53 protein-coding genes and 1 riboswitch (1 of these 54 running past the window's edge) are annotated in these 57,671 nt (G+C 55.5%); of the genes, 39 read left to right on the top strand and 14 right to left on the bottom strand.

Annotated features, from left to right (window positions below; genetic code table 11):
• Both DW151_RS00955 and DW151_RS00950 read right to left on the bottom strand, forming a co-directional pair.
• On the bottom strand, positions 1–142 hold the 5' portion of the coding sequence (locus tag DW151_RS00955; protein ID WP_118334050.1) for a TatD family hydrolase. It extends 641 nt beyond the left edge of the window; only the first 142 of its 783 coding nucleotides appear in the window; the start codon lies at positions 140–142; the stop codon falls past the left edge of the window.
• Between the two features lie 14 nt (positions 143–156).
• On the bottom strand, positions 157–954 hold the full coding sequence (locus tag DW151_RS00950; RefSeq protein ID WP_118334048.1) for a ThiF family adenylyltransferase: 798 nt from the start codon (positions 952–954) through the stop codon (positions 157–159).
• A gap of 179 nt (positions 955–1,133) precedes the next feature.
• Between DW151_RS00950 and DW151_RS00945 the strand changes: the two genes are divergently transcribed.
• The 4 genes from DW151_RS00945 to DW151_RS00930 all read left to right on the top strand — a co-directional run bounded on the left by DW151_RS00945 (position 1,134) and on the right by DW151_RS00930 (position 4,189).
• A complete protein-coding gene (locus DW151_RS00945; RefSeq protein ID WP_022094448.1) occupies positions 1,134–1,412 on the top strand; it encodes an autorepressor SdpR family transcription factor in 279 nt (92 codons plus the stop codon).
• On the top strand, positions 1,405–2,109 hold the full coding sequence (locus DW151_RS00940) for an SdpI family protein (protein ID WP_117745883.1): 705 nt from the start codon (positions 1,405–1,407) through the stop codon (positions 2,107–2,109). Before DW151_RS00945 ends, DW151_RS00940 begins: the two co-directional genes overlap by 8 nt.
• Before the next feature lie 344 nt (positions 2,110–2,453).
• The gene (locus DW151_RS00935; RefSeq protein WP_118334046.1) at positions 2,454–3,611 is read left to right on the top strand and encodes a site-specific integrase; all 1,158 of its coding nucleotides are present in this window, start codon (positions 2,454–2,456) and stop codon (positions 3,609–3,611) included.
• Between the two features lie 56 nt (positions 3,612–3,667).
• The gene (locus DW151_RS00930; RefSeq protein ID WP_147345496.1) at positions 3,668–4,189 is read left to right on the top strand and encodes a hypothetical protein; all 522 of its coding nucleotides are present in this window, start codon (positions 3,668–3,670) and stop codon (positions 4,187–4,189) included.
• A gap of 10 nt (positions 4,190–4,199) precedes the next feature.
• On the opposite strand, the gene DW151_RS00925 is transcribed toward DW151_RS00930, so the two are convergent.
• On the bottom strand, positions 4,200–4,763 hold the full coding sequence (locus tag DW151_RS00925) for a recombinase family protein (RefSeq protein WP_118334045.1): 564 nt from the start codon (positions 4,761–4,763) through the stop codon (positions 4,200–4,202).
• Positions 4,764–5,031: 268 nt separating this feature from the next.
• Between DW151_RS00925 and DW151_RS00920 the strand changes: the two genes are divergently transcribed.
• From DW151_RS00920 to DW151_RS10470, 7 genes are all read left to right on the top strand, one after another.
• Complete coding sequence (locus tag DW151_RS00920) at positions 5,032–5,337, top strand: hypothetical protein (protein ID WP_118334043.1); 306 nt, start codon at positions 5,032–5,034, stop codon at positions 5,335–5,337.
• Entirely contained in the window at positions 5,337–7,889 is a 2,553-nt protein-coding gene (locus tag DW151_RS00915) for a hypothetical protein (protein ID WP_147351744.1), read from the top strand. Before DW151_RS00920 ends, DW151_RS00915 begins: the two co-directional genes overlap by 1 nt.
• Before the next feature lie 120 nt (positions 7,890–8,009).
• A complete protein-coding gene (locus DW151_RS00910; protein WP_117855817.1) occupies positions 8,010–8,420 on the top strand; it encodes a hypothetical protein in 411 nt (136 codons plus the stop codon).
• A 242-nt stretch (positions 8,421–8,662) separates the two neighbouring features.
• Positions 8,663–9,226, top strand: coding sequence for a hypothetical protein (locus tag DW151_RS00905; RefSeq protein ID WP_118334040.1), 564 nt, complete (start codon positions 8,663–8,665; stop codon positions 9,224–9,226).
• 172 nt (positions 9,227–9,398) lie between these two features.
• Positions 9,399–11,078 carry an energy-dependent translational throttle protein EttA gene (gene ettA, locus DW151_RS00900; RefSeq protein ID WP_055251458.1) on the top strand — a complete coding sequence of 560 codons (1,680 nt, stop codon included), beginning with the start codon at positions 9,399–9,401 and terminating at the stop codon, positions 11,076–11,078.
• Positions 11,079–11,358: 280 nt separating this feature from the next.
• Positions 11,359–12,486 (top strand): hypothetical protein, encoded by a 1,128-nt coding sequence (locus DW151_RS10475; RefSeq protein WP_147327747.1) that lies wholly within the window; start codon positions 11,359–11,361, stop codon positions 12,484–12,486.
• 31 nt (positions 12,487–12,517) lie between these two features.
• The gene (locus tag DW151_RS10470; RefSeq protein WP_147351743.1) at positions 12,518–12,856 is read left to right on the top strand and encodes a hypothetical protein; all 339 of its coding nucleotides are present in this window, start codon (positions 12,518–12,520) and stop codon (positions 12,854–12,856) included.
• A gap of 54 nt (positions 12,857–12,910) precedes the next feature.
• Here the strand turns inward: DW151_RS10470 and DW151_RS00890 are convergent, their stop codons facing one another.
• On the bottom strand, positions 12,911–14,218 hold the full coding sequence (locus DW151_RS00890) for a hypothetical protein (protein WP_118334039.1): 1,308 nt from the start codon (positions 14,216–14,218) through the stop codon (positions 12,911–12,913).
• 136 nt (positions 14,219–14,354) lie between these two features.
• On the bottom strand, positions 14,355–15,308 hold the full coding sequence (locus DW151_RS00885; protein ID WP_118334037.1) for a hypothetical protein: 954 nt from the start codon (positions 15,306–15,308) through the stop codon (positions 14,355–14,357).
• 171 nt (positions 15,309–15,479) lie between these two features.
• Here DW151_RS00885 and DW151_RS00880 point away from each other — a divergent pair, with 171 nt between their 5' ends.
• The 9 genes from DW151_RS00880 to DW151_RS00840 all read left to right on the top strand — a co-directional run bounded on the left by DW151_RS00880 (position 15,480) and on the right by DW151_RS00840 (position 26,711).
• A complete protein-coding gene (locus DW151_RS00880) occupies positions 15,480–15,701 on the top strand; it encodes a hypothetical protein (protein WP_055251482.1) in 222 nt (73 codons plus the stop codon).
• Positions 15,702–15,801: 100 nt separating this feature from the next.
• Positions 15,802–16,083 (top strand): DUF2087 domain-containing protein, encoded by a 282-nt coding sequence (locus tag DW151_RS00875; RefSeq protein ID WP_055251466.1) that lies wholly within the window; start codon positions 15,802–15,804, stop codon positions 16,081–16,083.
• Positions 16,061–17,245 (top strand): MFS transporter, encoded by a 1,185-nt coding sequence (locus DW151_RS00870; protein ID WP_118334035.1) that lies wholly within the window; start codon positions 16,061–16,063, stop codon positions 17,243–17,245. The genes DW151_RS00875 and DW151_RS00870 overlap by 23 nt, the downstream gene beginning before the upstream one ends.
• A 7-nt stretch (positions 17,246–17,252) precedes the next feature.
• Positions 17,253–19,574 (top strand): radical SAM protein, encoded by a 2,322-nt coding sequence (locus DW151_RS00865; protein ID WP_118334034.1) that lies wholly within the window; start codon positions 17,253–17,255, stop codon positions 19,572–19,574.
• Between the two features lie 312 nt (positions 19,575–19,886).
• Positions 19,887–21,887, top strand: a complete 2,001-nt coding sequence (locus DW151_RS00860; protein WP_118334032.1) for an NAD(+) synthase — start codon at positions 19,887–19,889, stop codon at positions 21,885–21,887.
• A 117-nt stretch (positions 21,888–22,004) separates the two neighbouring features.
• Entirely contained in the window at positions 22,005–23,168 is a 1,164-nt protein-coding gene (locus tag DW151_RS00855) for a pyridoxal phosphate-dependent aminotransferase (RefSeq protein ID WP_006234344.1), read from the top strand.
• Between the two features lie 201 nt (positions 23,169–23,369).
• Complete coding sequence (locus DW151_RS00850) at positions 23,370–24,320, top strand: L-lactate dehydrogenase (protein WP_006234343.1); 951 nt, start codon at positions 23,370–23,372, stop codon at positions 24,318–24,320.
• A 114-nt stretch (positions 24,321–24,434) separates the two neighbouring features.
• Positions 24,435–25,595 (top strand): DUF2974 domain-containing protein, encoded by a 1,161-nt coding sequence (locus tag DW151_RS00845; protein WP_118334030.1) that lies wholly within the window; start codon positions 24,435–24,437, stop codon positions 25,593–25,595.
• A gap of 111 nt (positions 25,596–25,706) precedes the next feature.
• Positions 25,707–26,711 (top strand): nucleoid-associated protein, encoded by a 1,005-nt coding sequence (locus DW151_RS00840; protein WP_022094136.1) that lies wholly within the window; start codon positions 25,707–25,709, stop codon positions 26,709–26,711.
• Between the two features lie 243 nt (positions 26,712–26,954).
• Here the strand turns inward: DW151_RS00840 and dapD are convergent, their stop codons facing one another.
• Genes dapD through dapA form a run of 3 tightly spaced genes read right to left on the bottom strand, consistent with a single transcriptional unit; the run spans position 26,955 to position 30,756 of the window.
• A complete protein-coding gene (dapD, locus tag DW151_RS00835) occupies positions 26,955–27,674 on the bottom strand; it encodes a 2,3,4,5-tetrahydropyridine-2,6-dicarboxylate N-acetyltransferase (protein ID WP_117757345.1) in 720 nt (239 codons plus the stop codon).
• A 39-nt stretch (positions 27,675–27,713) separates the two neighbouring features.
• Positions 27,714–28,454, bottom strand: a complete 741-nt coding sequence (dapB, locus tag DW151_RS00830; RefSeq protein ID WP_199579867.1) for a 4-hydroxy-tetrahydrodipicolinate reductase — start codon at positions 28,452–28,454, stop codon at positions 27,714–27,716.
• Complete coding sequence (dapA, locus tag DW151_RS10695; RefSeq protein WP_118334028.1) at positions 28,447–30,756, bottom strand: 4-hydroxy-tetrahydrodipicolinate synthase; 2,310 nt, start codon at positions 30,754–30,756, stop codon at positions 28,447–28,449. The genes dapB and dapA overlap by 8 nt, the downstream gene beginning before the upstream one ends.
• A gap of 65 nt (positions 30,757–30,821) precedes the next feature.
• Positions 30,822–30,990, bottom strand: a riboswitch (Lysine riboswitch).
• A 145-nt stretch (positions 30,991–31,135) separates the two neighbouring features.
• On the opposite strand from dapA, the gene DW151_RS00820 reads away from it, so the two are divergent.
• The 8 genes from DW151_RS00820 (at position 31,136) to DW151_RS00785 (ending at position 37,570) form a co-directional block, all read left to right on the top strand.
• Positions 31,136–32,323: an N-acetyldiaminopimelate deacetylase gene (locus DW151_RS00820; protein WP_118334026.1), complete on the top strand. Its 1,188-nt coding sequence runs from the start codon at positions 31,136–31,138 to the stop codon at positions 32,321–32,323.
• A gap of 102 nt (positions 32,324–32,425) precedes the next feature.
• On the top strand, positions 32,426–32,707 hold the full coding sequence (locus DW151_RS00815; protein ID WP_006234335.1) for a type II toxin-antitoxin system RelE/ParE family toxin: 282 nt from the start codon (positions 32,426–32,428) through the stop codon (positions 32,705–32,707).
• Positions 32,679–33,020: a HigA family addiction module antitoxin gene (locus DW151_RS00810; RefSeq protein WP_050766086.1), complete on the top strand. Its 342-nt coding sequence runs from the start codon at positions 32,679–32,681 to the stop codon at positions 33,018–33,020. Before DW151_RS00815 ends, DW151_RS00810 begins: the two co-directional genes overlap by 29 nt.
• 79 nt (positions 33,021–33,099) lie before the next feature.
• Positions 33,100–33,369 (top strand): hypothetical protein, encoded by a 270-nt coding sequence (locus tag DW151_RS00805; protein WP_117842879.1) that lies wholly within the window; start codon positions 33,100–33,102, stop codon positions 33,367–33,369.
• A 163-nt stretch (positions 33,370–33,532) separates the two neighbouring features.
• Complete coding sequence (locus DW151_RS00800; protein WP_233543274.1) at positions 33,533–34,075, top strand: DUF4352 domain-containing protein; 543 nt, start codon at positions 33,533–33,535, stop codon at positions 34,073–34,075.
• Positions 34,076–34,114: 39 nt separating this feature from the next.
• A complete protein-coding gene (locus tag DW151_RS00795; RefSeq protein ID WP_117842881.1) occupies positions 34,115–34,537 on the top strand; it encodes an XRE family transcriptional regulator in 423 nt (140 codons plus the stop codon).
• A gap of 99 nt (positions 34,538–34,636) precedes the next feature.
• A complete protein-coding gene (locus tag DW151_RS00790; RefSeq protein WP_118334023.1) occupies positions 34,637–36,004 on the top strand; it encodes a protein kinase in 1,368 nt (455 codons plus the stop codon).
• A gap of 300 nt (positions 36,005–36,304) precedes the next feature.
• Positions 36,305–37,570 (top strand): ATP-binding protein, encoded by a 1,266-nt coding sequence (locus tag DW151_RS00785; RefSeq protein ID WP_118334021.1) that lies wholly within the window; start codon positions 36,305–36,307, stop codon positions 37,568–37,570.
• A 151-nt stretch (positions 37,571–37,721) separates the two neighbouring features.
• On the opposite strand, the gene DW151_RS00780 is transcribed toward DW151_RS00785, so the two are convergent.
• Positions 37,722–38,855 (bottom strand): glucosaminidase domain-containing protein, encoded by a 1,134-nt coding sequence (locus tag DW151_RS00780; RefSeq protein ID WP_118334019.1) that lies wholly within the window; start codon positions 38,853–38,855, stop codon positions 37,722–37,724.
• 393 nt (positions 38,856–39,248) lie between these two features.
• Here DW151_RS00780 and DW151_RS00775 point away from each other — a divergent pair, with 393 nt between their 5' ends.
• Together DW151_RS00775 and DW151_RS00770 are read left to right on the top strand one after the other, a co-directional pair.
• The gene (locus DW151_RS00775) at positions 39,249–40,505 is read left to right on the top strand and encodes an ATP-grasp domain-containing protein (protein WP_118334018.1); all 1,257 of its coding nucleotides are present in this window, start codon (positions 39,249–39,251) and stop codon (positions 40,503–40,505) included.
• Positions 40,506–40,589: 84 nt separating this feature from the next.
• Positions 40,590–41,336: an aspartate/glutamate racemase family protein gene (locus DW151_RS00770; RefSeq protein WP_233543272.1), complete on the top strand. Its 747-nt coding sequence runs from the start codon at positions 40,590–40,592 to the stop codon at positions 41,334–41,336.
• 125 nt (positions 41,337–41,461) lie between these two features.
• Here DW151_RS00770 and DW151_RS00765 read toward each other — a convergent pair whose 3' ends face one another.
• The 5 genes from DW151_RS00765 to DW151_RS00745 form a co-directional block, all read right to left on the bottom strand.
• Positions 41,462–42,208 carry an energy-coupling factor transporter transmembrane protein EcfT gene (locus DW151_RS00765; RefSeq protein ID WP_118334015.1) on the bottom strand — a complete coding sequence of 249 codons (747 nt, stop codon included), beginning with the start codon at positions 42,206–42,208 and terminating at the stop codon, positions 41,462–41,464.
• Positions 42,201–43,952: an ABC transporter ATP-binding protein gene (locus tag DW151_RS00760; protein ID WP_118334013.1), complete on the bottom strand. Its 1,752-nt coding sequence runs from the start codon at positions 43,950–43,952 to the stop codon at positions 42,201–42,203. Before DW151_RS00760 ends, DW151_RS00765 begins: the two co-directional genes overlap by 8 nt.
• Before the next feature lie 106 nt (positions 43,953–44,058).
• Positions 44,059–44,631 (bottom strand): hypothetical protein, encoded by a 573-nt coding sequence (locus DW151_RS00755; RefSeq protein ID WP_118334012.1) that lies wholly within the window; start codon positions 44,629–44,631, stop codon positions 44,059–44,061.
• 400 nt (positions 44,632–45,031) lie between these two features.
• Entirely contained in the window at positions 45,032–46,969 is a 1,938-nt protein-coding gene (locus DW151_RS00750; protein ID WP_118334010.1) for a C69 family dipeptidase, read from the bottom strand.
• Between the two features lie 397 nt (positions 46,970–47,366).
• Positions 47,367–48,284: a diacylglycerol kinase family protein gene (locus DW151_RS00745; RefSeq protein WP_118334009.1), complete on the bottom strand. Its 918-nt coding sequence runs from the start codon at positions 48,282–48,284 to the stop codon at positions 47,367–47,369.
• Positions 48,285–48,382: 98 nt separating this feature from the next.
• On the opposite strand from DW151_RS00745, the gene rnd reads away from it, so the two are divergent.
• The 9 genes from rnd to DW151_RS00700 all read left to right on the top strand — a co-directional run bounded on the left by rnd (position 48,383) and on the right by DW151_RS00700 (position 57,401).
• On the top strand, positions 48,383–49,516 hold the full coding sequence (gene rnd / locus DW151_RS00740) for a ribonuclease D (RefSeq protein ID WP_118334007.1): 1,134 nt from the start codon (positions 48,383–48,385) through the stop codon (positions 49,514–49,516).
• A 64-nt stretch (positions 49,517–49,580) separates the two neighbouring features.
• Positions 49,581–50,285, top strand: a complete 705-nt coding sequence (locus tag DW151_RS00735) for a zinc metallopeptidase (protein ID WP_118334006.1) — start codon at positions 49,581–49,583, stop codon at positions 50,283–50,285.
• Positions 50,286–50,400: 115 nt separating this feature from the next.
• Positions 50,401–51,852, top strand: a complete 1,452-nt coding sequence (gene xseA / locus DW151_RS00730) for an exodeoxyribonuclease VII large subunit (protein ID WP_370448012.1) — start codon at positions 50,401–50,403, stop codon at positions 51,850–51,852.
• Between the two features lie 42 nt (positions 51,853–51,894).
• Positions 51,895–52,161, top strand: a complete 267-nt coding sequence (gene xseB / locus DW151_RS00725) for an exodeoxyribonuclease VII small subunit (protein WP_006234311.1) — start codon at positions 51,895–51,897, stop codon at positions 52,159–52,161.
• Between the two features lie 49 nt (positions 52,162–52,210).
• Positions 52,211–52,546: a histidine triad nucleotide-binding protein gene (locus DW151_RS00720; protein ID WP_118334004.1), complete on the top strand. Its 336-nt coding sequence runs from the start codon at positions 52,211–52,213 to the stop codon at positions 52,544–52,546.
• 41 nt (positions 52,547–52,587) lie between these two features.
• Positions 52,588–53,478: a LysR family transcriptional regulator gene (locus DW151_RS00715; RefSeq protein WP_118260350.1), complete on the top strand. Its 891-nt coding sequence runs from the start codon at positions 52,588–52,590 to the stop codon at positions 53,476–53,478.
• 119 nt (positions 53,479–53,597) lie between these two features.
• Positions 53,598–54,758 (top strand): MFS transporter, encoded by a 1,161-nt coding sequence (locus DW151_RS00710; protein ID WP_118334003.1) that lies wholly within the window; start codon positions 53,598–53,600, stop codon positions 54,756–54,758.
• 121 nt (positions 54,759–54,879) lie between these two features.
• A complete protein-coding gene (locus tag DW151_RS00705; RefSeq protein WP_118334001.1) occupies positions 54,880–56,058 on the top strand; it encodes an acetate/propionate family kinase in 1,179 nt (392 codons plus the stop codon).
• Positions 56,059–56,222: 164 nt separating this feature from the next.
• On the top strand, positions 56,223–57,401 hold the full coding sequence (locus tag DW151_RS00700; protein WP_118334000.1) for an acetate/propionate family kinase: 1,179 nt from the start codon (positions 56,223–56,225) through the stop codon (positions 57,399–57,401).
• The last annotated feature ends 270 nt before the right edge of the window (positions 57,402–57,671 follow it).

Raw genomic sequence — 57,671 nt, 5'->3', positions numbered from 1 at the left:
GCTTTTTTGCTGCCGCGAAGTCGCGTGGATCGACCCCGCAGTCAAAGAGCCCCAGACCCGATGCCGCTGACTCACTGGCTGCAGCATCGGGGTTGAGCATCAAATCAAGGTGACAATGCGTGTCAAAGAATCGCGGTTCCATCGCAGGGCATCCTGCTAGTCCAAGCGCTGGCCATCGGCGCGCACGCGCTCGGTGCCGCGCCCGCTGATCTGGCGGATAACCTCGCCGGCAATCATCTGACCCATGATGGGCGGCATAAAGCTGGCGGTGCCCAACTCGGTACGCTCGTGGATGTTGGAAGGGTCGCGGGGCTGTGTCTTAACCGATTCCTCGCAGCTAAACAACACGTACAGGCTCTTGATTCCGCGCTTCTTACATTCTTTGCGCATAATGCGGCTCATGGGGTCACGTACCGTATCGAAAATGTCGGCAAAGCGGAGGCACTCGGGATGGAGTTTGTTGGCCCCGCCCATGGAGCTAACCAAACGAATGCCGCGGTCCTGAGCATATTTGGCAATGGTGAGCTTGGCCGAGATGGTGTCGATGGCGTCGACGACGTAGTCGAGCTTGCCGTCCATCTGCTCCAAAACGCTCGCGAAGAAATCATCGATGTTGTCGCTCAGCAAGTATTCAGTTCGCTTGATGACGGTGGCGGCGGGATTGATGTCGTGGATCATGGTTTCCATCACGTCAACCTTGCGCTTGCCGACAGTGCTGTGAAAGGCGATGGCCTGGCGATTGATATTGCTGGGCGCGATGATGTCCTTATCCAGAATGATGAAATGACCGATGCCGCCGCGGGCGAGTGCCTCGCAGCAGTTGGAGCCCACGCCTCCGCAGCCGAGCACCAGCACCGTAGCATCGGCGAGCTTATCGAGTGCCTCGCGGCCCATGATGATCTCGAGCTTGGTGTCGCGTGTCTCGTTGGCGGCTGCGGCAGCGGTTTCGGTCATAGACATCCTCCGATGGGGAAGCGAATCGTGTTTTAGCTATTGCCATTATAGGTAATCGCCCATAGGTTGCGACGGCGCTTACTTTGATGTGGTTTGAAGCATTGAGATTAGATAGTTAGACAAACATCTAAATATCGAGTATAGTGTGCGCGTCATGAGAGATGATGAGAGGAGGTCTTATGCCGGGAGAGGGTTTTAAGGCGCTTGCCGATCCAACGCGACGGCGCATTTTGGAGTTGCTGCGCGAGGGCAATTGCACGGCGGGGGAGCTTGCCGAGCATTTCGATATCAGTAAGCCGTCGCTAAGCCATCACTTGGCGACGCTCAAAAATGCCGGGTTGGTGACCGACGAGCGCCATGGCCAAAACATCGTATACAGCTTAAACACCACCGTCATGCAGGATTTAATAGGCTGGTTTATGGGCTTTACAAACACTGAAGGTGATAAGGATGAATAACGAAAACAAGGGCATTCACCCCACGGGGGTATCGTCGCGCGTGTGGATTGCGCTGGTCGCTCTGTGCGTCGCCAATGTCGTAGCGCATCTCATGGTGATGCCGAGCTTGCCTGCGCAGATTCCCACGCACTGGGGCGCGAACGGCGCCGTCGACGGTTGGGGTCCTAGCTGGATGGCCTCCGCGCTCGGCGTGCTGCCTCTGGCGCTTCTCGCAATGTTCTGCGTGGTGCCGCGCATCGACCCCAAAGGTGAGGCATATCGAACCTCGGGTAAGTTCTACCAGGGCTTCGTAATCGCCTTCACCTTGTTCATGTGCGCCATAAGCTGGCTGGGAGAGCTTACGGTCTGGGGCGTGGTGCCGGCGGTCGGTTCGGTTAACGTGCTGATTTCCGGTGTTGTCGGTTTGCTGTTCATCGGCGTAGGCAACTACTTGCCGCGTGTGAAGCAGAACTATACGCTCGGTATCAAGACACCCTGGGCGCTTGCCGATCCCGAGAACTGGCGCCGTACGCAGCGTTTTGGCGGCGCCTGCTTTATGGTGCTGGGTATTGGCCTGATTGTGATGGGCGTGGCAGGCAGCGTGCTTTCGAGTGAAGTCGTCGCCGCGGTGATTGCGGCTCTGGCGTTTGGTTCGGTTGGAGCCGTCTACGTCTACTCGTATCTGTTGTGGCGCAAATCGCAGCGAGCCGCTCGTTAAGGTTGCGGAAAACTAGCGTACGCAGTTCATAGTATGTTCCGGGGGACTTTTCCCAGGTAGTATTAGGGGGTGTGGGCAACCATGCCCCTTTTTCGTTACGTTTCAGAGCTGGTTCCCTCATTTCGTTTCCACTAAGGCGAATCAAGAATAGGGAAACAGCAGGTAGAAAGGATAAAACAGGCAAATGGCGGAGTTTATCTACCAGATGATGCCTATATAAAAACGCAGGTAGATAGCTTAAAAATTTTGCCTTCAGACATTTCCGCAGGTAATTTTTTCTACTAAATTTTCTACTCTTGTTAAAATGGAAGAGAAAGAAATCAGAGGGAGAAGAGGCCTCGGAAATGTTCTACACGTCTTGCGGTATTGATAAAAAGACTTCAAAAGGATGGCGTGGCTACCTTCTTTACAAAGATGAAGAGGGTAAGGCCAAAAAGAAATACAAGACGTTCAATACCAAATACAATCGAGACGCTAAGAAACTAGTGAACGAATGGCGCGATTATGAGGAAGAGCTAAGTAAGCGAGACATTCAATACACCACGGTTGAGAAGGCCATTCGTGATTACGTTGAAGGTCAATATGCTCTTGGGCAAATTGACACGGTCACTTACCAAAGAAATATCAGACAAGGCGAATATGCGATATTCCCCTACATAGGAGAAGAGAGCTTCTATGAGATTACGTCTGAAACCTTACAAAATTGGATTAATGCTTTAGCAAAACGATATGCCATGAGTTCAGTTCAGGGCTTCTACGCAATTTTCAACAAAGCGTATAAATCCGCATTTCATCAAGGCAAGATAGTTAAAGATGCTAGAGCTGGTTTGATTATGCCAAGAAATACTAGTAAGCATAAAATCGCTTATCTCGATAGCGAAGGTCTTAATAAGCTCTATTCGCTAATTGACGGTGGCGAGATAATAGGCGCTAGGAATAATAACCTCTATATTCCTATCTGCCTTGCGCTATACGGTGGTTTGCGTGCTGGTGAGGTATGTGCTTTAAGGTGGAATGATATTAATCTAGCGACAAACAATATCTATATCACTAAAGCAGAGAAGCAGATTAAAGATAAAGAAGGCAAAAATGTAGTAGTTGAAGGCGATACAAAGACCTATTCAAAAAGAACAGTACCAATGATGCCGCAGCTTAGAGATGCTCTGATAGCTGAGCAAAGACAGAGTAGACCAAACGAAAAGGACTATGTTTGTCATTGGAGAAATCCTAGGTATTTGGGCAGTGCTTTTCAAAAATGGTCAAGCCGCAATAAGCTAGATAGCGTCTTGGGAAAACCAATTACGTTTCATGGCCTTCGGCACACTTTCGCTACCCTTGGCGTTAAAAGCAAGATGGATATTAAATCGTTAGCATCTATCCTTGGTCATAAAGATGCGGCAATGACGCTGAACATCTACGCAAGCGATGATGAACAGGCCAAGCAGATTAATATTCAGAACTTGGGTAATCTGTTTGCGGAAAAACAGGATAGTGATTTCTAATGCAGCTGAGTGAGCTTTGGGATTACCAATCTAAGGTAATTCAATACAAGGAGTACATGAAAAATAAGATTTCATTAGAAGAAAAGTTTAACCCTGAGATGCTATTTTCGGCTGAAGAGGGTGCTTACATAGAGTTAAACAGGCTTCAAAAGCAAATGAACAGGGATGGAGGACAGGAGCCAAGCACAGGTGATTTGCTGTGTGTCGTAGAAGCGGAGACGCTTATTGAAATTGATAAAGGTCTACTTCTAAACGATGTAGAAAACTACTTAGGGCCGCAATTCTTTTTTTGGAATCGGATTCTAGACAGAATTGAAGGAGAATCCTACGTAGAGTTCTTCCATTTAGTTATCGTTCCAGCCTTTACGTTCCTGCTCTTAGAGATTCCAGAGTATATGCCAAATTTCTTCGATGAATCCAATTGTCTAGGCGATAGGGAGTGGGCAACGGAGTGCCTTACTTACGCCTATCAACTGTTGAATACTCAAGATAAAGAGCGAATTGAGGTAAGAGACAGGTTTCGCGAACAACTGTGGACAGATGATTACGCTAGGAATCTATTCAAATATATTCAATAGCCATAGAGGTCTAGTTTTCCCTAGATGCCTCAATAGCCCTATAGACAGTGGCCCTACTCAAACCGACAGCCGCACAGATTTCTGCAATGGACATTTCGCCTTTGCGATAAAGCTCTACCGCACGCTCCTTTGCGGCATTGCTTGCCTTGGGCCTACCCATCTTCTTACCTGCTGCCTTAGCAGCCTCATAACCCTCGCGCTGGGTTTCCCTGATTATTTCACGCTGGAATTGCGCTACAGCGGCACTAACGGTAAAGAAAAAACGACCTTGCGGCGTAGAGGTATCAATCTGTTCCTTGATTGAGTAGAGGTTTACGCCCTCAACCTCAAATCTGTTAGACAAATCGAGAAGCTGCTTAGTGGAACGTGCCAACCTATCGAAAGATAGGATAACGACAGTATCACCTTTGCGGAGTCGCGAGAGCATATCGTCTAGAGCTGGACGCTCTGCTTTTGCTCCTGAGATTTTATCGCAAAAGATGTTCTTGTCCTCAACGCCTGCCTTGTGTAAGGCTTCAATCTGCCTATCAAGATTCTGCTCGATAGTGGAAACTCTAGCGTATCCAAATTTCATTTTGCTAATCTCCCGTCTGGATAACGTCTCAATAATTCAAATTATAGAATATTGAGATACTAAATAAAGAGACGAGTTTTGAGAATTTTATTAGCAGGTATTTTAACGTTCTCTTAGTGTCTCAATGCGCTGTATCAAAAAGTATGCTGCTGAGACGGTGCTAAAGCGTTAGAACATTTTTCTAAAACGTGGGCAAAAATCTGTAATTCGTACAGTCTTTTTTTCAAATAGAGATAGAGGAAATCATTTCTATTGAAAGGAGACTGTTATGGCAAAAGATACGAAAGTAACCATTCGTATTTCTGAGGAAAAGAAAAAGCTCTGGGAAGATTACTGCGATGCTTATGGAAAGGGTTTAACGCTCACAGGTCTAATTGAATTAGCTGTAGACGATAGAGTAACTAACGTAATTGAGTTCAAAGATAGGGCCGCAGGGACGGGTCTTTACTGGATTCTTAAACCTAATGGTGAATATCGCAAGCAATACGATTCAAGAGTTGAGCGTTTAGGCCGCATGGAAATTGAACGTCTGAATACTCATAAGCAGAAAATCTTAAACGGCATTTACGACTAGTGCTGTTCTGCTATTCGGTAGATGCACTTAGTAAAAAGCCAATCAATCCCAGTCCGTATCAAAGGAAAGAGAACTATCGACAAGACGATTTATCAATTGAAGATATAGCTAGACTTTGCGGCACTGGGCATTGTTGGCGTGCTGGTATCTACGATTTGAATAATGGCACGTTCAAGAAGAAAGACGCTCGGGGCGCACAGCTGATAGCGCTTGATTTTGATAAGGTCGAGACAAGTCCATACAACGTAATAGAATACGCGGCGAACGTTGGTCTACCTGTTTCATTCTGGTATCCGAGCTTTTCAATGAATCCCGAAACTCTGAAAAAAGAAGCAAAAAGTGCGGATTCCACCTGTGTACTTATAAGTAATCTATTAAGTAGACAGGTGCAAAACGGCGATTTTGGGTCTAAAAACGGAACGTATAAGGATAGATGGAATTACCGCATTGTCTGGTGTCTAAAGCGTCAAATCAGCCCACGTGAATACGAATGCGTCTACAAAGCGCTCCTAGGTCTGTTTGGAAAATTCAGCCCTGATAGAGCCACAAAAGACTGCTCAAGGCTCTGGTACGGGGGCAAGCTGGGCTATGAAGTAGTTAACCAAGAACCACTTGAAATGGCCTTAATTGGGCGCATTATGGCCTTAGATAAGGTTTCCTCTGGTACTGAGCCGAATAAGGCAATGAAGCAAAAGAAGAACTTCATACCTGAGTATGCGGATATGCCAACGCCTGATGCCGTGCTGGTCAATGAGGGATGGTACCGCAAACTTCAGGGCCGTTGTAAGTTATGGGATAGATGGACTAAGGGCGATTACCTCGATTACAACGAACGCCTTGCACTATTCAGCAACCTTCGATTCCTTAGATACAGCGACAAGAATAGGTTTGTCCTTCAGGATGTTTTAAAGTTCTTCGTTCCCGAGACGTATGAAGGTCATACCTGCGATGAAGGACAGATTAGGCAGAAATTCAGAGATAGCAGTCTAAAGCCTTGTCCGATTGTCAAAGGGCCTTTAGGCGTATCGCAAACAATCCCAGAGTTTCTTTCTCAAAACATAGATATTCCAATAGTTCCCAATCTAAGCAAGGTTCCCTTAGAGAACTTAGATAAGTGGATGGACGAACATGTACCGCAGTTTCTAGATGATAGAGAAGCTGGTATTAAGATTCTTAAGTCACAAACAGCTTCGGGAAAGACCGAACGAATAATCAACTCTCTTCTTACTAAGGTTGAACTTGAAAAGACCAAGGTGATTTATGCGGCACCCAAGCATTCAAATCTAGAAGAGGTCGAGACGCGCTTATTTAACAAGGCAACCTTTAATCAGATAGCACTGATTCATCGTTGTCCGCAAAAAGAGATAACTCAATCTGATTTACTCTATCTGCAATTAGGACTACCCGCAAAAACAAGAAGTGCCAAGAGAAAAGGCTTCATAGATAAGTTGTTCAGCCCCGATGAAAAGGGGCTGTTTCTATTAACTCACAGTCTGCTAACAAATCTAAGTAACTTGGATGCGGATTTGATTATCGTAGACGAAGAGATTGATTCGAGTTTAATCAAAGAGACGAAACTAGGTCTTACCAATCTAGCAACGACAATTCCCTTTCTAGACCTACAAACATCTCAAGAACTTACTAACTTCATCAATGATGTTAAAGATAGAAAGCGTGACGAAGGTTTAGCCATTGACCTAACCATCTTACGAGAGAAAGTAGCGCCGCAAGTAGAAGAGCGGTTAGATAGTTACATTCAGTCAACTCAAACAAGCTCAATAGCAGTCGGTCTATTTGAGTGTTACAAGACAGACGGTAGGCTGTCGAAAGACAATGCTGGAAATAACTGTGTGCGAATGGTTCGTAAAAGTACGTTAATTGGCGATGCCAAGTTAAACGGTATTCCCGTTAGGGTGTTCACGGCAACGCCTTTAAGCAAGCGAACTGAAATGTACTACGGAGTAGAGATTGAGGTCATTGAAGCGCCGCTTGCAGAAAATAAGGGCAAGATTGTGCAGTTCTGCGGCCTTAGCGGTGCTAGAGGGATGCACAATGACAACTTTCCCAAAATTGCTCAGTACATAAAGGAAAAGTTGCCGCAGGAAGTAATAGACAAATCAATTCTGATTACCTTCAAGGGCAGTAAAGAGGAAGTTGATTTTTGGCAGAGCCAAGGATTCAACGTGGCTGAGAACAAAGGGAATCAAATACACCTGCTAAACAATAGCGGTCTAGATTGTTTTAAGGGTAAATCGCTAATAATCGCGGGTAAGTCCGATTTGCCTCAACAAGCCTATCAGGATTACTACGATGATTGCCATGAATCGCCGCAGGAACTTACGAGACAGAATCAGGTTATAGAGCTTAACGGCGTGCGGCAATCTCTATATCTCTTTGAGGATGAAGAGATGCGTAAGCTACAACTTCAAAACATCCAATCTAATACAGAACAGTCCGCAGGACGCGCTAGGGCGTTACGCGAAGAAGGTGCAACGGTCTATCTCTTTAGCAATCTGGTAATTAGGGATGCGGATGAAGTTATAGATAGGTAGAGAATAGGGGCGGGGTGTGTTACGGGATTCTCCAAAAGGGTTTGATTAAATACCGTCCACCCGCTCAACTTACCGACCAAAAGCAATTATTGAATTTCCGAAAAACGAATAGAGGTATCTATGAATGTAACTAAGTGTTATGCCCTTTGGTATACGGGTGATGGTATGCACAGAGTGCTGAATGCCGCAAAGCAAGAAGCCGTGATTACAGACGCTTACAACCTGCTAGGGAATGGAACAGTAACAGGTAAGCAAATGGCTGAGCGGCTTCTAGATAATCTAGAGTTCGACACCAAACAGCAAGAGCGTTACGCAATACAAATGCGTGATAAAGGCACTCTAGAAGCAACAAAGGCAACCAGCAGAGAGATAGACAAAGTTCACAGGCTTCTAGGTGATGAAATTCGTAGTAAATGGGATAAGCCCATGATTAGCAATGAGAAGCTAGAAAACGCCTTGTTCCTAGATGCAATACAAGATGAACTTCCAGACATTAAAAGAATGATACCGATTGAATTGAAGTGCGGTTAAAAATGGTTACATGTCTGCAGTTAGCCTAGGCATTAGTTGCAGCGTAAATATATTTAAGTAAATATTCAATCGAATTCTGTTATTCGGACTATTGGTAAGTGCGTTTAGCATTTTCTTGCACTTCGACAAGAATCCTTCTTCGCTTCATGATTAGAGTTTTACGACCTTTACTGTTCTCTTAATTCGGAAACAAGTCTATTATTTGCTGTAAGGATTAGTCATTTTGCTTGAAAGGTCGAATTATGGCTGTCGCAAAGGAAAAGAAGCCTAAAAAGCCAGAGATTAAGTATCAAGCTACGATTCATAAGAAATATGCCGAGTTTATTGATAAAGAGGCCAAGGCAGAAGCTATTGAGGCTCTTGAAGGCCTTAAAAAGACTCACCCTAATGTCCCGCTTGTTTTTAAGCCCAGTCCTTTGGCTGAAGTACTAACCAAGACCAATCGCGAAATTTGCAAAGCACTGTTTGTTGACTCTGAAGAATCGAGCGCCTTTAGTTTCAACAAGCCGCGCTCTAAGACTGTTGAACAGACCGTTAGGGCAAATCTGATTGCTTATAACAATGCTAAGACCGCTCTTAAAGAAGAGGCTTTCGATGATTACAAGTATGTCTACAAAACTATCGTAGATGCCCTCGAAGTCTATTTCTCCATTGCCGCAGAAAGTGCGTTGAGGGAATACTTTACGGGCTACGCTGAGTTTGCCGATAACCTTACAAAAGAGGAAGAGCAGAAACAGGCCGAAAGAGTTGCGAAGAAGCGCAAGACTGAGGAAGAGAAGAAACAGGGCAAGGATGCGGAGAAGTAGCGTAAGGCTCTTCGGCTGAATTTATAGGGCAATGCGGCCCTGTATTATGGGGGTGCGGGAAACCGCATCCCCTTCTTTTTGTAGAAGTTCATTTGAACTTTTTTCTACAAAACGTTTCTACTGTTTATGTACACGATAGCGTTTTCGCAGGTGAGAAAGGTAAAATAGGACAATGGCAGAGTTTATCTACCAGATGTATCAGGCTCGTAAGGCCCATGGCGACAAGGTGATTCTTGACGACGTGACCCTGAGCTTCTACCCCGGTGCCAAGATCGGCGTCGTGGGCCCCAACGGCATGGGTAAGTCGACCCTGCTCAAGATCATGGCCGGTATCGAGGAGGTCTCCAACGGCGATGCCAGGCTTACCCCTGGCTACACCGTGGGCATCCTGCAGCAGGAGCCGCCGCTCGACGATGACAAGACCGTCATCGAGAACGTGCGCATGGCGTTTGGCGATATGATTGCCAAGGTCGATCGCTTCAACAAGATCGGCGAGGAGATGTGCGACCCGGATTGCGACATGGACGCCCTCATGGCCGAGATGGGAAAGCTCCAGGACGAGATCGACGCCGCCGACGGCTGGGATATCGATTCCAAGCTCGGCCAGGCCATGGACGCCCTGCAACTGCCCGATTCCGACATGCCGGTCAACGTGCTTTCCGGCGGCGAGCGCCGCCGCGTGGCCCTGTGCAAGCTGCTGCTCGAGGCTCCCGACCTGCTGCTGCTCGACGAGCCCACGAACCACCTGGACGCTGAGTCGATCCTGTGGCTCGAGCACTTCCTGCACAACTACCAGGGCGCGGTGCTTGCCGTCACGCACGATCGCTACTTCTTGGATAACGTTGCCGAGTGGATCTGCGAGGTCGACCGCGGTCACCTTTATCCCTACAAGGGCAACTACTCCACGTATCTGGAGACCAAGGCCGCCCGTATCGAGGCTCAGGGTAACCGCGATGCCAAGCTCGCCAAGCGCATGGAGGCCGAGCTCGAGTGGGTACGCAGCTCACCCAAGGCTCGCCAGGCAAAGAACAAGGCCCGTCTGGCTCGCTACGAGGAGATGGAGGCCGAGGCCCGCGCAAGCCAGAAGCTTGACTGGACCGACATCCGCATCCCTGTGGGCCCGCGTCTGGGCAACAAGGTGCTCGAGGCCCATCATCTGCACAAGGAGTTCGATGGTCGCGTGCTCATCGATGACCTATCGTTCACCCTGCCGCGCAACGGCATCGTGGGCGTGATCGGTCCCAACGGCGTGGGCAAGACTACGCTCTTCAAGACTATCGTTGGCCTGGAGCCGCTGACTTCGGGCGAGCTCGAGGTGGGCGAGACCGTCAAGATCTCCTATGTCGACCAGAACCGTTCCGGCATCGACCCCGATAAGAACCTGTGGGAGGTCGTCTCGGACGGCCTGGACCACATGATGGTCGGCGAGACCGAGGTTCCGAGCCGTGCTTATGTGGCGAGCTTTGGCTTTAAGGGCCAGGACCAGCAGAAGCGCGCTGGCGTACTCTCCGGTGGCGAGCGCAACCGTCTGAACCTGGCACTCACGCTCAAGCAGGGCGGCAACCTGCTGCTCCTCGACGAGCCCACGAACGACCTCGATGTCGAGACGCTGTCCTCGCTCGAGGCGGCGCTGCTCGAGTTCCCGGGCTGCTCGGTGGTCATTAGCCACGACCGTATGTTCCTGGACCGCGTCGCCACGCACATTCTGGCGTGGGAGGGCACCGACGAGAATCCGGGCAACTGGTATTGGTTCGAGGGCAACTTTGAGGCCTACCAGGCCAACCGCATCGAGCGCCTGGGCGAGGACGCAGCCCAGCCGCATCGTATTCACCGCAAGCTCACGCGCGACTAGTAGCAAGTAGAAAGGCCGCCAGCAAGGGCGGCCTTTCTTGTAGCAATTGCACTGCAGCTATGCCCTGGCTGCTGGTTTGATTCATAATCAAAGTCATCTCTTTGGGATTAAAGCCCGTTTTTGCTATGAGTGATTTTCTAATTCCGTTTAAAACGTAAAGACGTATTGGGCTACAAGGACATAAGCAAATCGAATTGAAATATAACCAGTGCTGTAACGTTACAAAAAAGGTTATAGAATAGGAGTATCTTATAAGTCGCTCCTCTAGAAAGAAGAACATATGCTTTCGCGTCGTCGTTTTCTGCAACTTGTCGCGTCTTCAATTGTCGCCTTAGCCGCACGTCCGAAAGAGGTTTTTGCTTCGACGGGCAATATTGATGGTGAGCAGATACAATTTACTTCAGAAATTGCGCAAGAGCTTGCCGATAAATATATAAAGGGACTCCTCGGCTCTTCGTATACGCCCTCTGACCCTATTCCTTTTGTAGACGTTGATGGGTCCCCGCTTGGCTACATTGTTCCGGTTGTGACATTCAATAGAGCCGCGGGCTATTTGGTTTTAGATGCTTCAGATGATGAAATACTTACGGGATATCGTTTTGGAGACGGCTTAGTCAGCCCTATGGATCGGGGAGGAGATCTTGGTGTTGAGTCTTATTCTTTCAATAACCCAGTCGTAATGATCAATCCATTCGAATTCGGTGTGCAATCTTTGGACGGTTCAATAACAACAAATTGCGGAAGAACAATTCCGGCTGTTTCCATAGAAGGACGGCCTGTCGTTTTATCGAATAAACCTTCAAGCTGGAACGATGTCGTAATTTACGCAACTCAAATGCAGGATTACACAGTATCTGGATTTCGTTCCATTTCTCAGTTTATGTCATATGATGAAAGCGAGATTAAGAGGCTTACTGCCCACTATGCTTGTATGGTGACAGCTTTTTCGAACGTTGCGGAACTGTATGGCATTGCCAATTTATATAGCGACCCTTCGCAATATATGCAGATATGGAATTACACCAATACCCATGCTCTTTCCGATGAAGAACAGACTGTTCCCGGCGTTGTTTTGGGCGGAACGCCGATATCAACCTGTGCAACGGGGTTTACAAATTACTGCGCAAGCAGAGGAAGTACTCTTATCGCCCGCACTGTCTCCTCTCCGGCTATCGCGAGCATTCAAAATGAGATTAACTCTAATAGACCGAATGTTTTACATGCGAGTTTGTACAACGGATCAGCCCATTCTGTAACAGCGGAGGCTTACGCCACACTTACTGGTAAGAAAACTGGAGAGACAAGGCAGATGATTGGCATAGCGGACGGCTGGAATTCATCTTTATCCTTCCTGAAGTATGATCAGAGCTATTATGCGTGGACTTATGGAACGACTTTTTCGAAGTAGGGCGATTCGTCTAGCTCTGTCTTTGGTGCTGATGGCTTCATTGGTGGGCTGTTCAACAAAGGAAGAGATACCGCGCGGAGGTTCCGGAGAAGTGACTGCGACAGACTCAGGTTCATTAGAAATAGCTGGCGGGCATGCCGATGTGATGTTACAAGGAGAAGGCGTGCTTAGGTCGATTGATGCTGAAGACGCTGTCTGCTCAATAGAGGATTTGAAGACAGGTGAAACTGCATCGTACCGAGTTTCAGATAATGCTGCGAATATGATTGAGTCGATACCGACTGGAGCGCAGGTTTCTTTTAGATACTTTGCTCCGCAACTTGAGGATGAGCTTGCTTCTCTGGTGTCTATATGCGCCGATGACAACTAAAAGGCCTGAATTCAAACGGCCTCGGATGGTCAATTGGCTATCCGAGGCCGTTTTTTACTCGACCGGGGCTTCGACCTTGTCGATGGCCCAGGTGGCTCCGAGGCCGCCGGTGGTGTTGCGGCGAATGCGTACGGTGACTTCGTGGCGTTTGCCGGCCTGTGTGTAGCGCAGGGGGAAGCTCGCGCGGTTACGGCCGGCCTCGATGGTACCGCGCTCGCGAGCGATCCAGTAGTACTCGCCGACGATGCCGAGGGTGTCGGCGCCGTAGGGGAGATAAGTCGACAGCTGGTGCAGCAGCGGGCTAGGGCAGAAGACCTCGGTCGCGAAATCGATGGGGAAGTCCCCGGGGATGGTCGGTGCTGCGGGAGCGGGGGCCGATGCTGAATTGGGGACCGGAGTCGGTGCAGGTGTGGGAGCCTGGTCACAGGCGGGTGCGGATGCGGACTCAATGACAGGTGCAGACTCAGATGCCGCTTCTGGCTTAGCTATGGAATCTGTCGGTTCCACGGAGATGGACGTGTCTTCGGTCCCGGTTTTGGCATCGGCCTGCGGAGTGTCCTCTGCCTCGACGTTCGGCTTGGCCTCGACCGGCGTGGATACCATGGTGGTGATGCCGGCGTTGGCGTTCTCGGGGTCGTAGACAACCGTGAGCGAGATGGCAGGCTGGGGCGCCTCGGGCTCCGGTGTTGCCTCGGCAGCATCTTGATCCGCGAGCTCGTCGGACTGATTGTCCTCGGTGTTGTCGCCAAAGACATCGTGGTTCTGGAACACGGGCGCCTCGGGCTGGCCAGCCGCCTCTTCGGTTGTCGACTTGGATGCCTCGTTGAGCTCAGCAGTGGCTTCCTGCTCGGATATGACTTCAGGATCGGTCGTGGCGGCGATTTCGGTTTCGGTTTCTACTGCTACCTCAATAGCGACTTCGATCTCTGTCTCGGGCTCGGGCTCCGGCACAGCTTCAACCGCGGCTTCTGGTTCGGGACGCTTAACGTGCTTGGGGCGCACAGCCTTGAGGTCCTTCTCACTGCGCTTTTTCTTTTTGTAGGACTGCTTAGCGCCCTTGGCGGTCTTGGGCTTGTCCTCGCCCTTGGCAAGTGCGGCATCCCAGGCCTCGTTGGCGATGACGGTGGCATACAGGCGACCGCCCTTAAAGACGGTCAGCTTAATGCAGTCGTCAAGCTCTTCGAGCAGCTCGCGCGTGGATTCGAAGCCCAGGTCATAAGCGGTCATGTCGCCAGCGGTGAGCGCCTCCTCGACCTGTGTCATAAACGTTTGCTTGCCACACCCAATCGCATCGCGCAGCAGGCGATACAGATAGATGTGGTTGCCCAGCGATAGCGTGGGCCTAACTATTGTCTTGCTCATGGCAAATCTCCTCTTTACACATGTAAAGCATCTTACCATCGCATGGCGCTCGCCATGACGGCGCCCAAGGCAAACGGGCGCGAACCGCTGTCGATTCGCGCCCGTTGTACAGGTTGCCTATCTGGGGATGCAGTGCCTAGTTGCCCGATGTCGTGCCTTGGCTCGAGCTGTCAGATGCCGTGCCGGACGCGGTTCCGCTCGAGCTGTTGGTGTTGCTGCTGTCCGCTGTGCCCGTTCCCGAAGTGCTGTCGCTCGTCTGGCCTCCCGTGTTCGGCTGTGAACCGTCAGTTGTTTGGCTTGAGTTGGTCGTGTCGGACGGCGTGCCACTGTTGGCCGTAGAGGAATCGGTGCCCTGCGATTGGTTTTGGGTGTTCGAGGACGAATCGGCAGAGGTAGAACTGTCTTGCGTGCCGTCCGCCTGTGTCTGCTGATCTTGAGACTGGGTGTTGCCATTTGCATCGCTCTCGGTCGTGCGCGACGAAAGGATTGGCTCGGGGCGCTCGCCCAGACCCTCACCGGCGGTGGTTATAAGGATGGCGCCGGCGCAGGCGATAACCGCGACGACGGCGATGGCGATCGAGAAGATGATGACCTTCTTTTGCGTCTGGCTGCGCTCTTCCGCCGCCTTGGCGCGCAGGCTGTTGGGGGCGACGCGCGCCGTGGTCGCGCGTCCCGTGACCTGACGCATCTCCTGCGTAGTCGCGGCGCCGCCCAGGTGCTCCTCGGCATTAAGCTCAACGGGCTCATAGGCGCCGGCGGGGTAGTCGACGGCGGCGTGCGTACCTTTGAGGGCTTCGGCGCTGGCAGAGATAAAGTGGCGGTAGACCTGCGAGGACACAACGGTGATGACCGAGCTCACGGCGGCACCAATTACTGAACCAGCGATACCAATCTTGGAGGCAAGCGCCACGCTCGTGGCGGCAGCTGCGGCGCCGGCGATGATCTGGGGAATGGAAATGTCATCGAACAGGCCCTTTTTGGGCGCGATGGCCATGGTCTGTCCGATGGAATGGTTCTCGTGCACGCCGTTGTTGAGCGATGCCGGCGTCATGACGCGCGTGCGCGGCGCGTCGGTGTACTTGGTTGTCATACGGGGTCCTCCCGGTGTAAATCTGCTTCGTTTCGTGTAGCCATCAGGGTACCCACCAGATGTGAATCGTACGTGACATTTAACAGATACCATCAACTCATCAAGGGGGCCTGCTGTCTTTGGTGCAATAGCTTGATGCTAAACTGGATTTATGTTTGCGAGGTGGTTTACGTGATGTACCCGTATATGACATTCGAAGATGGAACCGAGGTCATTCATTCTGACCTGATTACAGATGGCGATATCGAAAAGGTTATCGTGCATTTTGAGCGACCGACGGCAGAGGGCTTCGACTCCGCTCGTTGTGAGTTGCCTTCCTGTTCGTGGACTGACTGGGAAGGGCATTTTACTCAGAGTGAAAAACGAGCTTTCGAAGAGTGTCTGAGCAAATAATTTAGATTAGTTCGAGTTTAGTTCGAATAAAGAAGCTGAATGCGATGACCTAAAGCGTATGCATTTTTAGTATTAGATGCGTATGAAATGGAGGATGTGAATGGATGAGCTAATAGACTTTAAAAAACGATTTCTCAAGAATGGCGAGCTGGTTTCAATTCCAAAAAAGGAAAGCTATAAAAGAATCATGCTGCTATGGGCCGTCTCTTTCTTTGAATTAAATACAAGTTATACGGAGCTTCAGGTTAATCGTGTGCTTTCACAGCTCTATCCTGATTATGCCGTGTTGAGGCGGTACTTGGTTGATTATGGATTCCTATTAAGGGATGAACGAGGCCTGAAATACGAGGTTAATCGTGATGTTCACGGTATTGAGAGCTAGCCGTCCGGTTCGGGTCCTATATATTGCTAGAGGGATAAGCGAAATAGGCAATTGGTGTGCGAATATTGCTTTGCCAATGCTGATTTACGAGGTTACTCACGATGTTTCTGCAACTGCTTTGATGGTCTGCTGCAGATTTGCCCCCTCTCTGTTTTCAGTTGCGCTCGCGCAGCTGCCTCAGAAGATGGGTATCGAGACACTGCAGGCCATGAGATTGGCAGACTTAATTCGCGCGGGATTATTCGTTTGCTATATTTTTGTTGATAGTAAATGGAGTATGTTTGCTATTACGTGCGCGGTATCGCTTTGCCGAACGGTAGAAATGCCCTGCTTTTACTCGTTGTTAAGAGCCAATACGAATAGTATCAATCGCGACGTAATTAATAATTCGTTTGGGTTCCTGCAGAATTTGATGATGGTTCTGGGGCCAGTTGCCGGCGGTTTTGTTGTCGCTCAATTTGGGGCGGAGGCTGTTCTTGCATTAGACGCGCTTTCTTTTGCCGCGTCGTTCTGGTTGCTGCGAGATGTTCCGTCGGTTATCGAGGTTAATGATAAAGAGGGAATAAGCAAAAATGAAAAAAACAGGACTGCATTTAGTGATCTTAGCGCGAAGCACTTGGCAATTGGTTTCCTATTAATCGATATTTCTAGTGGCGTGGCATTCGGCTCTCTGAATTCTCTTTTGCCAGCTATAGCGCAATTGCAATTTGACTCGTCATCGATACAATACGGATTCCTTCAGAGTAGTCTTACAATCGGACTGTTGTTCGGAAATACAATATATGGTCGTTTAATCAGTGGTTCCGATTGCGTTAAATCATATTGTTTTGTGACGTATCTTGCGCTCGGTGCGTATCTGGCGTTTGGCTATCGCTATGCGTCTGGGATATCGTTTATTTTCCTTTTTATCGTCGGTGCCGGAAACGCCATTCAAGATGTGCTTCTCATAACATCGCTGCAGGATTTGGCGAGAGACGGATCTGAATCGATAAGCCTGTTTTCAATTAGGGAGTCTTTGCAATCGGTTGCCGTTGTTATTTCAACACTTCTTGTTTCGCTGTTCACGAGCATCGCGATGTTCTCAATTCTCGTTACAGGACTTGGTGTTTTTTCAATTATGATGGTAGTTATGTTTCAATTGAATTATTTGCGAAAGACGTGACGTTGATATGCCTAAAACGCTTTTAGTATTTCCCCCAGGATGGAGTCCAGTGGGGCCGTATCTTGCCTTGCCTATTTTGAAGTCATATCTTCAAGAGGTTGAACAATACAAAGTTGACATTGTTGACTTAAACGTGGAATTTTACGATGACCTCCTATCTTTTAGACATGTCGAAGAGTGCTGTAAAAGGTATCGGGAATCAAAGGATTCGTTTAGTTCGAATGTTCAATTAACAATCGAGTTGATACAAAAGTCGGCACTTAATGTTGACGAGGCAAAAGATATTTTCAGATCGAAGAGATACTTTAATCTAAAAGAAAGACAATATGCTGAAAACATTTTTAGAAATGCACTCTATATCATAAATCACGTCTCATATGGAGTTAAATACACGTTCAACTCCATAGATCTGCCCTATGATTATTATTCGACACCAGAAATAATGAAATCGCTTGCGGATACCTTGCATAATCCGTTTATTTCCTTCTATGAAACTGCCTTTCTTAAGCGTATTCAGAGGGAAAAAATCCAGTTTATTGGGATTTCGGTGAGCGGCTGTTTCCAATTGATTTCTGCAGTTACGTTAGCGAAACTGATTAAAGAAGAATGTCCATCTGTTAAACACGTCTCATTGGGCGGCAATTACATTACTCGTTTAGCAGATGACTGCATGAAAGAATGGCATCCCTTTTTTGAATACATTGATTCGATAATGATGTATGACGGCGAAGAGCCGCTTGCACGTCTTCTTGAGGCTCTTGACTCTGGTGATGACAATCTCGACTGTGTTCCAAACCTTTGCCATGCTAAAGGTGGAAAGATATATAAAAACCATCGGATTGAGCAAACATTTATCAACGATACAGTTCCCGATTTCGATGGCTTCGCCCTTTCTAAATACTTCATGCCTGAGTTAATATTGCCGGTTTATTCCTCTAGGCAGTGTTTTAATCATTGCGCCTTCTGCACCATTCCCGGTGCTACCGGTGGTTGTTACCGAAAGATGCCTATATCGAGAGTATTTGAAATAATGTGTCGGTTAAATGAAAAATACGGCACGAGAGTTTTCTCTTTTGTGGATGAAACATTCGAAGGCAAAAGAATGGAGCAACTCGCGGATGAAATAAACGCATCGGGAAAAACGTTTTTCTGGCATGGGGAAACGAGGTTCTCTCCAACCCTAAGTACAGAAGTTTTTAACAAGATATACCAAAGTGGATGTAGGCAGATTCAGTTTGGCCTCGAGTCATACAACCAAAGAGTTCTTGATCTAATGAAGAAGAACACGAGAGTTGATTGGATTGATCGCAATATCCATGATTGTCTCAATGCGGGTATTCCTGTTCATCTATTTTTTATGATTGGCTTTCCGACCGAAACTAAAGAAGAGGCTCTGAACACCTTAGCTTATACAGAGAATGTTTTGAATTATTCAAAACAGGTATGTGGTGTTCCATATTCCACGAGAGGATTTACGAATTTTGGTCTCGTTATGGGGTCGGATGTTTGGAATCATCCCGATAAGTATGGTGTCTCTGTAATGCCGAAGTCCCAATATGAGGATTTGCGCCTCGAAGTGGATTATGTTTCAGGCACTGGTTTAACTTTAAATGAAGCAAAATCCTTATCTGATGAGCATCATATTGATTTTTATATGCAAGAGGTCATAAACGGTAGCGACACAATTGACTTGCCCCAGCGGCTTCATATTTCAGAGGTGACCTGGATCCTAGATTCTATTCACGCTGTCAGGTATAAGGGACATTTGACCAAAGTAAAGCGACGGCTAACTAGTCTAAATCCAGCTAATCGAATCTGGCTGGATTCCAAGACCTCTGTCGTGCTCGTTGAGCCATTTGCCTACTTCTATAATTCTGAATACCATCATGTCTATGCTGTTTCCCAGTTGGTATACCTTAAGTTGGCCCGTTTATTGGAGGCCGATTGTAGCATTTCTCTTATTCTTGATCAGGGCGACCTCGAGCTGACAAGGGCGATAGAAGAACTGTTGCATTATGGATTGCTGAATACAAATATCGATGCCGATTATGTAATGCACGATAATGGTTTTCAATTGGTTAAAAGTTCGTTTGTTAAAGAAGTCGGACGCTCAAAAGAGGGGTTAAGAGTACTGCTGAGTTGTGCCACCCATAGAATGTGTGCGGTTAATGATTTTTCGTTCGCTTTGCTTTCGTTGTTTGAAAAGCCGATTACTAAGAACGAGGTGCGCGACATTTTGAAAAAAGAGGGACTATCGACAAACGAGGAGCAATTAAACAAGTTGGTTGATAATTGCATGAAAGCAGATATACTACAATTGATTAGATAGAGGAGGTTTCTGCATGGACGTTATTAACAAAGATCTCTTGGAGCAACTGAAAGAGTCTCAGGAAGAGGGCGTCGTGGTAGAAGTGTTCGACTTTGAGGACTACATGGATAAATTCTGCCATTAGTTTCGGAATTAACTTGCCTCGCTTAAAGGAGAAGTCGATTATCGATTTCTCCTTTTTTAATTAAAGATATTTTTGGAATACATGCTCTTAGCACAGGTTGGCGTCTCAGTAAACTGGGAGGTTGCTTTGGCTAGTTAGAGATATGTGAACGTCCGTTAGACTGAATCTCAGGGTAGAAGGGGCCTCCAGTGTCCAGATCAACAAGGCAATGCTGCGTTTCGGCTAATAAGAACGATGGCTTTTTGCGTGTGGCGGCGGCTTCGCCGCGGATTCGCGTGGCCGATGTCGAGGGCAATTCCGAAGTTGCACTGACGGCTGTTCGCGAGGCTGCCGAGCGCGGCGTTCGCGCGCTGGTGCTGCCCGAGCTTAACCTGACCGGCTATACCGCGGCCGACCTGTTCCATAACCTTACATTGCTGCATGCCTGCGAGACCGTACTGGCACATATTCTCGATGAAACTCGCGAGCTGCCGATCGTCTTTACCGTTGGCTTGCCCGTTGCGGTGGCAGAAAACATCTACAACTGCGCCGCCGTGTGCTGCGCGGGCGAGCTCTTGGGCCTCACGGCCAAGAAGTATCTGCCCAACTATGGCGAGTTCTATGAGCGCCGTTGGTTTGCTCCGGCGCCTGCGGATCCCGTGTGGGTTGAATTTGCCGGTCAGGGTCCGGTTCCGCTGGGTTCGGGGCTTGTCTACCGCTGCTGTGATGAAGGCGCTGAGGACCTGGTACTGGGCGTTGAGGTCTGTGAGGACCTGTGGGTGCCGGTGCCCCCTTCGACCGAGATGGCGCTTGACGGTGCGACGGTGATTCTCAACCCGTCGGCCTCGGATGAGATTATCGGTAAGGCAGACTACCGCCGCAGCCTTATCTCCAATCAGAGTGCGCGCCTGTACTGCGCCTATGCCTATGCGGATGCGAGCGAGGGCGAGTCCACGACCGATATGGTCTTTGCGGGGGAGAATCTCGTCTACGAAAACGGTTCGAAGCTCGCCGCGACGAAGCTCCTCACTTGCGATATGGCCGTCGCCGACGTTGACCTTGACCGCCTGGTTGCCGAGCGCCGTCGCTCGACGACGTGGACCCGCGCGGACGATGCGCCGGAGGCCACGACCGTTGAGTTTTCGTTTGAGGGCGTGCTGGCCGAAGAGCCTGTCCTGCGCGATGCCCTTGACATCGACCGCGTCTTCCCGCGTGCACCCTTTGTGCCGGCCGACCACGGCGACCTGGCTGAGCGCTGCGAGACCATCCTCGACCTGCAGACCGCCGGCCTCAAGACCCGCCTTGCCCATACGGGTACCAAGACTGCAGCCATCGGTCTTTCGGGCGGCCTGGACTCCACGCTGGCACTGCTTGTGACCGTGCGTGCCTTCGATGCACTGGGCCTGCCGCGCACGGGTATTACGGCGGTTTCCATGCCCGGCTTTGGCACGACGCATCGCACCAAGTCCAATGCCGAGTCGCTTGCCCGCGACCTGGGTGTGAGCTTCCGTGAGGTTTCGATTCACGCGGCCGTGGAACAGCACTTTAAGGATATCGAGCATGATCCGGCCGTGCAGGACGTGACCTACGAGAACAGCCAGGCCCGCGAGCGTACGCAGATTCTGATGGATCTGGCCAATCAGGCCGGCGGTTTTGTCATCGGCACGGGCGACCTGTCGGAGCTGGCGCTCGGCTGGGCTACCTACAACGGCGACCACATGAGCATGTACGCCGTCAACGCGAGCGTGCCCAAGACGCTTGTGCGCCATCTGGTGCGCTATGCCGCTGATGTTTTTGGCGGGCGTATTGCCGAGGTCTTGCTCGATATCCTCGATACGCCGGTGTCCCCCGAGCTTCTGCCGCCCACGGGCGACGGCGAGATTGCGCAGAAGACTGAGGATTTGGTGGGCCCGTACGAGCTGCACGACTACTTCCTCTACTACCTGCTGCGTTTTGGCTTTGAGCCGGGCAAGATCTACCGCATGGCGCTCAAGAGCTTCGAGGGCGCCTACGACGTCAAGACCGTTCACACGTGGCTGCGTACGTTCTACCGTCGCTTCTTTGCCCAGCAGTTTAAGCGCAGCTGCCTGCCCGATGGCCCCAAGGTGGGTTCGGTCACGCTCAGCCCGCGCGGCGATTGGCGCATGCCGAGTGACGCCAGCTCGCGCCTGTGGCTCGCCCAGATTGACGCGCTCAATCCGATGGACTAAGGTTGCCAAATTGAACCAAAACAGCGGGTGCAAGCGTTACACTTTTGCAATCTGATGGCCCGTATCGCGCGGCGCTCTTGTCGGAGCGCCGCGTTTTTCATATCGAAAGGTGGCACCATGCAGGCATCGCAGCGTCTCGACCGCTTTGGCGCGGAGGTCTTCGCCTCGCTCAACAACAAACTGCTTGCGCTGAAGGCTCAGGGCAAGACCATTTACAACATGAGCGTGGGCACGCCCGACTTTAAGCCGTACGACCACGTGGTCGAGGCGCTCACGCAAGCGGCCCAGGACCCCGAGATGTGGAAGTATGCCCTGCGCGACCTGCCCGAACTCAAGCAAGCCGTGTGCGATTACTACGAGCGTCGCTTTGGCGTTTCGGGCATTACGCCGTCTATGGTGCAGTCGTGCAACGGCACGCAGGAGGGCGTTGGCCATTTGGGCCTTGCCCTGCTCGATCCGGGTGACACCATTCTGGTTCCCGATCCGTGCTACCCGGTCTTTGAGGCAGGTGCCAAGATCGCCGATGCCAAGCTCGAGTACTATCCGCTGGTGGCGGAGCACAATTACCTGCCCTATGTGGCGGGTATCGATCCCGAGGTGGCCGATCGTGCCAAGTACATGATTGTGTCGCTGCCCGCCAACCCGGTGGGCTCGGTGGGCACGCCCGAGGTCTACGAGGAGATCATCGCTTTCGCCCGCGAGCACGACCTGCTCATCGTTCACGACAACGCATACTCCGACATCGTGTTCGACGGCGAGCCGGGCGGAAGCTTTTTGCAGTATCCCGGCGCGCTCGAGGTGGGCGTGGAGTTCTTCTCGCTCTCCAAGTCGTTTAACGTCACCGGTGCGCGTATCGGCTTTTTGGTCGGCCGCGAGGACGTGGTCTCTGCCTTTGCCAAGCTGCGCGGCCAGATCGACTTTGGTATGTTCTTCCCGATCCAGAAGGCTGCTATCGCCTGCCTGAACGGCCCGCGCGATGAGGTCGAGGCGCAGCGTCTGAAGTACCAGGAGCGTCGCGATGCCCTGTGCGACGGTCTTGAGGGACTGGGCTGGGAGCGTCCCAACGCGCATGGCTCTATGTTTGTGTGGGCCAAGCTTCCCGGCGGCCGTACCGATTCCATGGCGTTTTGCGAGGAGCTCATGGAGAAGGCCGGCGTTGTGGTGACGCCGGGTGCGAGCTTTGGGCCTTCGGGCGAGGGGCACGTGCGCATGGCGCTGGTCCTGCCGCCCGATCAGATCGCTCTGGCCGTCGAGGCTATTCGCGAGGCGGGTCTGTATTAAAAAGACATTTAGACGCGTCAATAGTTCGAAACCGATTTCGGGCAGTTATCTTACGAATTCTGCAAACAATTTCGGTAAACGGTCGATTTTTGGCTGCGAATAGGCGCATAATCAAAGTCCCGATTGGCTATATTGGGATTACGGCAAGCCGCTTGGGTCGTTCCCGGGCGGCTTGTTTGTGGAGAGAGATGGGAGAAAGTAATGGTTAACGAGAAGAAGGTCGCTATTGTCGGCTGTGGTTTCGTCGGTTCGTCTTCGGCGTTCGCGCTGATGCAGAGCGGTCTGTTCTCCGAGATGGTCCTCATCGACGTGGACAAGAACCGCGCCGAGGGTGAGGCCCTGGATATCGCGCACGGCATGACGTTTGCCGAGCCCATGAAGATCTATGCCGGCGATTATTCCGATGTCGCCGACGCCGCTATGATCGTCGTCACCGCTGGCGCTGCCCAGAAGCCCGGCGAGACCCGCCTGGACTTGGTCAACAAGAACGTCAACATCTTCAAGTCCATTATTCCCGAGATTAAGAAGTCTGGCTTCGACGGCATTCTGCTCATCGTCTCCAACCCGGTCGATGTTCTGACCTATGCCGCCATCAAGATGTCCGGCCTGCCCGAGGGCCATGTCATCGGCTCCGGCACCGTGCTCGACACCGGTCGTCTGCAGCAGATGCTCGGCGCCCACGTCGAGGTCGATCCGCGCGACGTTCAGGCCTACGTCATGGGTGAGCACGGCGACTCCGAGTTCGTCGCTTGGTCCAGCGCTCAGGTTGCCGGCGTTCCGCTGAACACCTTCTGCGAGCTTCACGGCCATCTGGAGCATGAGGCTGCCGAGAAGCGCATCGCCGAGGACGTCAAGAACTCCGCCTACACCATCATCGAGAAGAAGCACGCTACCTACTACGGCGTCGCCATGGCCGTTAAGCGCATCTGCACTGCCGTCATGCGCGATGAACAGACCGTTCTGCCCGTCTCCTCGCTCATGGTGGGCGAGTACGGCCTGTCCGATCTTGCCATCTCCATGCCGACCGTCGTTGGCCGCGACGGCGTTGTCTGCCGCGTCCCCGTGCCGCTGAACGACGACGAGCAGCATGAGCTCACCGCCTCCGCCAAGGCCCTCAAGGACATCATCGACAGCGTCGACTTCTCCTGCTAAATCAAGCTCGTTTGGGCAACAGGCTACAATGAAAGGCGTCCGGTCCACACGGTCCGGGCGCCTTTTTGGTGCAAAGTAACCCTACCCCAATGCGCCATTGTTGATGGGAGAGTCATGTCGGATTCACCTAACTTTTTGACCTATGTCCAGACGGCGTTTGATCCGTTTGAGGAACGGTCGTTCTGCGCGGTGGATAGCCTGGTCTTTGCGTGGCTGTCCTATTTGCGTTTGCCGGGTGATATGGCGGAGCTGATGAACTGGCAGGGCCTAGACGTACGCGAGCTGCTTCGTGCCGAGTGCTACCGGGACATGATTGGCGACCTGTGGGATCCAGAGGGGAGCAGGGCCTTGTTGGAGGCCGTGGCGGCAAGCCCTCGCTACCGTGGCGTGCACGTTTGCGGCTATCGTACCGTGAGTGATGCCGAGACGACGGAGCAGTTTGCGGCTATGACGTTCCGATTTCCGGCGGGGTTTAGCTATCTTTCCTTCCGGGGGACCGACAGCACGATTGTGGGCTGGAAAGAGGACTTTAACATGGCGTTCCGGTGTCCTGTGCCGGCCCAGGAATCCGCGGCGCGTTATGTGGACGAGGCAGCGGATACGATTGACGGGCCGCTTTTGTGCGGAGGTCATTCCAAGGGTGGAAACCTTGCGGTGTACGGTGCGGCGATGTGCTCCGATGTCGCCCGTGAGCGAATCGAACGGGCGTATTCCCATGATGGTCCGGGCTTCGTCGAGGAGTTTCTGAACGGCAACGCTTTCGCTGATCTATCCAGCCGAATCGACAAGACGCTACCTCGGTCGTCGATTTTTGGCATGATGTTCGAGACGCAGGAGGACTATGCCATCGTTGAGAGCACCGAGTTCAGCCTGCTGCAGCACAATCCCTTTAGCTGGGTGGTTGATGGTCGCGACTTCGTGTACTGTGAGCGCCTGTCCGCCGGCGCTCGATACGTTGATGGCTCCATTCGCGAGATGCTGCTTGCAGTGGGGCCTGCCGAGCGCGAGCGTTTTGTAGATGCGTTGTTCTCCGTGTTTGAGGCTACGGGTGCTGAGCGGTTTGCGGATATCGCCGGGAATCTGCGCGAGAGCCTGCCCGTGATGCTCCAGGCTGCGCAAGGTTTCGACAAGGATACGCGACGCTTTGTCTCGCAGACCATCGTGGCAATCCTTAAATGCGCGCTGCTGCCCAAACGACCCCAGATCGACATGTCCGCTGCCGGTAAGAGCCTGGCAGAACAGCTCGAGGCTTGGCAGTCCGAGCTCCTGCGCTAGCCATTGGTGTAAAGCAACCTGTCCTCGATGCACCAATCTTCGATGCGCTCGGGGAGGGCTCGACCGCTATACTGGTTCGTGCCGAAATCGATCTAGAACGGAATGCCGTATATGAAAATCAATCACGCGATTCTGCATATTCTGGACTTTGACTCTGCCGTCAACGTTATGAGCCAGCGCGAGCTCGATATCGAGAGCCGTACCGTGCGCAACTTCGTGACCACGCATCTGCGCCGCGCACGTACCTCGGCCGACAATAAACGCGCCACGTTTGCCGAGAACTCTGCGTTTGGCGGCGAGCTCAAGGGTTATTTCTTTGGCGAGCGCGAGTTTGTGGACCTGTCGCAGCAGATCGCGGAGTTCATCTCTTCCGAGCTCACCAAGGCCGAGAAGGCTGAGTCCACCGACGTGCTCGTGGCCGATTTTGACGACGATGAGGATGCCCGCTGGTTTGCCGTGATGCTGCTGGGCTCCAAGCAGGCTTTTATGCACGAAGTGGGCCGCGAGGAGGGGGAGGTGCGCAACGACATTGCGCGCCACTACGCCATTCTGCCGAACCCCTCGCAAAAGGTGCCGAGCTATGCCATCGTGCGCGCGAGCACCATGGAGATCGGCTACGTGGACAAGAAGCGCAAGATTGCCGGCGAGGACCGTATGCTTATCCCCGATGGCCTGCTGCAGTGCGACACGGGCGTATCGGGCAAGGAGGTCATCGACACCGTGACGCGTGTGGTTGAGGAAGTCGCCGAGGAGCACGGCGCCAACACGGCCGTGGCACTCGCCAAGGTTAAGGCCGCTGTGGCCGAGAAGGTCGAGGATGACGAGGAGCTTCCGCCCTGGGATATCGTCGATGAGGTCTTTGAGGACGAGCCGGTCATCAAGGAAAGTGTGCGCGCGGCACTGACCGAGGAGAAGGTTCCCGAGCGCGTTCCCGTGGAGCGCAAACAGGTCGAGCGCGCGGCGGTGCGCAATCATAAGATTCGTACCGATACGGGCATCGAGATCAGCTTCCCGGCCGAGATGGGTTCGAACTCCGAGTACATCGAGTTTGTCAACGAACCCAACGGCCTCATCTCCATCGAGCTCAAAAACATCGGCAGCATCGAGAATCGATAAGGGATCGAGCGGATTGACCGTAACGAAAAGGCCGAAGCCCTTTGGGACTTCGGCCTTTTTACTTGGGGCTTAATTACGCTACTGGTTGAGCATAGGTCAGCGAAAACGCCCCAGAGCGAGCAAGGTGACGTGAAAGAGGAGGGCATTGACCTTTTGGTCATGCCCGACGATTGAACGTCAGATTGCCGCTCTGGGGCGTTTGCAGCGTCGAGCCGTTACGCGGGTTGGTAAACCCGCGTAACCCTACAGTTGACGTAGTCCTTCCTCGAGACCGGTCTTGCTGTCGGTCTGGGCGTCGCGCATCTTGATGACGCGGGCGGGGACACCGGCCACGACGGCACCGGCGGGGACGTCCTCGACGCACACGGCGCCGGCGGCAACGACGGCGCCCTTGCCTACGTGCACGCCCTCCAGGACCACGGCGTTGGCGCCGATCATGACATCGTCCTCGATGATGACGGGCGTGGCGCTTGCGGGTTCAACGACGCCTGCCAACACGGTTCCAGCGCCGATGTGGCAGTTCTTGCCCACGGTGGCGCGGCCGCCCAGCACGGCGCCCATATCAATCATGGAGCCTTCGCCAATGACGGAGCCGATGTTGATGATGGCGCCCATCATGATGACGGCGCGATCGCCGATCTCGACGCGGTCACGGATGATCGCGCCCGGCTCGATGCGGGCGTTGATGCCCTTGAGGTCGAGCATGGGCACGGCGGAGTTGCGGCAGTCGTTCTCTACGTCGTAGTAGTCGATGGAGTCGGCATTGGCATCGAGGATGGCCTTGAGCTCATCCCAATCGCCAAAGACGGTCTTGCCACGACGGCCGCCGTAGACGTGCGCATCGCCCCAGGCAACCTTCATGCCGGGCTTCTCGCGCACATACAGCTTGACGGGCGTCTTTTTGGGCGCGGTGGCGATGTAGTTGATAATCTCCTGGGCATCCATCTCGGCTGCGTTACTCATATGCTGTTTCTCCTTTGCGTGGGTACGGTAGATAGCTGGTTAGGCGAACATGACCTGGTCGAAGGTGTAGAAGCCGGGGTCGCGGACGACGAGCTTTTGAGCGGCGGCCAGAGCGCCGTTGACAAAGATCTGGCGGCTCGTGGCGCGATGGCTAAGCGTGACTTCCTCGTCCTGGCCAAAGAAGCTCACCTCGTGCACGCCGGCGACGGTGCCGCCGCGCAGCGAGTGCATGCCGATTTCCTTGGGATCGCGAGCGCCGCACATGCCCTCGCGACCGTAGACAGGATGATAGCCAGCCTCAGGCTCGGCCTCGACTACAGCGTCGAGTAGCAGCTTGGCGGTGCCGCTGGGGGCGTCGACCTTTTGGTTGTGGTGCGTCTCGACAATCTCGCAGTCAAAGCCGGGCAGCTCGCGTGTGGCCTGTGCTACCAGATGACGCAGGGCTGCGATACCGATAGAGTAGTTGCCCGAATGCATGACACGGGCATTCTGGCCCAGCTCGCGCAGACGGTCCATCTGCTCAGGCGAATAGCCCGTGGTGCCCGAGACCAACGCCGCGCCCGTGCACTCGACATAGGCGACGACGGCATCGAAGGTCACGACGTTCGAGAAGTCGATGATGACGTCGGCTGCCGGGGCGCTCTCGAGCTCGGACAGATCAAAACCGATCTGGGCCACGATATCAAAAACGGGCTGCCCGGCGGCGTCGATAATGCCTTCGGCGGTAGTGCGGATGAGCGAGCCCATGCGGCCCGTTCCCATAATGACGGTCTTAATCAAGCAGACCAGCTCCCTTCAGAGCATCGGTAAGTGCGGCTCGCGTATCGTCGGCCATGGAGCACAGCGGCATACGGTAGTTTGCCTCGATCATACCCATCTGAGCGAGCGCTTCCTTAACGGGGATGGGGTTGACCTCGCTAAAGAGGGCATTGATGAGCGGCTGGCCGGCAATCTGGATATCGCGGGCGCGCGCTACGTCGCCGTCCAGATAGGCGCGGCACATGTCATGCACGAGCTGCGGCTGAACATCGGCCCACACGCTGATGGTGCCCGAGGCGCCCAGGCTCATGAGCGGCACGGTGAGGGCGTCCTCGCCCGAGTACATGCGGAAGTCATCGGACAGCAGGTGGGCGATCTTGGCTGCGTAAGCGACGTTGCCCGAGGCTTCCTTGATGCCCATGATGTTGGGGTGCGCGGCCAAGCGCTCCACGTTGCGCACGCTGATGCCGCAGCCGCAGCGGCCGGGGATGTTGTACAGGATGCAGGGGATATCTACGGCATCGGCAACGGTCTTAAAGTGCTGGTAGATGCCCTCCTCGTTGGACTTGTTGTAGTAGGGGGTAATGAGCAGCAGGCCGTCGGCGCCCAGGCCCTGATAGGTGAGCGACTTGGTGAGCATGGTCTGCGTGGAGTTGGAGCCCGAGCCGGCGATGACGGGGACACGGCCTGCAACCTGCTTGACCACCGCGGCGACAACGGAGTTGTCCTCATCGTCAGTCATCGTGGCGCTCTCGCCGGTGGTGCCCAGGGTGAGGATGGCGTCGGTACCGTTTTGCAGGTGGAAATCGATAAGGCGCTCGAGCGCGTCAAAGTCGACGCTTCCGTCCTTTTTAAACGGCGTGACGAGGGCGACGATCGAACCCTCGAGGTTGCGGATATCCATGTTCTTCTCCTTCGCTTCCGCGATCTGGATGCGTTTGTTCCACTGAGCGGCGACGGCCAGACGCTCGTCCTGGGCGCGACGGCGGGCACTTTCGGCGCGCGACTTGGCCAGCAGCTCTCGGCCGCTCGGCAGCACGTCGAGCGTGGCAAAGTAATCGCCCGGGCGCTCAGCACGGCGGATGAGGTCGGCCGAGCCATCGGGGCGCAGCAGCACCTCGGCGGAGCGCAGACGGCCGTTGTAGTTGTAGCCCATGGAGTAGCCATGCGCGCCGGTATCGTGGATCACGAGCAGGTCGCCCATGTCGATATGCGGCAGCTCGCGATCGATGGCGAACTTATCGTTGTTCTCGCATAAGTTGCCCGTGATGTCGTACGTGTCCGTGACGGGTGCCGCAGTCTTGTCGGCGCCACCCGGCTGGCCCATCACCGTAATGTGGTGGTAGGCACCATACATGGCAGGGCGGATCAGATCGACGGCGCTTGCGTCGACACCGATATAGTCCTTGTAGATTTGCTTCTCGTGGATGGCCTTGGTGACCAGGCAGCCGTAGGGGCCCATCATAAAGCGGCCCATCTCGGTGCGGATGGCCACATCGCCCATGCCGGCGGGAACCAGGATCTCGTCGTATGCCGCGTGCACTCCCTCGCCGATGGCGTGAATGTCGTTGGCCTGCTGCTCGGGCAGGTAGGGGATGCCGACGCCGCCGGATAGATTGATGAAGGCGACGTGTGCGCCGGTCTCGCGCTCCAGGCGCACTGCAAGCTCAAAGAGGATGCGCGCAAGCTTGGGGTAGTAGTCGTTGGTGACGGTGTTGCTGGCAAGGAATGCGTGGATGCCAAAGTCCTCAGCGCCCTTGGCCTTGAGTATGCGGAAGGCCTCGAAGAGCTGCTCGGTGGTCATGCCATATTTGGAGTCGCCCGGGTTGTCCATGATGCCGTTGGAGAGCTGGAACAGGCCGCCCGGATTAAAGCGGCAGCTGACCGTCTTGGGGATGGGCCCTGCGACGCGCTCAAAGAACTCGATGTGGCTGATGTCGTCAAAGTTGACGATGGCGCCCAGCTTGTCGGCGAGCTCAAAGTCGGCAGCTGGCGTGTCGTTAGACGAGAACATGATGTCGTGTCCCGTGATGCCCAGCGAGCGGGCAATCATGAGCTCGGTATAGCTCGAGCAATCGCAGCCGCAGCCGTATTCGTTGAGAATGGAGATGAGCGCCGGGTTGGGGTTGGCCTTGACGGCAAAGTATTCCTTAAAGCCCGGGTTCCATGCAAAGGCGTCGCGCACTTCTTGCATGTTGCGGCGGATGCCCGCCTCGTCGTATAGATGAAACGGCGTGGGGAACTGCTCGACGATATGCTCGAGCGTTACCTTGTCCACAAACGGCTGTTTGGCCGCATATGCCTCGTTGGGGGTCAATGCCATGTCCCGTAAACCTCGCTATCCAGACGGCGCCATCTGCGCATCGAATCCGCATAGCGTGGACCCAATGTCCGGATAGCGCTCCCGCATTGCTGCAGACAGTCCTGCGGGTGTTTCCCGCAGGCCCACCAGGTTGTTCGTGCCCGAAAAACCCAGTTCGGCGGGTTTCGCCTCCCCACGGGGTCAAAGCCTGCCGGCTCGCCCGCGGTTCTTCGTGCCCGCGCCTCTATCAAGTGGTAAAGACCCTACCACGTTGCACTTTACCAAACAAGAGTATTCGTATATAACGTTTAAAAAATGCAAGGATATGCTGGAAATAAGGGTGTAGCAATCTTGCGGCACAATAGATGGCAACCGACGCGCACCCATGAAAGGAACCTCTATGACCGAGCTCCAAGAACTCCGTCGTTATCGTCGCGACCTGCACCGCATTCCGGAGCTCGACTTCGATCTTCCGCAGACTATCGCCTATATTGAGGGCGTGTTGGCGCCGCTCGCCTGCGAGGTGACCCATCCGTGTCCCAGCTGCGTCTGCGCCTTCTTCGATGCCGGCACGGGCGCCGTGCATGCCACGGCGATTCGCGCCGACATGGACGCCCTGCCCATCGCGGAGGCAACGGGCGCGGCCTTTGCCTCGACGCATCCCGGTAAGATGCATGCGTGCGGTCACGATGGTCACATGGCCATGGCGCTTGCGGCGGCAACCTTCGTCGACCGTACGATCCGTGAGCAGCCGGGCGCCATTAAGCGCAATGTGCTCTTTGTGTTTCAGCCGGCCGAGGAGACGACTGGTGGCGCCAAGACGGTGTGCGAGAGCGGCGTATTCGAGCGCTACGGGGCGGATCGCATCTTTGGCTTCCACGTATGGCCCGATTTGCCCGCCGGCACGTTGGCGAGCTGTTCCGGTCCGCTGCTGGCGCGCTCAAGCGAGACGCACGTGCACATTCACGGGACAAGCATCCATATCGCCAAGACCTACGGCGTTCCCGTAAACGAATCGCACGATGCCGCGTTGGCGGCAGCGAAGTTTTTGGTTGCCGAGCGCGAGCTGATGGACGAGCTGGGCACCGACGAGCCCTGTATCGGCAAGTTTGGCCTGCTGCAGGCCGGTACCGTCTGCAATGCGGTGGCGGGGGAGGCCCATGTTGCCGGCAGTCTGCGCGTGTTTACGGACGACATGTTCGACCGTGCGCGTGAGGGCGTGCGCCGTGTACTCGACGAGGCATGCGCTGCAACGGGCTGCACGTACGATCTCGACTTTGCCGAGGGCTATCCGCCGGTCGATAACGACCCCGAGTTATTTGGCAGCGTCGCGCCTGCCTTGCCCGAGCTGCAGCTCGTGGACGAGCCGCTGCTGATTGCCGAGGATTTCGCGTTCTATCAGCGCCATCTGCCGGGCGTGTTCTTCCTGCTGGGCACGGGCGTGCCGGAGGGACAAGAAAACCCGAGCGATTCGGATGGCTGCCCTGCCTATGCCACAAGCGCCCTGCATACCGATACCATGCTCTTTGACGAGGAAATCCTACTCAAAGGCCTCGATGTCTACAAACGATTGCTTTTGCTTGACTAAGGCGTGAAGGACTATATGATCTAGAAAACACGAACAAACGTACGATATAATAGAGATGTAAGTCTGTAGAAACGTTTGACGTTACTAACGTAAGGCGATACTATGATTGCATCGTATAAAGATGAGGATACCGAACGCTTTGCCATGGGTGTGCGGGTCAGGAGGTTCGTGCCCTTTGAGCGTGTTGCGTTGAGGAAGATTCGCCAACTGCAGGTTTGTGCTTCGCTTGATGATCTTCGCGTTCCACCGGGCAACCGCCTGGAAGCTTTGAAGGGCGATCGTGCCGGTCAATATAGCATCCGTGTTAACGAGCGCTATCGGGTCTGTTTTGAGTGGAGACAGGAGATGGCTTGGAATGTCGAAATCGTCGATTATCACAAGTGATGAGACTTCGGCCGATTTGTTGTCGCCGGTGACTCCTGGTGAGCTTCTCAAAGAGGAGTTTCTTGTTCCCATGGGCATTTCTCAATATCGCCTTGCGAAAGAGACCGGGATTCCGGCTCAGCGTATCGGGCAGATTGTCTTGGGAAAACGTCGCGTGACGGCCGACACCGACCTCCGTCTTTGCCGTTATTTTGGCCTGACGGATGGTTATTGGCTGCGCGCTCAGGTGGCGTTTGATCTTGAGGCCGAGAAAAGGCGGATTGAACCGGAACTCGATAAGATCGTTCCTGTTCAGCAGGCCATCGCACTGTAGTGCTCAAAGATGATGGGGGGTGGCGATGAGGCGACGCCGACAATCTGCCGTTTATAGTCCCGGTGGGTGTGGATGCGGCTTGTTGTTGCTTCCGTTTATTGCTGTGAGCATTGGCGTGATGTTTGCGCTTGCCGGGGTGGCAGCAGCGGCACTCGTGTTGCTGATTGTGGCCATTGGCGTGACGGTCTGGCTGTGCCGTTCTCGCGAGCAACGTCGTGCCGATGGTAAGACCAATGTTGGATGGGTCGCCTTCTTGATCATTGCGTACCCGCTGAGTGTCAGCTACCTGGTGTTCTTTGCCCTGTTGATGATCAGTGCCTTTACCGGGGAATCCGTCACGGTGGGTTGATGCACTGCCAGCAGACGGTCGCGCAAAGTGCGTTTGCTCGGCATTCGGATAACTGCATTGGCCGTTTACCGCACTTTAGCTCACAGCTAATGAATTCAAGTTCAATCCTTCCTACGATGTGCTGTGTGCCGGCGCGGTAGCCGGATCGTAGGAAGGATGCATGATGAAAAAGCTCGAAAACGAAGTGCTGCTGAGCCGTCGCGCTGCGCTTGGAGCGTTCGCCACCGTTGCCTTGGGGACTGCCGGCCTGCTTGCGGGCTGTGGCAGCGATAAGGCGACCGTTATCGAGGACGCCGGCGACGCAGATAAGAAGGAGGAGTCGAAAAAGGAGGAACAGCCAACGACCGACCTGGCCGTCGGCACGACCGTGACCACGGCTGGCGGTCTTTCCGTTACTGTCGATTCCGTGCAGACCGGGCTTACCAATTTTGACGGTTCGACCATGACGGGCATTCACGTCACGTACGTCAACAATGGCGATGAGGGCGCGGACTACAATATCTACGACTGGAAGGGCGAGGACGCCAACGGTGCGCAGCAGAACCAGGGTTATTACAGCGAGGGTTCCGATGAGCTGCAGTCTGGTACCCTTGCCGCCGGTGGCTCCGTGGCGGGCAATATCTACTTTGATGGTGACATCAAGAAGGCTCTCTATTTTGCCAACGTGTTTGATAAGTCTGCCGCTGCAAGCTGGGTGCTGGCCTAACATGTCGCTACCGTTGCGCCGTATGGGAGGTGAGGCCGCGTGCCCGATAAAAAGCTGACGGACGAGTTGCTCAACGAGCTTCTTGATGCGCCGAGTATCGATGGCTATATCAAGGAACACGACTTTGCCGCCCCGTCGCTTTCGGATTACTTAAAGCAGTTGCTGCAAGAGAAGGGGCTCGAGCGTTCGCGCGTGGTGCGTATGGCCGACCTCAACGAGACCTTTGGCTATCAGATCTTTATCGGTTCGCGCAATCCGAGCCGCAATAAGGTGCTGCAGATTGCCTTTGCAATGGCGCTGTCGATGAAAGAGACCAACCGCGCCCTGACGGCTGCCGGAGTGAGCGTCCTCAACTGCAAGGACCGTCGCGATGCAATCATTATCTTTTGCATCGACCGTGGCTGTAGCCTCCAAAAGGTCAATGAAGAGCTGTATCGCTTTGGCGAGGAAACGGTGAGTTAGTGGCCGATGGCTGAGCCGGTTGTGTCACCAGAATAACCATGCAAACGAACGGGGTGCGGACAACATGGGGTGTCCGCGCCCTGCGTTATGATGGACGCTATGGATACTCAGAGCCCAACATATTCCGATGATGAGCTGACTGCTTCGCTTGTCGAGCATTTGGCGTCGCTCGACCGCGATGACAGCTATCGTGTGGAGCGCGTGCTCAAGCTCTCGGATGTCGAGACGACCGAACTCGTCTATTTTGAGGGCTCTGGTGGCGGGTCTCTCGGCCCCTTTGTCCGCAAGCGCATCGATGCTTCGGTGCAGATTGGCGGAGCATATGAGCGCCTGTTTGTGGCCCAGCGCGCCGGTCGTCGTTTTGAGCACTTGCCCCGAATCGTCGATTGCCGCCGTGTGGGCGACGAGCTCGACGTGGTGATGGAGTATGTCGAAGGCGAGACACTCGAGGCGTTGGTGGGACGCTTGGGGGCGACGCCCGATTATGCCCGCGGGCTGTATCCCGTTTTGTGTGAAGCGGTGGGCGAGCTGCATGCTGGTTTTGCAGCTGCGGGGGAGTCGGGGGTACCGGTAATCCACCGCGACCTTAAACCCTCGAACATCATCGTATCGGGCGTGAGGTATGCGGCCGATGCTGGCATGACCTTCTCGTCGCTGGTGATTATCGACCTGGGAATCGCGCGGGTGTGGCGTGACGGGGCCGATGCCGACACGGTTAAGTTTGGAACGCGACTCTATGCGCCACCCGAGCAATATGGTTTTGGGCAGACGAGCGTGCGCAGCGATGTCTATGCGCTCGGCGCGCTTCTGTTCTTTTGTCTGACGGGGGCTGACCCTAAGCCGGGTCAGAATATGCGCGAGCAATGCGAGGCGTGCGACGTCCCCGCGGCGCTGGCTGATGTCATTTGCATGGCCATGGCGCTCGATCCGGCCAAGCGCTTTGCAAGTGCCGAGGCGCTCGGACACGCTGCGCGCGCGGCATACGGGCTGTGTCTGCCTGAGCCTGGCTCGAATAGCACGACGGCGCCTTCAATGGCGCAGGCTGCTCCGCAAATGGCGCCGTCTTCCGGGCGGCGGCCCAAGGAAGTCTCTTCGGTGACTCCTCGCCGCAAGAGCCTGCTTTCACGGATCCCGGAACCCATTGGGCGTATATGGAACGGCATGATCTATGCGGCAACCTTGCTGCTACTGGTCGGAAGCCATTTTGCCGTATTCCAGCCCACGGGAGCCAACCGCAGCTATCCAACGTGGTTTTTGGCCCTTGAGTATTTTCTTATGGTCGATGGCATGGTGGTGCTCATCTCGTTTGGCATGCTCGACCGCCGCAGGCTTCGGCGCCGCTTTCCCGTGCTTGATCGTTATCGGGGCCGTGAGTTTGTCACGCTGTGGCTTAAGGCGCTGGGAATTATGTGCGTCATCATGATCGTGATTATTGCCGTCGGCAACGCAACCGGCATAGTCGCTTAATGCAATGTACCGCTATAAGAAAAGGGTCCCGATTGGGGCCCTTTGCAGTAGCGCTTAAATGCGGTTCATCTGGTTGCAACCTTGTTGTACCACTCCTGCCTCGTGGGCGGGGCGAGTGCCCATCGCCATAGGTGTTGTGACGGTTAAATTGCTCCGTGCTTCGAAGCGCCGTCAATTGTCACCACAGAATTCTGTCAATTGTCACCATAATTCGCCATCAATCCTCACCACAAATTTCCGTCAATCGTCACCACACAGCTGGTAAAATACCTAATATGGGTAAGTCAAGAAGGAGGCCGTGTGGATAGGTATGTAGATAGATGCATCGATAAGGCAATCAGCCGTAATCTCAATATCTTCGGTGCGGTCCTCATTCAGGGTCCAAAGTGGTGCGGAAAGACTACTTCGGCTAGTCGTTTTGCTAATTCATCCTTGTCTCTTTCCGATCCGGCTGGAAATTTTTCCGCTCTCCAGCTGGCACGGATCGATCCGGCGCAAGCATTAGCAGGGCTATCTCCCAGGCTCATCGATGAATGGCAGGAAGAGCCGAAGCTGTGGGATGCCGTGCGTTTCGAGTGCGATGCAAGGAGGGGAGAATCCGGTCAGTTTATTCTTACGGGTTCGGCAACGCCTCGGGATTCGATGCAGCCGATGCATAGCGGCGTTGGACGAATAGCTAGGTTGCGAATGGACACCATGACGATGTTCGAGCTTGGCGTTTCTTCTGGCGCGGTTTCGATTGGAACGCTTCTTTCCGGTTACCCTGCCAAGCAGGCTGTCGGGTCAATCTCCGGCATCGCCGGAATCGCCGATTTGCTGTGTCGTGGCGGTTGGCCTCAGGCGATGGGGAAAACGACTGACGATGCCATGCAGATAGCCGCTGCCTATGTTGATGGCGTATGCGAATCGGATGTTTCTAGAACTGATGGCGTTAAGCGCGATCCGGTCAAGGTCAGGTCTCTTTTGGCATCGCTAGCGCGGAATGAGTCGACGCTTGCTGGCTCAAAGTCTATTGACAAAGATATCGGTACCGGCGTTTCGAAGAACTCGGTCTCCAGATACATGGACGCCCTGAGACGAATCAATATCGTCGACGATATCCCCGCTTGGCATCCAGCGCTCAGGTCTCCGGTGAAGCTGCGGCAGGGGGCGAAGAGGCATCTCACCGATCCTTCGCTTGCCGTTGCGCTGCTCGGAGCAAATCCGGAGTCGTTGGCATCTGACCCGAAGACACTGGGGTTGCTTTTCGAATCCCTCGTCCTGCATGACCTCAAGGTTTACGCCGCCGCAAATGACTCGTTGGTGTCCCATTACCACGATGCCGACGATCTCGAGGTTGACGCAGTTATCCACAGGCGCGATGGAACTTGGATTGCCGTGGAGGTGAAGCTTGGAAGCCCTCAAATCCCCGAGGCATCTGCAAATCTGCTTCGGCTGGAGCGAAAGCTGGTCGAGCGTGGCGAGAAGCCGCCTGTGGCAAAACTCATCATCATTGGGTTCGGCATGCCGGTTCATACAACGCCCGATGGCATCATCGTTGCTCCCGTTGACACACTCGCGCCATAACGTTGTGGTGGGATCACCTTGCCTTCGGAAGGGGTTTCAGTCTCAAGCGACTTTTCCAACACTCACTTATGCCTGCATGCCAATTCTGGTCTAGCAAGGCCAAAGAAAAGGGGTCCCGTTTGGGGGCCCTTTGCAGTTGAGGCTTGCGAGCCTAAATGCGGTTCATCTGGGAAGCGACCTTGTTGTACCAGTCCTGCCACGTGGGCGGGCAGTACTTCTTGGCGGCTGCCGGGGTAAGCGTGGAGCCATAGTTGGCACCCAGGTAGGCAACGTGGGCGGAGACAGCCTCGCTCCAGCTGCCAAAGCTACGCCAACCACCGCCGCGGGCACTCCAGCCCCAGGCGTTATAGGAGCCGGCGCAATAGAGGCCTTTGCTGCTCTCGATGCAGGCGATGGCGGGGGACCAACGGGGATCGACGCCGGTATTCCAGGCGGCGACGGCAAAGTTATAGCCCTGGCCTGCCATGGGGGAGCCGGCGAGGTAGTTGTCGATGCGGCTCGTCCACTCGTTAATGAACGAGTCGTAATCGGAATTGCCACTGTTGGAGTTGTTCACCGTGGTGTCGATGGTGGTGTTGGAGTTGGTGGCCTGACTGTTGGAGTTATTGCCACTCACGCCGGTGCCCGCGAGCTTCTCGGCGGCAGCGGCTTTGTCGGCCTCGAGCTTAGCCAGTTCGGCGGCATTTTCCTGCTCGGCCTTTGCCTGCGCCTCGTTGCGAAGCTGCTGTGCCTGGGCCAGTGCGTCCTCGGCATTCTTTTGCTCGCCCTCGAGCTGAGACTTGGCCTGATCGAGCTCGGTTTTGTTCTGCTCGAGCTCGGTCTGCATCTTGTTAAGCTCTTCGATCTCGTCGACGCTCGAGCTCGTAATCTGGTTGGTGTATTTGCAGGTGGTGATAAAGTCACCCAAGCTCTGCGTGTTCACCAGGAAGCTCACGATGGGGCTGGTGCCCTTCTGGTACTTATACAGATCGCGCATGGCGGAGCTTGCCTTGGCCTGCTGCTCGGGTAGCTCGGCCTCAATCTTATCGATGTTCGCCTCATTGGAGTCGATCTGCTTTTGCAGATCCTCGAGCTTGGTACGGGCGTCGTTGTAGGCGCTCGTAGCGTCCTCGATTTTTTTCTGGGCGGCGGAAAGCTGATCCTGCGTTGCCTGCGAGGCGGCATAGGCCGCGACGGGGGAGAGCATCGGCGTGGCCGTCAGCGCGACGGCGAGCGCGGCGCTCGTGATGATACGAGCCGGCTTCGACGCGATGAGCGCTGCGGTGCGATGGTTCGAATGCTGCATCCAGTCCCTCTGCAATCAATCGTAGGTTATTGGTCGAGGTGTATTCTACTACTGCTTTCGACCTCAACTTGAACCTTAAAGGTTCTAAAGGGTCAAGTTGAACTTGAGGCTTTGGCCTTGACCTGCGGGAATGGTGAATTGTTGAGAAACCATAGAGTTCAACTTTAACGTTACGGCACCCTGTTTGTGAGGGTTTTGGCTGTAAAAGTTGCCCTCACGTGGGGTTTTGCAACTACAAGGTCCCATCGCGGTGAGCTTGGCCTTCATGCTGGATAATTACGCCGATTGCCATAGATACGGTGGAGCTTTGGGTGCCGGCGGCTCGGCACGCTAGAATAAATCAGTTGCACAAAGACCGCCCGTCGTGTGGGCAGTTCATGATAGGAAGTTTCCATGGCATTGCAGTTTACAGAGCGCGAGTTTATTCCCGTGCTGCTCGGCGGCGACATCAACGCGTATTCGGTGGCGCGCGCCTTCTACGAGGAGTATCAGGTCAAGAGCCTGGTCTTTGGCAAGTATCAGACGGGCCCTGCGTATCGCAGCCAGATTATCGACTACACGCCTAACGTGGATATCGACACCATGCCCGTGATGCTTAAGACCGTCAACGGTATCGCTCGGGCACATGCCGAAAAGACGATTGTCCTGATGGGCTGCGGCGATAACTATGTTGCCCTGGTGGCCCAGGCCAAGGATGCCAACGAGCTGGCGGATAACATCGTTGCGCCTTACGCGCCCTATAGCATGCTTGAGCAGTGCCAGAAGAAGGAGATCTTCTACGAGCTGTGCGAGAAGCACGGTGTGCCCTATCCGCATACGTTTACCTTTACCATGGCGATGCTCAACGCTCAGGGTGAGGCTCCCGCCGAGGTGCTCGACCAGATCGACTTTCCCTACCCGATGATCCTGAAGCCTTCCGACGGCATCATGTGGTGGCAGCATGAGTTCGAGGGTCAGAAGAAGGCTTATGAGATTGCCGACCGCGCCGAGCTGGAGCAGGTTATCCGCGATTCCTATGCCAGTGGCTACACCGATGACCTGATTTTGCAGGATCGCGTGCCCGGCAACGACGAGTACATGCGCGTGCTCACCAGCTATTCTGACCGCAACGGCAAGGTTCGCATGATGTGCCTTGGTCACGTGCTGCTCGAGGAGCATCAGCCCCATGGCGTCGGTAATCACGCCTGCATCATCACCGAGCCCAATGATGAGCTTATGAGTGGCGTGCGCAAGCTGCTCAAGGACCTTCACTTTGTGGGCTATTCCAACTTTGACGTCAAGTATGACGAGCGCGATGGCTCGTTTAAGTTCTTTGACTTCAACACCCGTCAGGGCCGCAGCAACTACTACGTAACCAACAGCGGCTTTAACGTTGCCAAGTACGTGGTGGATGAGTACGTCTATAACCGCCCGTTTGAGCCGGAGTTTGTGACGGCGAAGGACGAGGCGCTGTGGATGGTCGTTCCCATGGGCGTCGTCGACAAGTACGTCAAGGCTCCCGAGCTGCGCGCGAAGGTGCATCGTCTTGCCAAGGAGGGCAAGGGCGCCGATCCCTCGTTTATGAAGGGAGACTTTGTCTTTAACCGCTGGTTGCGCATGTGGCACACCAAGCTGCGTCACTATAAGCTGTTCAAGACGTATTACAAGTAGACGAGCGTGGCGCCCGTCCGGTATGTATCGGGCGGGCGCGGGTATGATACGCGCAATTGCGTGGGCGTCACCAAGGAGGCGGCGATGGAAAAGCTGGGAGTTATCGGCGGCATGGGCGCCGAGGCCACGTCGTATTACTACGACCAGGTAGTACGCCATACGGCGGCTACGTGCGACCAGGAGCATATCGACATGGTGGTGCTTTCCAAGTCGACCATGCCCGACCGCACGCTGGCCATCAAGACCGGTGAGCATACCGAGCTGCTGGCGACCATGAAGGAGTGTGCCCAAGCACTCGAGTCGCTGGGCTGCGCGCACATAGCGATTCCCTGTAACACATCGCACTACTTCTACGATCAGATTCAGTCGTTTACCAAGGTGCCGATTATCCATATGCCGCGCGAATCGGTGCGTTATGCCCTGGCGGGTGCGGTGATGGGGGAGTGCGAGTTCGATCCCAACCTGAGTATGCCCGCCGAGCCGGTGCACAAGATTGGCATCATGGGCACCGATGGCACCGTGGGCGCCGGCGTCTATGGCCGCGAGTGCGAGGCGGCGGGCGCTGAGGTCGTCTATCCCAGTGAGAAGCGTCAGGCCGACGTGATGTCGCTCATCTACGATGATGTGAAGGCCGGGCGCGAACCCGATATGGATAAGTTCGATCGCGTGATGTGGGAGTTCGCCCGCAGCGGCTGCGACCGCGTCATTCTGGCCTGCACGGAGCTTTCGGTGTTGCAGAAGTATCGCGAGATGCCCGAGATCACCCTCGATGCGATGGATGTCCTGGTACGCGAGTCCATCATCCGCAGCGGCGCCCCCTACCGCCTCTAGCATCCGACCTGCCAAAAAGGGACAGGTTTATTTTGGCAGGTTTTATCTGGGAAAACAGTAAAGGCCTCGGCTCGTTTGGTGCGAGCCGGGGCCTTTTGCGTTGGGTGGTTGCTGTCGGTGGTGAACTAGAACAGGAAGCCGATGGCGATGAGGGCGATGCTGACGATGAGCACGGCGATGTCCAGGCCCTTGATGGGGTAGCGCTTGTACGAGCTGGCGCGTGTACGCAGATAGAAGCCGCGCTGTTCTGCCGCCAAGGCTGTGGCATCGGTCTTGCCCACGCTCGAGATGAGCAGTGGCACGCACAGTGGCAGCATGAGCTTAAGCTTCTTGATGGGGTTCTTGGTGTCGTACTCGACGCCGCGTGCAGTCTGCGCCTCCATGATGGCGTTCATTTCCTGGCCAAATACCGGCACAAAGCGCAGTGCCGTGGTAAAGGTGAAGGCATAGCGATATGGCACGTGCAGCACCTCGACGCAGGCGTTGGCGAGGTCGTTGAGCTTGGTCACCATAAGCATGAGGATGAGTGGCAGCGCCACGCCCAACAGGCGTAGGCAGGCCTTCGATCCGGTAATGAGGCCCGTGTCGGTGATAAAGCCCCACACCACGTTGCCGTCGCGCATAAAGGCCAGCTGAAGCACCAGCATGATAAGCGCGAGCGGAATCAGCAGCTTGAGTAGTGAGAGCAGACGGTCGACGACGCCGGCGTAGGCGCCCAGTGCAAGGGTGAGCGCCAAAAAGCCCAACAGCGCCACGTAGGTATCGGACAGGAAGATGCCGATGATGATGGCGGCGGCAAGGCCCAGTTTGACGACCGGGTTCAAGCGGTGCAGCAGTGTATCGCCCGGCATATAGTCGATGACGTTAACCACGGTGGACCATCTCCTCGGTAATGCGAACGATATCGGTGACCTCGCTCACCTGTGCAAAGGCGGGAGAGACGGAGGATGCCAGACGACGAGAAAGCTCTATGACCTGAGGTGGCTCAACGTAGGCTTGCTGCATGAGCTCGCAGTTCGAGAACAGCTCGTGCGTGCGGCCGCGCTCGAGGATGCGGCCGTCGGCCATCACCACGATGTGCTCGGCAAAGTCGGATACGACTTCCATGTCGTGGCAGACCATGATGACGGCGCAGCCGCGCTCGGCCATGGTGCGCACGGTTTCCATGACGGTCATGCACTCACGGTAGTCAAGGCCGCTCGTGGGCTCGTCGAGCACCACGATTTTGGGCTCTACGACCACGACGGAGGCGAGTGCCACCATCTGGCGCTGACCGCGCGAGAGCGAGAAGGGCGCCTCGTCGGCCGGCAAGCCAAAGCGGTCGATGACGAGCTGGGCGCGACGCAGCGCCTCGGCACGGTCGATGCCGGCAAGCTCCAGGCCAAAGGCGACCTCGTCGAGCACAGTGTCCTTGCAGATCTGGCGGTCGGGGTTTTGGAAGAGGGTTGCGACTTCGCGGGCGATGCGGCTTGTGGGAACGGCTGCGGTATCCAGTCCCGTGACACGCACGCTGCCCGAGGCGGGCTTAAGCAGGCCTGTGAGCAGCTTGGTGAGCGTGGTCTTGCCGGCGCCGTTTTGGCCGACGATGCCCACGAGCTCGCCGGGATAGAGGGTCAGGTTGAGGTTGTGGACGGCGGCGCCGCCATTGGGATAGGCAAACTCAACATGGTCGAAGGTGAGCACGGGCTCGGCGTCCTTGGCGTGCGGGCGCAACGACGGTGCGTGCGGTGAGCCGGCGGGTGCCTGAATGTCGCTGCTTGCGTGTGCGGGGTCGACGATGCCCGAAATCAGGCGCTCGGCCTCATCAACATCCAAACAGGGAGTGCCGCTGGCCAGGCCATCGACCTCGAGGCTGTTGAAAATGCGCGTGACACGCGGGCAATCGACGCCGATGGCGCGGAGCTCATCGGCGTGTGCGAAGACCTCGTGCGGCTCGCCCTGTAGCGCGATTTCGCCATGATTGAGCACGAGCACGCGGTTGCAATACTCCGAAAGCAGGGCGACTTTTTGCTCAACGACGACGATGGTGATGCCGAGTGCGCGGTTGGCCTCACGCAGGGTCTCGAAGACCAGCGTGGAGCTGGCGGGGTCGAGCGCCGCGGTGGGTTCGTCGAGCACGAGCACGCGCGGACGCATAGCGAGGATGGCAGCGATGGCTACCTTTTGCTTCTGTCCGCCCGAGAGGGTGGCGATCTCGCGGTCGCGCAGGTCGCTGATGCCGACGGTCTCGAGGGTTTCGGTGACGCGCTGCTCAATCTGGTCGTGCGGCACGCCAAAGTTCTCGAGGCCAAAGAGCATCTCATCCTCAACCACGGAGGCGACCATCTGCGTGTCGATGTCTTGCAGCACACTGCCGACGATTTGCGACACGTCGGTGAGCGAGACTTCGCAGGTGTCGTGACCGTCAACCATGACGGACCCAAAGAACGTGCCGGTGTAGTGGTGGGGCACGGCGCCCGACAGGCAGGCGGCAAGCGTGGACTTGCCGGCGCCCGAGGGCCCGATGATGCCGATGAAATCTCCCTTGTTCACGCTGAGCGAGATGTGGCTAAGCGCCTGCTCGGTCTGCGTGCCATAGGAGAACGAGACATCGTCGACGTTGATGATCGTTTCCATGGATACCTTTCATAGTCATTGGGGACGTTCTTTAATGACTAGTCGTTTAAGAACGTTCCCAAGAGCTAGTTGTTTGGGACAGTCTTTACCGATGGGGCACTGTGGGTTAGTTGAGCTTCAGGGCCTTCTGGATGGGCAGGTAGAGGGCGCCGACCAGAATGGCGTTAAAGACGGCGGTCATGGCGACGACGGGCAACATGGCGGCGGCGAGCTCGCCGACCACGCCGAGCATGGCCATCTTGATGACCATGAAGATGGCGCCGGAGACAAAGGTGGTCAGGAAGGTTGCGACGATGGCGATGGCGGGCTTGACCTGACCGTTCTTGCCGGCGGCGTTGACGATGCCGGCCATGAGCATGGCGGCGATGCCCTCGGCGGCAAAATCGACGAACGGCGAAGTGGTGGTGATCTGGATCACAGCAGCCGAGATGAGGCCAATGACGAGCGCCTGACCGATGTTAGGGCGAACGACCAGGATGGTGAGGCAGAAGGCCGAGATGATGAACTCGGGGCTGATCATGCCGCCCGAGATGCCCGAGATTGCCTTGCCGACGGTAAAGTTGAGGATGAAGCCGGCGGCGAGCAGGATGGCGAGCAGGACGAGGGCGCGGACATCGAGTTTGCCGCGATCGGCGGTCTGGACGGTGCGGGGCTGGGTGGCGGTGGTGTTCTGAGACATGGTGAAAATCCTTTCGGAAGGGGATTGCAAGAGAAAAGCGGAGGCGCGTGATGCGAATGCGATCGGGCTCGAGATAGAAAAAAGCCCCCGGTCGAAACCGGAGGCCTTCCAATCACCTAGAGCGCAAAAACAGGCGTGAGGGACTCACTGTCGACCGATCGTATTCGCATCACGCCACCACCAGTTGTTGAGAGACGTCATCGTGTTCTTCATGTTGGTGGCTCCTTTCGTGATGCCGTGGCGCGGTCGCACCTAGTTGCTGTTGCGCTGCACTATAGCACAGCGAAGTGTATGCGGGGAAATCTTTTTTGAAAAGATGTCAGGCGGGTTTCCCGTCGGTCAAAAGAGCGGGCTGAGCGGGCGAGGCTGCCATTGCTGCCTCGCCCGCTCAGCTAAGACGTTACTCCTTATTGCGACGGTAGAGGAAGTAACCGCCTGCGGAGATGACGACGACGCCGGCAGCGGCGAACGCAGCCACCATGCGGCCATCAAAACGGTCACCGGTGGTGGGCAGGTTGCCCTTGGTGTTCGTCTTGTTGGTGGTCACCGTGGTCGTGGTGCTCGGCTTGGTGGGCTTGTCGGGGGTACCGGGCTGCTCGGGCTTCTCGGGAGTGCCAGGCTGCTCGGGCTTGTCGGGGGTACCGGGCTGCTCGGGCTTGTCGGGGGTACCGGGCTGCTCGGTGGCGAGGGCGTCCTTGGCGTAGGTGATGGACACCTTGAGGCCGTTGGTCTCGGTGTTCAGGTCGCTCGGGGTGAAGGGCTTGCTGAAGTCCTCAGCCTTCAGATAAGCGCGCATCTCCTGAAGCAGGGCCTTGCACTTGACATAGGTGTTCTTGGTGGCAGCGTTGCCGGCCTTGTTGGCCAGGGCGGTGCGGCCCTCAGTGGTGGTCTCGGCGAGCATGGCCTTGTCGACCTCGAGGTTCTGCTCGATGAGCTCGTTCTGGAGAGCGTCGAGGTAGGCGCGAACGCCGGTGCCGAGCTGCTCACGGTGCTCGAAGCACAGGGAGCTGATGTCCATGAGGACATAGTTGATGGAGTTCTCGGGCTCCTCGTTGTTCACGATGTCCTCCTCTTCGCAGTGATCGAAGGAGACGGTCTGGTCGCTGTAGTACGGGCTAACCTCGGTGAGCAGTGCGGAGTAGTAGGGGATGGCGACGGAGTAGGCGGCGCGGGAGAGCATCTCCCACTGGATGGTCGCGATCTCGGGGTCCATGCCCTGACGGATCTGGAAGAGATTGACCTCGGTGTTGGTCTCGGTACCAATGGCGTAGGCGCCGTCGGTGTTGGCGTTGAGGCCCGGGACCTTCTCGCCGCGGTTGCCAAACGCGCGGATCATCTCAAAGGTGTTCCAGTCGGACTTGCCGGGCTGGAAGAACAGCGGCTGCGCCTTGCTAACCAGGGCGCCGGTCGTGGCACGAGCATCTTCGCGCTCGTCCTTGACGATCTCGTAGTCGGTGCCCTCGGTGAGCGGCACACCGAAGTAGGCGCGACCCTGGACATAACGGGCCCAAGAATGCATGGCCTTTTCGCTAATTGCCTCGCCGTAGGTCTGGGCAACGTCAAATTGACCGTCATCGAAGTACTTGGCGAAGCCATTCTCCTTGGGCATGGACTCGATGGTCGCAGAGTGGAGACAGTTCGCGGTGTCGGTGAGGTCAACCTTGTAGTTGAGGTTGCCGATGTTGGGGTTGAGCGAGGCGATATCGTCAGTGAGCCTCATGGCGATCCACTGGTGGCCGGAAAGTGCGGCAAACAGCCAAGTCTCGTTGCTGTCGGCGATGATAATCTGATCGTTGCCGCAGGCGCCCTGCTCGTCGATGATCTTGCCGAGGAGCTCGACGCCCTCACGTGCATTGGCGCTTTCACCTAAGATAACGCTGCCGTAGCTGTACTCGCCAATACCGGTTTTGGTCAGGGGGTCTGCTGCCTCAGCATCAGCATTCATGCCGGTGGTCAGCGTTGCGGAGCAGGACACGCCCTTCTCATTGATGCCTGCCTCAGAGTAGGCATCATAGCGCCCGTGCCACTGGGAGGGATGGTCGCGTACATAGGTGTAGCGATACGTGGTCTTGGTCGAGGTATACATGAATGCGGACTCGTCCGAGCCGTACGTATGCCCCGGGCCGTGAGAAGGCTCAATGCCAAAGTGCTTGAGGTAGCGCTTATCGAAGTCCTCGGCGCGGCCATAGTACGTGTCACCGTCGGCCGTCAGCTTGTTGCCCATGTACATCTGCGTGCAGGCGAGCGCAGATGTCGGCATGGACATGATGGTTGCAGCTCCAAATGCAAGGCCTATGCCAAGCTTCTTGAGCGCGTTGACGGGATGAGTTTTACTCATATTCCCTCCCAGCGTGCGAAAGCCCTCTGTCTCCAGAGGGCTTCACCCAATAATTACACCCCCTTAGCGTAACGAATTCGAAACAATATACATTCATGAAAGTTATTTACTCGATAAGCGTAGCGAAATATGCGATTAACGGTAAATTGAACTCATTTAGTGGGAAATCAATTTGTATAACGCCAGCGAAAAATGTAGCTAAATAAAGCGTCAAGAAAAAAGCGGACCCCTCGCCGGCATGTGGTTTCATGCCGGCGAGGGGTCCGGGCTGCACGGGCCGTCTAAGAGTAATGGCTACTTCTTTCGACGGTGAATCACGTTAATGGCATAGCCGACGAGCATGGCCAAAACGATGACGATAAAGCCAAGGATGGGGTTGTCGTTCACGGGGGTCCTCCTATTTTCCGAGCGGCGAGAATTCGTCGACGATGATATCAAGGCATTGCGGTAGCGCGCGGGCGCCAAAGACGCCGGAGTTGCTGGAAATGATCTCGCCATCAAACTGCATACCGAGCGATGGCGTGCAGGTAATCTTGGCTTCTTTGGTCTGGATGATCTTAAACTGCGGGCGGCCGAGTACCTTGCCGGCGGGGTCGAGCGCGGCGGTGATTACCGTGGGGAGCAACTGCACCGTGCGCACGGGCTCAATAACGACGATGTCGACCATGCCATCGTTCATACGGCAGTTGGGGAACAGGTTGATGTCGTTTTGGATGACAGACGTGTTGCCCGCCATGCAGCAGATGCCGTCGAGCTCCTCAACAATGCCATCATGCTCAATGGTAAAGTGCGCCACCGTGGGGTTGGGCGTGGCGAGAGCGGAGAGGAAGTAGGCGATCTCGCCGATGTCGTTTTTGGTGGGGGCGGCCTTCATCATGATCTCGGCGTCAAAGCCCGAACCGGCGATGATGATAAAGCCATGGCGCTTTTCGTTGCCGTTCTCGTCGAGCCAAAAGAGCTCGCCCATGTCTACTTTGACCGTGCGGCCGGCGCGACATGCCTTGGCAAGCGCCGCTGCCTCGGGGGCATTGCCGATGTTGTTAAAGAACAGGCAGGCCGTGCCGGAGGGGAAGACGAGCGTGGGGACGCCGCATCCGCGCATCTGGTCGAGCACGTTGGAGACAGTGCCGTCGCCGCCCGAGACGACCACGCAGTCGAACTCGCGAACGTCTGCCACGGCGTCCTCGGGCTCCATGCCATCGCCGATAAAGCGCATCACGACCTCGTCGCCGCCCTGTGCAAGGGCGTGCGTGAATGCGTAGATTTCATCTGAGCTGGGACCCGATGCCGGATTGTGGATGATAAGGCAGCGCATACTTACGTTCCCGTTCTGTGACTAACCGAGTATAGTTGTAGGGCAATGCCGATATCCTACCCGTGTTTTTCGGGCCTAACCTTATTCGATGGGTTGATATGTACATTTCCACACATCAGGCTCTGGTCGACTTTTGCCAGCGCGCCCGCGAGTTCGACGCGATCGCCGTCGACACCGAGTTTTTGCGCGAGTGCACGTTTCATCCGCGCCTGTGCCTGGTCCAGATTGCCACCCCCGCCGAGAGTGTCGCTGTCGATCCGCTGGTGATCGACGACCTGTCGCCGCTTGCCGAGCTTATGGCCGACGAGAGCGTGATCAAGGTCTTCCACGCCTGCTCGCAGGACATGGAAGTTATGCTCCACACTGTGGGAGCGTTGCCGCGACCGATTTTTGATACGCAGGTTGCCGCCGCCTTTTTGGGCGAGCGCCAGCAGATTTCGTATGGAGCGCTCGTTCAGGCGTTCTGCGGCGTATCGCTGCCCAAGACCGAGTCGCTAACCGATTGGTCGCGCCGCCCGCTGAGCGATAAGCAGATCGAGTACGCGATTGATGACGTCAAGTACCTGATTGTCGCCTATACCGAGATGATGAGTCGCCTGCGCGAGCTGGGCCGTGTGGACTGGGTGCTCGACGAGTTGCGCCCGCTGGCCGACGAGTCGCACTATCGCGCCGATCGCCACGAGGCGTTCCGCAAGGTCAAACGCATCAATTCGTGCAGCCGTCACCAGTTGGGCATCGCGCGCGAGCTCGCCGCCTGGCGCGAGGACCGCGCCGAGCGCCGCAACATCCCGCGCAAGTGGGTCATGTCCGACGATACGCTGCTGGCGCTCGTTAAGCGCAATCCCGTGCGCGTTGAGGAGTTCCGTAGCATTCGCGGTACCGACCAGTTGGGGGAGCGCGACGTGGACGGCGCGCTCATGGCCATCAAGCGCGGTGCGAGCTGCCCGCACGATCGCCTGCCGCTCATGGTGCGCGGGCATCGCCAGATTTCGCCGGAGCTTGAGAGCGTGACGGACCTGATGTATGCGCTTATTCGCTTGGTTGCCGAGCGCTCGGGGGTGGCGACCTCGGTCATTGCCTCGCGCGATGACCTGGCCGATTACATCGAGCATCCTGAGCAAAGCCCCCTGCGCGAAGGCTGGCGTTTTGAGCTTGTGGGTTCGCGCCTGGACGATCTGCTTTCCGGCAATATGGGGCTCACCGTGAAGGACGGAAAGATTGAGTTGTTATAGGGAAGCCTAGTCTGCTGAGTGGGTAGAATGCCTCCAACGTGTAACTCGATTTGGAGGAATTCGCATGCCCTATTACTATGGTTACGGCTTTGGCATCGACCCGCTGTACCTGCTGGTTGTTCTTGTCTGCACGGTGCTTGGCCTTGCTGCGCAGAGCTATATCAATTCGACGTACAAGACGTGGTCCAAGGTTCGCTCGGACGGCGACACGGGTGCCACGGTCGCTCGCCGCATGCTCGACGCCAACGGTTGCAACGCCGTGGGTATCAAGGGCGTCGCCGGTGAGCTCACCGACCATTACAACCCGCAGGACAATAACCTGTATCTGTCGGATTCCAACCGTTCGGGCGGCTCGGTCGCAAGCGTTGCTGTCGCTTGTCACGAGGCAGGCCATGCCGCGCAGCGTCAAAGCGGCTATGCCATGATGAAGGTACGTACCGCCCTCGTGCCGGTCGTCAACTTTACCCAGAACACCTGGACCGTCGTGCTGCTCATGGGCCTGTTTATGAACATCGCGGGACTCACGACCATCGCGCTGATCTTCTTCTCGTTTAGCGTGCTGTTCCAGCTCGTTACGCTGCCGGTCGAGATTGATGCCAGCCGCCGCGCCGTGGCGTATATTGAGCAGTCGGGCATGAGCTCCAAGCAGGTCAACGGTGCCAAGAAGGTGCTGACGGCCGCCGCGCTTACCTATGTGGCTGCGGCGCTCACCTCGATTATTCAGCTGCTCTATCTTATGGCTCGCTACAACAGAAACTCCAACCGATAACAAATTGGGTCGCTGGGCGCCGCGGGAATTTGTGTCCCCGCGGCGCTGTACTATGTGTTGGACTTGAATTTGCGCAGGGCCAGAGCCTTTGTGCACGATGACGAAAGGAGGCTGCGTGGCAGGCTGGAATCTAACCGGCAATAGCGTTTCCGCCGAGTTCGACGGTTCGGACGAGCAAGAGCGTAAAGAGCTCAGCGTGAGCCAGGCGGTAGAGATCGCCGCCGGTGCGCTCGATGCTATTCCGCAACTGACCGTCCTGGGCGAGGTCACGGGTTTCCGTGGTCCCAATGCCCGAAGCGGCCACTGCTACTTCCAGATTAAAGACGACTCGGCCGCCGTCGACTGCATCATCTGGAAGGGCGCCTATCTCAAGCGTACCTTCGATCTGCGTGACGGCATGCAGGTGAGCTTTAAGGGCAGCTTCAATCTCTATAAGGCCACGGGCCGCATGAGCTTTGTCGCTCGCTCGTTTTCGCTGGCGGGGGAGGGTCTGCTGCGTCAACAGGTGGCGCAGTTGGCCGAAAAGCTACGCCGCGAGGGACTGATGGACGAGTCCCGCAAACGCCGCATCCCGGTGTTTTGCTCACGCGCGGCGGTCGTCACCTCGCTTTCCGGTGCGGTAATCGACGACGTCAAGCGTACGCTGCGCCGTCGCAACCCGCTCGTCGAGCTTGTCTGCGTGGGCGCCAAGGTTCAAGGCGAGGGTGCGCCGGCCGAGCTCATTGATGGCTTGCGCCGCGCCGCTTCCATTACGCCGGCGCCCGACTGTATTTTGCTGGTGCGCGGCGGCGGCTCCTTCGAGGACCTCATGACCTTTAATGACGAGGAGCTTGCCCGCGCGGTGGCGGCTTGTCCTGTGCCCGTGGTGACCGGCATTGGCCATGAGCCCGATACCTCGATTTGCGACATGGTGAGCGACCGACGCGCCTCCACGCCCACGGCGGCGGCAGAATCGGTGGCGCCGGCTATGACGGAGTTGGCCGATGTGCTCGAGGCGCGCCATCAGCGTCTGGGTGCCGCGATGGCATCGATGATTGGGTCGGCCCAGGTCGACCTGGAGATGCTCGATCAGCGCGGTCGCCGTGCCTGGGATACCTATACGGCTCGCTTGGGTGATGCGCTCGATGCCGCTGCGTGTCGCCCGTGCCTCAACGACCCCACATTTATGGTCGAGCGTCGCGAATCGGAGCTTGCGCTGACTGCCGATCGCCTGTCGGGCGCCATAGTACGCTCGGTCGGGACATTCCGCTCCAACTTTGAGCGCTTGCCCGAGCGTCTGATTACAAGCACCTCGGGGCTCGATGGTAAGCGCCATGCGCTCACGCTTGCGAGTTCCCGCCTAGAGCATCAAGGGCGCACGATGCTCAGCAAGCCAGCGTCCGACCTGAGCCGTGCGGCAGCGTCGCTCGATGCCCTGTCGCCGCTCAAAGTGCTTGCTCGCGGCTATTCCATCGCGTACAGCGATGATGGTGTGGCTACGAGTGCCAAGACCTTTAAGCCTGGCGACGCCATTCGCGTGCGCATGGCAGACGGCAACGTGGCAGCAACGGTCGATACGGTCGAGTAGACCGCGTTTCGCAGTGATAGACCCTTAGGAAAGGAAACAGATATGGCAGAGAAGACCCCGGTCGAGCAGCTTACGTACAAGCAGGCCTCGCAGGAGCTGGAGCTCATCATCCGCAGCCTGGAGTCGGGCGATATGGAGCTTGAGGAGTCGCTCGAGAGCTACACCCGCGGCGTCGAGCTCCTCAAAAGCCTGCGCACCCGCCTGTCCGATGCCGAGCAGAAGGTCTCGGTGCTCCTTAAGGACGTCGACGGCAACGACGTGCTCGCCGACGGCGAGGCCGCCAACACCGATGATAACCTTTCGTTCTAAGCATCTCGACCAAATATAATTACCTTGGTCTGTAAGAAAGGAACCAGCTATGTGCGATTGCATCTTCTGTAAAATTGCCAACCACGAGATCCCCTCGACCGTTGTCTATGAGGACGACCAGGTCATCGCCTTCGACGACCTCAACCCGCAGGCGCCGGTCCACACGCTCGTGATCCCCAAGAAGCACTACAGCGACATCGCCGACAACGTGCCCGCCGAGACCATGGGCGCCATGGCCCACGCCGTCCAGGAGGTCGCCAAGGCCAAGGGTCTGGAGGACGGTTTCCGCGTCATTTCCAACAAGGGTGTCAACGCCGGCCAGACCGTCATGCACTTCCACATGCATGTCCTCGGCGGCAAGAACCTGGGCGAGAACCTCATCTGAGGACACGTAGCCCGTCGACTTGGCTGCCTTTGGAGTAATCTATGCAGCTTTCTCAACTCGAATACCTTCAAGCGGTAGCGAACTATGGCGGCGTGCGCAAAGCAGCTCGCGCCGTTCATGTGAGTCCGCAGGCCGTTTCGTCGGCAATCAAAAAGTTGGAATCTGAGTATCAGATTGTTTTGCTCGACCGATCGGCGGGGGAGGCTGTTTTGTCTCCGGCGGGCAGAGAATTTGCACGTCGTGCACGCGTGATCCTGGCACAAGTCGACGATCTTAAAAAGTACGCCCAATCGAGGGACGACGGCGTCTCGCCCGACGGCCACTTCCGTCTTTACGCCCCCTGCCTTCAAGGGCGGGGGCGTCTCTTTTCCGAAAACTGGTACGACTCGTTTGAAAGCTCGCACCCTCAGATTCACCTTGATGTGTGGCATCAGCCAACGGCTACATGCTTTGAATCACTTGTGCTTGGCATTTCGGATGCGGCCATCTCATTTGAGGAACCAAGGAACAGTGTCCTTTCTTCGAAATACTTGGGTGAAAAGGAGCTCAAGGTTCTTTCGTGCCCAGCGGGTCATCAATCTGTGGGCGCTATGACCGTCCGTGAGTTACTGGGCGGCAGGTTAGCTGTTCCCATTAATTTGTCGCCCTGTCTCAATGCAATCAATCAATGCCCCGAAGCTCAGCTGGTTAATTTCCGCTTCCGCGACGTCGAATACGGAAACAGAGCGCAGGCTGAGTTTCTTCAAGCCGGGGGATTGATATTGGGTTTTTCTGGCTCTTCTCTCGCATCAGATGGATCGGAAGTGAGCGAGTGCTCCATTGAAGCCTCGCATGACGTAGCCTTGCCCATCTACTTCTGCTATCGGCAAAACTCCTGGACCGATCGACACCAGACGGTTTTTCTGCACCTATTGCGTCATCTTGCTTCGTGAGATTAATTGGCTTCGAGGCGTCAAGTGATTATTGACGCCTTGCAACACATAGCTGACAGCTTTGCCCTCATGCTTTTCCAAGATTCCGATTTAGATTGCTGACTCTTGGAGGGCGGAGCATGAAAAACCGTACGGTTTTGCTTTATATGACGTTCGTTTTTCTGTCGAACTTCAGCACCATCTTGTATTTTCTAACTGTCTACCTTGAGTTCGTCGGGCTTTCGATGGTAGCGATTTCTAGCATGATGATTGCATATCAAGTGAGCAAGTTCATCCTTGAAGTTCCCACTGGCTATATTGCTGATAGGTTTGGACGAAAGACTAGCGGTCTCGTTGGCGTTGTGGGAATGCTTGGATACTACGCCGCCCTGCTTCTCGTCCGTTCTCCTCTGCTTTTAATCGGCGCGTTTGCTCTCAAAGGTTTTGCCGTTGCATGTGTGAGCGGATCCATGGAAGCGATTTACATTGACAGCGTCTCTCAGGACCAGCTCGTAAGACTTAATGTCGTTGAGCGATTTGTTTTCTATGCCTCTTATGCCATCTCCGCTTGTGTGGGCGGCTTCATTTCGTCTGTCGGTGCATACCTCATTGGTCTTTCGGCAGATATCATCGCAATGGTGTTGACGTTGGTTGTCGTTATCTGCATTCCTGAGGCGAGAAGAGAGGGCGCTGCGGTGACACCTGGGCATGGAATGAGCCCGAGGATGATCGGTGCTGCTATTGCGGGTAATGGCATTCTTCGGTCAGCGTTCATCATGGACTGTTCTCAGGCATTTGCCTTCGTCGCTCTGGAAGACTTCTTCTCACTGTTACTTGCAGGCCGCGGAATGAATGCCGTCGCTTCGGGCGTGACCATTGCGGTCCAGCTCCTTGCCTCGGCCTCCATGGGGTTTATTGTGCCCAGTGTGATTGCTCGTGTCGACAAGGGTCGTTTTGCGCGTATTTGCGGCATCTTTCGCTCAGTATTGACAGCTTTGTTTTTGATTCCTCTTACTCCGGCTAATTTGCTGCCCGTGTTCTATGTGCTGCAGACGGTTGCGTACTCGTTGTTTGCCCCAATCAAATACTCAGTTTTCCAAAATGCTGCCGATTCATCGATGCGCTGTTCACTGATTTCGGTTCAAAGCCAGATGGTGGCGGTGGGTGCTGTTCTTTTCTATCTGCTCAACGCTGTGTTGAGCAGCGCTGCGGGCATTCGAGTCGTATTGCTTGTCGCGCTCGGGATTTCTTCTTTGGTGTATATTCCCGCGCTATTTCGTCTTACAAGCCAAAGGACATGAGTATTTAGACACCGATAACTTATATATCAACGCCAATAAACCCGAGCGCGAGGGCGTTTGGGTTTATTATTGAAGCGTATGTAACCTGGCGGCGCCACACCGCCTGTTAGTAGGGAGACACATGAACGTTCTGGTCGTCAACGCGGGATCTTCGACCCTTAAGTATCAGGTCATCGACACCAAGTCCCACAAGGTGTCCGCAAAGGGCTCCTGCGAGCGCGTCTGCTTTACCGGCGGTACCTTCACCCACGCTGCTAACGGTTCCAAGAAGGTGACCGAGAACATCGAGTTCCCCGACCACAAGGTCGCCATCGAGGTCGTCCTGAAGGACCTCGAGGCCAACGGCGTCAAGATCGAGGGCATCGGCCATCGCATCGTTCAGGGCGGTTGGTACTTTGGCGATTCCTCCCTCGTCGACGAGGACGTTCTCGCCAAGATCCGCGAGGTCGCCCCGCTGGCGCCGCTCCACAACAACCCCGAGGCCAACGTTATCGAGTTCTGCCTGGAGCAGTATCCCGACCTGCCCAACGTCACGGTCTATGACACCGCTTTCCACTTCAACATGCCCGAGGTCGCCAAGACTTACGCTCTGCCCAAGGACGTTTGCGACAAGCTGCACATCCGTAAGTACGGCGCCCACGGCACCAGCTACCGTTACATCTCCAAGAAGGTCGCCGAGATGACCAACGGCGAGGCCCGCAAGGTCGTCGTGTGCCATATCGGCTCCGGCGCTTCCCTGTGCGCCATCGAGGACGGCAAGTGCATGGACACCACCATGGGCCTCACCCCGCTCGACGGCGTCATGATGGGCACCCGCTGCGGCTCCATTGACCCGGCTACCGTGTGCTACCTGCAGCGCGAGGGCGGCTACACCTTCGACGAGGTCGACGAGATGATGAACAAGAAGTCCGGCCTTTTGGCTGTGACCGGCGGCAAGACCAACGACTGCCGCAACGTCGAGGAGCTCGCCGCCGCTGGTGACCTCGAGGCTCAGCTCGCCTTCGACATGTTTGTCTACAAGATTGCCGCCAAGGCGGCCGAGATGGCTACTTCTATGTGCGGTATGGACACCCTGGTCTTTACCGCCGGCATCGGCGAGCATGCTCCGGCCGTCCGCGCCGGCGTTGCCGACCGCCTGGCCTTTATGGGCGTCAAGATGGATCATGCCCGCAACGCCCTGCGTGGTGACGGCGCTTGGTGCCTGTCTGCTAAGGATTCCAAGGTCAAAATCTTTGTCATCCCCACGGACGAGGAGTTCATGATCGCTTCCGACGTCGAGCGCATCGTCAACGCCAAGTAATTACAAGAGGGGAGGGGCTGGACGGCAACATCCCGTTCAGCCCCTCTTTTGAACTCGTTGGGCGATATGCCTGATAGCTATTTATCAAGTTGTGATAACTTCTTATTAACATACGGCCGCCTTGAGCGGTCTGCGCCGACCGTATCGCACTGCAAAGGAGTCTCATGAACGTACTTGTTGTCAACGCCGGTAGCTCAAGCCTTAAATATCAGCTTTTGGATACTGATACCCGAGAGGTTTTCGCCAAGGGCAACTGCGAGCGTATCGGCTCGGAGATGGGCACCTTTGGCCACTCCGAGAACGGTGGTGCCAAGCTGACCGAGGAGATTCCTTTTCCCGATCATCGCTGCGCCATTGCGCGCGTGCTCGAGGAGCTCGAGAAGACCGACTTTACGATCGATGGCATCGGCCACCGTATCGTTCAGGGTGGCTGGCACTTCGATGATTCCGCGGTCGTCGACGATGAGGTCATGGCTAAGATTCTTGAGGTGGCACCGCTCGCCCCGCTGCACAATTACGGCGAGGCCGCGGCAATCGAATATTGCCGCGAGAAGTATCCGGAGCTGCCCAACGTGGCCGTCTTCGACACCTCGTTCCACATGACCATGCCCGAGGTCGCCTACACCTACGCGCTGCCCAAGGACGTGTGCGACAAGTACCACGTGCGCAAGTACGGTGCCCACGGCACGAGTCACCGCTATGAGTGGATGATGGCCAAGGAGATCCTGGGCTCGCGCTGCCACCGCCTGCTCTCGTGCCATTTGGGCAACGGCGCCTCGCTTGCCGCTATCGAGGACGGTGTATGCCGCGATACCACGATGGGCCTCACGCCGCTCGACGGCCTGATGATGGGCACCCGTTGTGGTTCCATTGACCCGGCTACCGTGTGCTACCTGCAGCGCGAGGGCGGCTACAGCTACCAGGAAGTCGATGACATGATGAACAAGCAGTCTGGTCTGCTTGCCATCTCGGGCATCTCCAACGACGCCCGTGACATCCGTACGCGCGCCTCCGAGGGCGACGAGCGCTGCCTGCTCGCCTTCGATATGTTCGCCTACAAGGCCATGCAGCAGGCCGGCTCCATGATCGCTTCCATGGCGGGCGTCGACACCATTACCTTTACCGCCGGCATCGGCGAGAATGACTGGTCGATCCGCAAGGCCTTCTGCGACTGCTTCGAGTGGCTGGGCGTGCGCATCGACAACAACAAGAACCGCGAGGCCGTGGGCAACGGTCCGCAGGTCATCAGCGCCGCCGGCTCTTCCGTCACGGTCATGGTCATTCCCACCGACGAGGAATACATGATCGCCCACGACGTCGAGCGTCTGACCAAGAACAACTAACGCATTCGTCTGTAATTGACAAAAAGGCCTCCAGAGCAACAGCCCGGAGGCCTTTTTACTAGCAGGCGGAAATTCCAGTTCCAAAGTGATCATCGCCGGCAACGCCTGCGCTCCCAGCAACGTCACCCATTCGTTCAGATCCTCAGCCCCAGCTCGTAGCCAAGCCGCCGCCCACTCCAGATTCCCTGACTGCTGCGTGACGGCAGGGACCCTGCAGGGCAAAGCTCTGAAAACATTCCGCACTGATATTGTCTGTATTGAAGACGTCGA

This window comes from Collinsella sp. AM13-34 (genome assembly GCF_003473055.1).
In the GTDB taxonomy this organism is placed as follows: Bacteria; Actinomycetota; Coriobacteriia; order Coriobacteriales; family Coriobacteriaceae; genus Collinsella.
Note: the sequence above shows the minus strand (reverse complement) of the source record. Positions and strands in the feature narration are given on the sequence as shown.

Coding starts and splice junctions, on each gene's coding strand:
- dapA (WP_118334028.1), bottom strand. CDS start 30,756: ATGGCATTGACCCCCAACGAGGCATATGCGGCCAAACAGCCGTTTGTG.
- DW151_RS00840 (WP_022094136.1), top strand. CDS start 25,707: ATGAAAATCAATCACGCGATTCTGCATATTCTGGACTTTGACTCTGCC.
- DW151_RS00770 (WP_233543272.1), top strand. CDS start 40,590: ATGGAAAAGCTGGGAGTTATCGGCGGCATGGGCGCCGAGGCCACGTCG.
- ettA (WP_055251458.1), top strand. CDS start 9,399: ATGGCAGAGTTTATCTACCAGATGTATCAGGCTCGTAAGGCCCATGGC.
- DW151_RS00950 (WP_118334048.1), bottom strand. CDS start 954: ATGACCGAAACCGCTGCCGCAGCCGCCAACGAGACACGCGACACCAAG.
- DW151_RS00890 (WP_118334039.1), bottom strand. CDS start 14,218: ATGAGCAAGACAATAGTTAGGCCCACGCTATCGCTGGGCAACCACATC.
- DW151_RS00705 (WP_118334001.1), top strand. CDS start 54,880: ATGAACGTTCTGGTCGTCAACGCGGGATCTTCGACCCTTAAGTATCAG.
- DW151_RS00735 (WP_118334006.1), top strand. CDS start 49,581: ATGCCCTATTACTATGGTTACGGCTTTGGCATCGACCCGCTGTACCTG.
- DW151_RS00710 (WP_118334003.1), top strand. CDS start 53,598: ATGAAAAACCGTACGGTTTTGCTTTATATGACGTTCGTTTTTCTGTCG.
- DW151_RS00850 (WP_006234343.1), top strand. CDS start 23,370: ATGGTTAACGAGAAGAAGGTCGCTATTGTCGGCTGTGGTTTCGTCGGT.
- DW151_RS00750 (WP_118334010.1), bottom strand. CDS start 46,969: ATGAGTAAAACTCATCCCGTCAACGCGCTCAAGAAGCTTGGCATAGGC.
- DW151_RS10470 (WP_147351743.1), top strand. CDS start 12,518: ATGGCTTCATTGGTGGGCTGTTCAACAAAGGAAGAGATACCGCGCGGA.
- DW151_RS00925 (WP_118334045.1), bottom strand. CDS start 4,763: ATGAAATTTGGATACGCTAGAGTTTCCACTATCGAGCAGAATCTTGAT.
- DW151_RS00910 (WP_117855817.1), top strand. CDS start 8,010: ATGAATGTAACTAAGTGTTATGCCCTTTGGTATACGGGTGATGGTATG.
- DW151_RS00815 (WP_006234335.1), top strand. CDS start 32,426: ATGATTGCATCGTATAAAGATGAGGATACCGAACGCTTTGCCATGGGT.
- DW151_RS00810 (WP_050766086.1), top strand. CDS start 32,679: ATGTCGAAATCGTCGATTATCACAAGTGATGAGACTTCGGCCGATTTG.
- DW151_RS00935 (WP_118334046.1), top strand. CDS start 2,454: ATGTTCTACACGTCTTGCGGTATTGATAAAAAGACTTCAAAAGGATGG.
- DW151_RS00720 (WP_118334004.1), top strand. CDS start 52,211: ATGTGCGATTGCATCTTCTGTAAAATTGCCAACCACGAGATCCCCTCG.
- DW151_RS00775 (WP_118334018.1), top strand. CDS start 39,249: ATGGCATTGCAGTTTACAGAGCGCGAGTTTATTCCCGTGCTGCTCGGC.
- DW151_RS00940 (WP_117745883.1), top strand. CDS start 1,405: ATGAATAACGAAAACAAGGGCATTCACCCCACGGGGGTATCGTCGCGC.
- DW151_RS00870 (WP_118334035.1), top strand. CDS start 16,061: ATGTTCACGGTATTGAGAGCTAGCCGTCCGGTTCGGGTCCTATATATT.
- DW151_RS00715 (WP_118260350.1), top strand. CDS start 52,588: ATGCAGCTTTCTCAACTCGAATACCTTCAAGCGGTAGCGAACTATGGC.
- DW151_RS00945 (WP_022094448.1), top strand. CDS start 1,134: ATGCCGGGAGAGGGTTTTAAGGCGCTTGCCGATCCAACGCGACGGCGC.
- xseB (WP_006234311.1), top strand. CDS start 51,895: ATGGCAGAGAAGACCCCGGTCGAGCAGCTTACGTACAAGCAGGCCTCG.
- DW151_RS00845 (WP_118334030.1), top strand. CDS start 24,435: ATGTCGGATTCACCTAACTTTTTGACCTATGTCCAGACGGCGTTTGAT.
- DW151_RS00790 (WP_118334023.1), top strand. CDS start 34,637: ATGGATACTCAGAGCCCAACATATTCCGATGATGAGCTGACTGCTTCG.
- DW151_RS00745 (WP_118334009.1), bottom strand. CDS start 48,284: ATGCGCTGCCTTATCATCCACAATCCGGCATCGGGTCCCAGCTCAGAT.
- DW151_RS00930 (WP_147345496.1), top strand. CDS start 3,668: ATGAAAAATAAGATTTCATTAGAAGAAAAGTTTAACCCTGAGATGCTA.
- DW151_RS00855 (WP_006234344.1), top strand. CDS start 22,005: ATGCAGGCATCGCAGCGTCTCGACCGCTTTGGCGCGGAGGTCTTCGCC.
- DW151_RS00700 (WP_118334000.1), top strand. CDS start 56,223: ATGAACGTACTTGTTGTCAACGCCGGTAGCTCAAGCCTTAAATATCAG.
- DW151_RS00780 (WP_118334019.1), bottom strand. CDS start 38,855: ATGCAGCATTCGAACCATCGCACCGCAGCGCTCATCGCGTCGAAGCCG.
- dapD (WP_117757345.1), bottom strand. CDS start 27,674: ATGAGTAACGCAGCCGAGATGGATGCCCAGGAGATTATCAACTACATC.
- DW151_RS00875 (WP_055251466.1), top strand. CDS start 15,802: ATGGATGAGCTAATAGACTTTAAAAAACGATTTCTCAAGAATGGCGAG.
- DW151_RS00865 (WP_118334034.1), top strand. CDS start 17,253: ATGCCTAAAACGCTTTTAGTATTTCCCCCAGGATGGAGTCCAGTGGGG.
- DW151_RS00800 (WP_233543274.1), top strand. CDS start 33,533: ATGAAAAAGCTCGAAAACGAAGTGCTGCTGAGCCGTCGCGCTGCGCTT.
- DW151_RS00885 (WP_118334037.1), bottom strand. CDS start 15,308: ATGACAACCAAGTACACCGACGCGCCGCGCACGCGCGTCATGACGCCG.
- DW151_RS00920 (WP_118334043.1), top strand. CDS start 5,032: ATGGCAAAAGATACGAAAGTAACCATTCGTATTTCTGAGGAAAAGAAA.
- DW151_RS00905 (WP_118334040.1), top strand. CDS start 8,663: ATGGCTGTCGCAAAGGAAAAGAAGCCTAAAAAGCCAGAGATTAAGTAT.
- DW151_RS00755 (WP_118334012.1), bottom strand. CDS start 44,631: ATGTCTCAGAACACCACCGCCACCCAGCCCCGCACCGTCCAGACCGCC.
- rnd (WP_118334007.1), top strand. CDS start 48,383: ATGTACATTTCCACACATCAGGCTCTGGTCGACTTTTGCCAGCGCGCC.
- DW151_RS10475 (WP_147327747.1), top strand. CDS start 11,359: ATGCTTTCGCGTCGTCGTTTTCTGCAACTTGTCGCGTCTTCAATTGTC.
- DW151_RS00820 (WP_118334026.1), top strand. CDS start 31,136: ATGACCGAGCTCCAAGAACTCCGTCGTTATCGTCGCGACCTGCACCGC.
- DW151_RS00760 (WP_118334013.1), bottom strand. CDS start 43,952: ATGGAAACGATCATCAACGTCGACGATGTCTCGTTCTCCTATGGCACG.